This window comes from Rickettsia peacockii str. Rustic, assembly GCF_000021525.1.
In the GTDB taxonomy this organism is placed as follows: domain Bacteria; phylum Pseudomonadota; class Alphaproteobacteria; order Rickettsiales; family Rickettsiaceae; genus Rickettsia; species Rickettsia rickettsii.
In genome coordinates this window covers 461,372-519,042 of the sequence record NC_012730.1, presented here as the reverse complement: position 1 = coordinate 519,042, position 57,671 = coordinate 461,372, and the positions used below count along the sequence as shown (strand labels likewise).

Sequence of the window (57,671 nt, the reverse complement as noted above, 5' to 3'; positions counted from 1 at the left end):
TTTGTAAATGTTGTAATCTTGCTATCTCAAGTTTAAGTTCTATATTTTTTCGTTCTAAATCTTGAAAATAAACAAATTTTTGTGTTATTGAATTTATATATTCAAATATATCTTCATACACTGCTAAACCGATTGATACTATACTACCGGTTACTTCAAGTGATATACTAGATATTTTTTTAGGTGTAGCAAAAAATAAATATACAGACAATCCAAGCCCAAATATAACAAAAAAACGCTTAAGAGTATTTGATATTATTCTTATTAATTCTAATGAATTTGAAGAATTTTTTACTCTATTTGCAAGTATTGCCATTTTTAATCCTGTTAATCCTGTTTAAATAGTACATGTTTTAGCTTTGTAAAATCTTCAAGTACTTTTCCTGTTCCAAGTGCCACACAAGAGAGGGCATCATCTGCAACTATTACTGGCAATTTAGTGGCTTCACTAAGAACAAAATCAAGATTTCGTAATAATGAGCCGCCGCCTGTTAAAACAATTCCCTTATCAACTATATCTGAAGATAATTCAGGAGGTGTTGCTTCTAGTGCTACTTTTACCGCTTCAACAATTTGACTTACCGGTTCAATTAGACTATCAGCAATTTGTCTTTCGTTCAATATCATTTCTTTAGGAATACCGTAAATTAAATCACGTCCTTTAATTTCCATCTTTCTCGGCTCAGCATTTTCATCTACATAAGCCGTACCTATTTCTTGCTTTATCTTTTCGGCAGTAGCCTCACCTATCAATAGGTTATAGTGCCTTCTTATATATGAGATAATAGCTGCATCCATCTTATCACCGCCGACTCTTACCGACCTTGCATATACTATGCCCCCTAGTGACAAAACTGCAACTTCGGTAGTGCCTCCTCCAATATCAACAATCATCGAACCGGTTGCTTCCGTTACGGGTAGCCCTGCCCCGATCGCTGCCGCCATAGGTTCTTCAATTAAATAGACATCCCTACCCCCTGCACTTTCTGCTGCTTCTTGGATAGCACGACGCTCAACCGGCGTAGAACCGGAAGGCACACAAATAACAATTGTCGGCCCAAAAAAAGAGCGACGATTATGTACCATTCTAATAAAATACTTTATCATTTCCTCTGCACCCTTAAAATCGGCAATAACACCATCTTTTAAAGGTCTTTTTGCTTCAATATCCGTAGGAGTACGCCCAAGCATCATTTTTGCTTCATGACCATAAGCATAAGGCACAAAAGCACCGTCTTTTTTTATTAACGCAATAACAGAAGGTTCCCTTAGAACAATTCCACAATTTTTTTGATAGACAATAGTATTTGCCGTACCAAGATCTATGGCCATACCGGAAGAAAACCCTTCCAAAAATTTCATTATCATTTTATTTTTTCTCTCTAAATTCTAAAAACACTTCTATAGAACTGTTAACAAAATAAACAGTCCCATAGTAAATAAGAATTTAATATAGACGAAGTTTAATTTGGAAAAGAGCGAGAAGCCTCGGAATTTTTGACCGCAGTGTAGAATACTAAGTGAGGATCAACAATGAGAAGCGACAATGCCAATTTTTCAAATTAAACTTCGTCTATATTAAATTTCTTTATAATGTAACATAATAAAGTTACTAATAAAAAATATTAGCATACTAGGTAATAAAATAGCAGCAATTAAAGACAAATTATTATAAGTAAGTATTTTTAATAATATTTCTGATAACGAATATGCTATAAAACCTGAAAATAAACCTAATAGCAGTATTTTTTCTTGGGAATTATCACGCTGTTTAAGACTAATAAAACAACTTGCTAAAATTACGGTTGCCATCATCATTATAGGCTTAAATAATTGCTTGTAATAATAAATTTGATAATTAATAGCCGGTAAACCTGAATTTAATAATTCATTAATTAATTTAGGTAAAGCCCAAATAGAAACCATTTCAGGACGAATAAATTTATTTACTAAACTATTAATTGATAAATTTGTCTGCATAGTTAAATTATTGTAAGCCTTAGTTTCCTCTTTTGTGAAAACCTTAACTCTATTTAAATGTAACATTTTATTTTCAATAATACCGTATAATGCATCAATTCTCTTTAAAAAAGAATTATTATGATCAACAAATAAAATTGTAATATTATTTAATTTTTTCTCGGCAACATTAATAAATTGTGTTTGGATAATTTGAGTTTCATCATTTAAAGATTCAAAAAATAATAAGCCTGATTTAGATATTATACCCTCACTCAAGGCTTTTTTAGTTAGTTTTGCTTCTAATAACTCATATTTTTGTAAGCCTATAGTACCGATAGGATTTAATATAGTCGTAAAAACTATACCTAACATTAAAGTTACAATACATGGAATAACAAGCACTTGCCAAATATGAATACCGCTAGATAACATAGCCGTTAATTCATTATTTTTTGTTAGATTTCTAAGAAAAAATAACATAGCGGTAAAACTAATTAATGAAGATACTTGACCTAGTAAATAAGGAATCTTATATAAGATAAGTCTCCAAAAAAAACTAAAAGGAACATAAATATTTTTGAATTTTTGTAAAAGATCAAAAACATTTGAGATAATTAATAGCCCGATTAAAAGAAATAATATAATAAAGAAACACTTAGAATATAATTTAGTAAGATACCAAGAAAGTGTTTTTAGATTAATCATTATAAATTCAGTGCTAATGCGGATTTAAATAAGAATTTGTGTGGTGGGGCTGGTAGGACTTGAACCTACGACCACACCGTTATGAGCGGCGTGCTCTAACCAACTGAGCTACAGCCCCTTTTCATTTGAAATTTATATAATTATTATGCAGTTAAGTCTAGTAAAATTTTTATATTTTTGAGGTATCGCCTAAAAAACAGGGCAATATGGTTCAGTGTTTTCGTCATTGTGAAGAATTACAAAGTAATTGACAAAGCAATCTCAGGAGTTTGTTGTTATTTCATGAGATTGCCACGCAGCCTATGGCTTGCAATGACGGTTTGGTATCCACGCATCAACGCTTTCGCAATAATAACATCAAGTTATAAATAAAAAAAGGCCGAGTAGTAAACTCGACCTTTTAGGATACTATAATTAGTAAATAATTTTAGTGGTGTACAACTGTTACAGCTCTACGATTATAGGCAAAAGCTTCTTCAGTATTACCCATCATAGCAGGTCTATCTTTACCATAAGAGATTGTATTTAATCTGTTATGATCGATTCCTTTATGAGCTAAGAATTTTTTCGCTGCTGCTGCTCTTCTTTCACCTAAACCTAAGTTATAGTTTTTGGTACCTCTTTCATCGCAATGTCCTTCAACAGTAACTTTTACTTCAGGATGCTTTGATAACCAGCAAGCTTGTCTCTCTAGTTCTTCTTTAGCCTTTGGTGATAAAGCAGAGCTATCAAAAGCAAACCATACTGCATTTCCTGCATGCTTCTCAAAATCTTTCATTAATGAAGTTTCTTCACTTTGGTTCATATTACCGTCAAATTGCGGTGCTCTTTTTGTTGTATTACACCCTGCAAGCACACATAATGCAAGAAAAGCTAATGTAATTTTTGTTTTCATAATTAAACTCCTTGAGATTATAATTTATTAATATTGAATTCATTTTAGCTAGTCATAAAACTAAACTAACCAAAAGCTATGTGAGTTAGTATATATCATTATTTTATTAGTTTAAAGGCTAAAATATTATAAAATGCAATTACTCATGTATAAATGTGGTAAAAATATCATTTAATACAAGTATATACTTACAAGTATATACTTTGGATAATAGATAGATGCAGTTTAATGGGGAAAAGAGGAATCGATTTTGAAGCTTATAACCGCAGCGTATATATAATATGTGAGAATTATAAGCAAATAAGTAGTGTTGCCAATTTTTCAAATAGACATCTTCAGAAACTCGCTTATAGAGAGGAATTTGAAGGAGACACGGCACGCAGAACCGCAGCGTACATAGAGGTACGTGAGGATTCGAGTACAGGATCAACGTACAAATTACCTCTAGTAGTAGAGTTTCCGAAGATGTCTAATAAAACGAGTATATTCACCATCTAATGAATGCACTGCCCCAAGTAAGGCCTGCACCGATAGCTGAAAATAGTAGAATATCACCTTTTTTTATTTTGCCTGATGCTTTGAGAGTACTCAAAGCAAGCGGAATAGAAGCAGCAGAGCAGTTAGCATGTTTGTCTACGGTTTTCACTACTTTATGCTCTTCTATATTTAATAGTTCAGCGAGTTTATTTATAATACGGATATTTGCTTGATGAGGTATAAAATAATCAATATCGCTTACACTGAATTGATTAGCATGCAGTAAATCTTTTATAGATTGTTGCATTTTTTCTATTGCATGACGAAATAATTTTTGCCCCTGCATAACTATTTTGCCACTAATACCGTTCATACTTACACCACCGTTTGTGTATAATATTTCATCATAATCAGCGCCGCTTGAGAAGATATTACTATCTATTAAACCGGAATCATCACTACTACGCTGTAATATTACGCTACCGGCCCCATCACCAAATAAAACGCAAGTAGTCCTATCATTCCAATCTAATAACGACGTCATTTTCTCGGCTCCTATAAGCAAAATAGTTTTATATTTATCTGATGAGATAAGAGAATTTGCTACTTGTAAACCATAAACAAAGCCGGCACATACTGCTTGTAAATCAAAAGACGGTATATTAGTTAAACCAAGATAACCTTGAAGCTTAGAGGCAACCGAAGGGAAGCTATTATCGGGAGTAGTAGTACATATAATAATTAAATCAATATCATTTACCGATATCCCTGCATCTGCTATAGCTTTTTCAGCTGATTTTAAAGCAAGATGGGAAGTATATTCTGTATCACCTGCTATATGACGCTGCGTAATACCTGTTCTTGTTCTAATCCATTCATCGTTAGTATCTACGAATTTTGCAAGCTCGTCATTACTAACTATTTTTGAAGGAAGATACCCGCCGCAACCAATAATTTTACAGGTCATAAATCTTTTAGGCTACTTCTTCTTCAGTTTTAATTTTCTTTGTTACTACTAGACGATTATTATAAGTACCGTCGACTAAAGAAACGTGATGCGGAAGCTTATATTCACCGGTTTGCGAATCAACTATTACGTTAACTTTGCCAAGTGCTAAGTGCGAACGTCTCATATTACGTCTTGATTTTGATGTTTTTTTCTTTGGAACTGCCATTATTAGCCTCTCTAAATATAAATTAAAAAGTATTTGTCAAATTAGTGAAGCAGTATATTATAATCTTGTAATAAAATCTAGATAAAATTAAACTTATGAAAATTTTTATAACATACATTTTTAGTATATTAGCCTTTTTTTCCTTAAGCGGCTGCAAAACTATCGAAAATAGAGGGCAATCTATAGATGATTCGGCACTTGTAAAATTAGAGTCTAAAAAACTAAATAAAACAGAAGTCGTAGAGTTAATAGGTACGCCTACTATAGTACCGGAATATTCCCAAAATACCTGGTATTATGTTGAAAGAGTTATGTCTCAAAGAGCTTGGCTCAATCCAAAAATTGAAAAGCAGAAGATAGTAAAAATTACGTTTGATGCTAATAATTTTATGCAGGAAGTAGTAGTAATAGATGATTCTCATAGACAAGATATAGAAAGAGTCCATGAATATACTAGGACATATGGAACGGAACTTAACGGACTACAAAAATTTGTTAAAAATTTAGGTAGATTCAATAAAACCACTGACAGAAATAAAAACAAAAGCAAAAATAAGAAAAAGAGATAAGTACCTTAATCATCATTGCAAGATGGCTTATCTGTGTAGATACCTAATCGTCATTGCGAGCCATAGGCTGCGTGGCAATCTCATGAAATAACAACAAACTCCTGAGATTGCTTAGTCAATTACTTACGTAATTTCCTCGCAATGACGATTTGATACTCACACAGGCGTAACACCAACACCCATAAAACAAAAAACTATCTAATATGATTTCGATATTTAGTAAATTAAAACAAAGTTTATCTAAAACTTCTAATAAAATATCGGAAGGTATCGACAAAATATTTTACAAGAAAAAATTAGATGCAGAAACTCTAGAAGAGCTAGAAGAGCTACTTATCTCAAGTGATATGAGTGTTTTGGTAGTAACTAATATTATTGAAGAGTTTAAAAAGGTAAAATTTGACAAAGAAATAGATAGTGATACAGTAAAAGAAGCCCTTGCTAAATTAATAGAGCAGCAGCTATCAAAATCAGAAATTCCTTTTACTTTAAGCGAAAATAAATTAAACGTAATTTTAGTTTGCGGTGTTAACGGAGCAGGTAAAACCACGACTATAGGTAAGCTTGCTGCAATGTACTCGGCACAAGGGAAAAAAGTAGCAGTTGCAGCCTGCGATACTTTTAGAGCAGCTGCCGTAAATCAGCTAAGTACTTGGGCAGATAGAGCAAATGTACTACTTATTACCGGTGAAGAATCGGCTGACCCCGCAAGTGTTGCTTATCGCGGGATGGAAGAATCGATAAAACAAAATATCGATATACTTTTTATCGATACAGCAGGTAGGCTTCATAATAAGAAAAATTTGATGGATGAACTGTCTAAGATTGTAAAAGTTATAAAAAAACTAGACGAGAATGCCCCCACTCATAGCGTTTTAGTCATTGATGCTATTACCGGACAAAATACCTATAACCAAGTAGAACATTTTAATGATGCTACTAATTTGACGGGGCTTATCGTGACTAAACTAGACGGCAGTGCTAAAGCGGGCGTAATTGTCGGAGTAGTACAAAAATTTAATTTACCCTTATACTTTATCGGTATAGGCGAGAAGATAGAGGACTTAAAAATATTCAACCAACATGATTTTGCTAGAAATATAGTGGGGTTGTGAGGTTTTGCTACGTCATTGCCCGCACGAATATTGAGTCGTCATTGCGAGTAGCCGTAAGCTGCACGGTAATCTCATGAAGTAATAATAAACTCCTGAGATTGCTTCGTCAATTACTTACGTAATTTCCTCGCAATGACGATCTAATTAAAAATAAAATCATAAAATGACTCAAAAAAATACCTTATTGCTCATAGATGGATACGGATTTGTTTTTAGAGCCTATTATGCACAACAGCCTTTAACTTCACCAAAAGGCGAGCCTGTCGGTGCTCTTTACGGTTTTACTTCAATGCTGCTAAAATTACTGAGCGACTTTAAGCCTAAACATGTCGCTGTAGTATTTGACAGCGGCGGGAAAAATTTTCGCCATCAGATTTATCCCGACTATAAAGCTAACCGCCCTCCACCCCCTGAAGATTTAATTGTACAATTACCTTTAGTTCGTGATGTTGCAAGTAACTTAAATTTTCCTATTCTAGAGAAGAACGGTTATGAAGCCGATGACATTATCGCAACCTTTGCTACTAAAACTGCTGCACTTGGCGAACATGTAGTCATTATCTCTTCCGATAAAGATTTATTACAGCTAATGACTGAAAACATCAAGATATATGATCCGTTAAAAGGGAAATATATTACGGAGGATGATGTGGTTAAAAAATTTGGCACTACTTCTGATAAATTACGTGAAGTAATGGCTTTAATCGGCGATAGATCGGATAATATTCCGGGTGTACCATCTATTGGACCAAAAACTGCAAGTAGTCTTATAACACAATTTGGTTCTGTAGAAAATATATTTAACTCTTTAGACCAAGTCTCAAGCGTAAAACAACGTGAAACTTTACAAAATTCAAGAGAAACGGCGTTAATTTCATGGCAGTTAATAGGGCTTAATTCTAATGTTGATTTAGATTTTCAGCTAAATAATTTAGAATGGTCACCTCCAAATAGCGATAAATTAACAGGATTTTTACAGGAATACGGTTTTAGATCTTTATATAAAAGAGTAGAAAATTTATTGGATATTAAAATTAACGACTACAAAGAGATAGCAGATAATAAAGTAACGGAAATAAAAGAAATTAATAATGCTAATGAGTTAGCAGACTTTGCTAAAGAAGCCACGAAAATAGGAATATTCGGGATATATTTATTACAGCATAAAGGAGCTAATCTTGCTTTTATTTTATCACTGCAAAACCAAAGCTATATTATTAAAATTTCAAACACTTCTCATGATCTATTTTCTTATAATACTAAAACTAATAACAACTGGTTTTCGAATATAATCTTCAATTTACTAACCGATAAATCCATAAAAAAAATTACTTACTCTCTTAAACCTCTACTTAAATTTTATGCAAACCAATCTCATGACATTACGGCTATAGAAGATTTAGAATTAATGCAGTATGCGTTATCTGCCGGTTTATCACAGAAAAATTTATTTAAAGAAGTTTTGAAAGAAACTTGGATAGAAAATATAATTATCGAATCAGCAAAAATAGTAATAAACTTTATCACACTTTATAAGCAAACTATATGGGAACTTAAAGACAACAAAACCTTTAGACTTTATAGCAACATTGATTTACCTATTTGTTTTATTTTAGATAAAATGGAGAAAGTGGGTATTACAGTAGATGCTAATTACCTAAAACAATTATCCGCTGAATTTGGAACAGAAATTCTAAAACTTGAAGAAGAAATTTTTGCTCTTAGCGGAACTAAATTTAATATTGGTTCGCCAAAACAATTAGGCGAAATCTTGTTCGAAAAAATGCAATTACCTTTCGGTAAAGCTTCAGCTAAAGCAAGCTCTTACTCAACGGGAGCGGAAATACTAGAAAAACTTAGTGAGCATGGATATAATATTGCAGATTTGTTATTAAGATGGAGGCAACTAACAAAATTAAAGAATACCTACACCGATAGTTTGCCGAAACAGATAGATAATATAACACATAGAGTACATACGAAATTTTTACAAACTTCTACCACTACAGGAAGACTTAGCTCACAGGAACCTAATCTACAAAATGTACCTATTCGCTCTAGTGAGGGGAATCAAATCAGACAAGCTTTTATTGCTAAAGAAGGTTATAAATTAATATCTGCCGATTATTCTCAAATTGAGCTTAGAATATTAAGCCATATCGCAAATATAGATGCACTAAAACAAGCATTTATCAATAAAGACGATATCCATACTCAAACTGCTTGTCAGATCTTTAACTTACAAAAACACGAACTAACTAGCGAACATAGGCGTAAAGCAAAAGCTATAAATTTTGGTATCATTTACGGTATAAGTGCTTTTGGGCTTGCTAAGCAATTAAACGTTACTAACGGCGAAGCATCCGAATATATCAAGAAATATTTTGCTGAATATAAAGGAGTGCAAGAATATATGGAGCAAACAAAAGCTTTTGCAAGTAGCAACGGCTATGTCACAAATTGCTTTGGCAGAAAATGTTTTGTACCTCTAATTCATGATAAAAAGCTTAAACAATTCGCAGAACGTGCGGCTATTAATGCTCCGATTCAAGGAACTAATGCCGATATAATTAAAATTGCTATGATCAATCTAGATCAAGAAATAGAAAAACGTAAACTTAAAACAAGATTAGTACTGCAAATTCATGATGAATTACTATTTGAAGCACCGATTGATGAAGTAGAAATTATAACACCTATTATTAAAAAAATCATGGAAAATTCTACTAATATGGATGTACCGATTATAACCGAAATTAGAGCAGGTAATAACTGGATGGAAATTCATTGAAGGTGTATCATTCCTAGCTAAAGGCGGCGTTATTGCATGACTTGCTGTCATTCCCGCAAAAGCGGGAATCCAGAAAAATAACTTCAACATATAATACAGCATACATATTTGATAAAATAAGCATATAAAAAATTATATATTAATATAACAGTTGAAGAATTTTAAAAGGAGCGTAATGTATGAAAAATTTTATATTTACGTCTGAGTCTCTGAGTCAGTTTCTGAAGGGCATCCGGACAAAATTGCCGATCAAATTTCAGATACGGTACTTGATGAGATTCTAAAACAAGACCCTAACGGTCGTGTTGCCTGTGAAACATTTGTAACAACCGGTCTAGTTCTAGTGAGCGGCCTAGTACCTATGTGGATATTGAGCAAATAGTACGTAGCAAGATACAAGAAATCGGCTATAATAATCCAAATTATGGATTTGACGGTAGCTGTTGTGTCGTAATTTCAGCTATCATTAACAATCACCCGATATAGCTATGGGTGTTGACAATGCAAATGACGATGAAATAGGTGCAGGAGACCAAGGTATGGTTTTCGGTTATGCCTGTAATGAAACGGATAGTTTCATGCCCGCACCGATTTACTACGCTCATTTATTAATGATAAGGCAAGTATATTTACGTAAACAAAATATCTTGTCTTGGCTTAGACCCGATGCACAATCTCAAGTCACGTTACGATATGAAAATAACAAACCAATTGCCATTGATACAGTAGTTTTATCAACTCAGCATCATCCGGAAATACAACAAAAAGACCTTATTGAAGCAGTAATGGAAGAAATTATTAAACAGGCATTACCAAGCAATTTACTGCATAAAGACACTAAATACCTAATTAATCCGACGGGTCGGTTTTTATAGGCGGTCCCGTTGCAGATTGCGGTTTAACCTGTAGGGAAATTATCGTGGACAGCTATGGAGGAATGGCAAGACACGGCGGCGGTTGCTTTTCTGGAAAAGATCCAACAAAAATAGATAGATCGGCTGCTTACATGGCACGCTATATTGCTAAGAATATAGTAGGAGCAGGACTTGCCGATCGCTGTGAAATACAAATATCCTACGCAATAGGCGTAGCTGCTCCCGTATCTGTTTATGCTGAAACTTGCGGTACTAGCACATTAAGCAATGAACAAATTACTAAGCTCATAACACAGCATTTTGATATGCGTCCAGGAAGAATTTAAACATCTTAAGCTTCGCACTCCACGTTATCAAAAAACGGCTTCTTACGGTCATTGCGGCCGAGAAGACGCAAATTTTACATGGGAACAATTAGATAAAGTAGATATATTGAGGTGAGTAATTATTGACATTTATTCATAATACATGATTATTTTGATCCCTGCTTAACTAATTAGTTGAAAATATGGTTGAGAATGTAAATAATGATAGAAAGTTCGGTAACTTAGAAAATTATGATAATCAACTTACAAATACTGCTCTAAACAAGAATAACCAAAATAAGCTGAAAGAACATTATGAAAATATCACTCAAGCCTTAAATAACATACGGAAATATGAGTATGAAGCAAAAGCAACTCAGTACTGCGAAATGCTTGACGATGCCCGTACCTATAATAAATCCACAAAAGATTATAATTTAGGCTCAGTTCATTTTATAACGGCTAAGCGTATAAAGCTTTAAATCCTGACGAAAATACAGGTAAAAAATTAGACCATTTTATGGATGACTTAGATGAGATTTATAAGCAATCCTTTTTACGTAAATTAACTAGCTCAACTGAATTACCACCAGCAGAACAGTTAAAAAAATTTTTAGAAAAAACTACAGATGAAATATATGATAAACTGCAAAAAACCGGAGAAGCATATTTATCATATTCTAATGCTCCTACTAATACAGGATTACATACAAATGTTATAAAATATTCTAAAGAAAACGGAAAAAATTATCGTATATATATAATGCCGGTGCTGGGGTAAGAGCAGATAATTCAAAACTAAATCAAACACCAAAAGATCAATTAATACAGGAGTATTAGAAGATAAAAAATAAGAAGTTAAAACCGATAATACATTCAATAAAAATTCAGAACCTAAAAAACAAACTATCAAAAATAAATTTTATAAAAGTATTTAAGTAAATTAACGAGAAAATTGGGATTAAAATCCATAAGTAATTATTTTAAAGAATTAATTAAAGACCCAAATCTTGAGCAAAATATCAATTTAGAAAAAGAAGCAAAGTTAATAGCAGACAAACATCGACTAACAAAATATATGGAACTTAGCGATAATAAAAATAATAATATGTAATAGTTGAGATTATATCTTACATTTAGTAAAATAAATTAATTATTAAATGGAGATGAAAAATGAACTTAAATCAAAAAATAATAAAGCCAAAAATAGGGTTACTAGAACTAGCTAAGAGTCTTGGTAGCATATCATCAGCATGTAAAGCGATGGGCTATAGTAGAGATAGTTATTACAGATTTAAAGCACTGTATGAAACTGGTGGCGAAGAGGCATTATATGAAATTAGTCGAAGAAAGCCAATAATAGCGAATAGAGTTGATCCAGCGATAGAGAAAGCAGTAATGGATATGGCAATAGAATATCCAGCATATGGTCAGCTAAGAGTATCAAATGAGCTTAAGAAGAGCGGTATACTTGTATCGCCTGGAGGAGTGCGATCAATTTGGTTACGTAATGATTTAAACAATATCAGTAAAAGGCTTAAAGCATTAGAAGCAAAGATGGCTCAGGATGGTATTGTTCTTACTGAATCTCAATTACAAGTGCTAGAGGAGCGTCGTAATGAAAGAGAAGCTCATGGAGAAACCGAGACGCAGCATCCAGGTTATCTAGGATGTCAGGATACGTATTATGTAGGTAATTTCAAAGGTATAGGTAAGGTTTATTCTCAGGTATTTATTGATAGCTATACTAGGGTAGCTGATGCTAAACTATATACTGATAAAACAGCTTTAACTGCTGCTGATATGCTTAATGACCGCGTGTTACCATGGTACGAGACCCAAGGGATACCAATACTTCGTATTCTTACAGATCGTGGGTCAGAATATAAGGGGAATATAGAGCATCATGCTTTTGAGTTGTTTCTAAGTATCGAAGGTATAGAGCATACTACAACTAAGGCATATTCTCCCCAAACAAATGGTATGTGTGAGCGTTTTAATAAAACCATGAAACAAGAATTCTTTGATACAGCTATGCGGAAAAAGATTTATACAGATCTTGATGATTTACAATTAGATCTTGATATTTGGTTAGAGCATTTCAATAATGAGCGACCACATTCAGGAAAATATTGTTATGGAAAAACTCCTATGCAAACTTTTAAGGATAGTAGAAAATTAGCTGTTGAAAAGAATAATGAAATCTTGTATCTTGAATACGTCTCTGACAGTCAAAATTTAACTGACAATCAGGTGCAAAATTTATAGTGTCTGTAAGATCAAATCTTGACTTCTACACTACAACCTAATCTCTGCTTTTGCTAAATCTTTTAAAGTGCGTGATCCGGTGCATAGCATGGTAATTTTAAGCTGCTCGATTATCAATTGTATCTCTTCGAAAAGCAAGCTTTCAGAAGTATCTGCCGCTTTTAAAAATTGACCGGCAAGTCCAAAAATATTAGCTCCTATACGAATTGCTTTTGCACCGTCAATGCCGGATTTTAACCCGCCACTGGTAATAATCGGAATATCTTTTGAAACTTCCCGCACCATTTTTAGAGAATCTAAAGTCGGGATTCCCCAGTTAATAAAGCTACTAGCTATACGGTTTTGTAACGAATTTGTAGCACGATAAGCCTCTACTTGACTCCAAGATGTCCCACCGCTCCCTGCAATATCAAGAACCTTAACCCCTGCTTCAATAAGACTCTCAGCAACTTTTTTAGATAAACCGTATCCTACTTCCTTAACAATTACCGGAATAGAGAGGTAATGAACCACTTCTCTTATCTTAGGTAACAGCTTTTCCCAGTTTCTATTACCTTCCGGCTGAGTCAGTTCCTGTAACACGTTTAAGTGTAAAATTAAGGCATCGGCTTTAATAGCATCCACTAAATACTGACATTCTTTAGGTGTCACTCCGTAATTAAGCTGTACTGCACCGATATTGGCTAGTAAAGGGATATCGGGAGCTATATGCCTTACTGCAAATGTCTTGATTGTATCCGGTTCCGTTAACAAAACCCGCATAGAGCCAAGCCCCATAGCAATACCGGCTTTTTGAGCGACCTGTGCAAGTCTATAGTTAATATCTCTAGCTCTAGTCGTGCCTCCGGTCATACTAGAAATTAGGATAGGTGCTTGTAAAGATTTTCCGAGGAAAGTAGTAGTTGTATTGACGCTATCGTAGTTAATTTCCGGTAATGCATTGTGAATAAAGTGAATAGATTCAAAACCGCTTTTAAGTGTAGATTCAACGTTTTTCGTAAGATTAATTTCAATATGGTCTTGCTTTCTTTCTATATCTAAATTCTGATCTTTTAGCATTTTCTCACTAATTCTTTTTACACTTAATCTATATTAATATATCTAGGTTCTGTGAAGATTTCTAATTGATTTTTTATTTTGAAGTATTTTTTAGCGAAAATTAATAAGATTTTTGAAGGAATAGTTATTCATATTTCAAAAAAACTTATAATTTGCAGCAAAAAAGAGTCATAATTATGATTATTCTATTAAATGTCCACAGAACCTAAGCATTAAAGAAATAATCAAGTGCTGCAAGTTTTGAAGGTAAGTTTATTAATGGGTCTGAACGCTCAAAATCATAAGCATTGTAAAGGAGTACAGTCTGCTTCTATAATGTAAGCGTGTATATTTTTAGGCTCATTATTTTCTAGCTTATACCCTATAACATAGCTTGAGTATTTTTGTTCGATCAATTCTAAACTCCATTCTATATCCTTATCCCACCATAGTTTTATATGTGGCATTTCTAGCCATTTTAAAAAAAAGCAAAAAATGAGAAGTAGAAAGTGGGGTAAAGCTTATGTTAATATATTGCTTATCATTAAATAACTTGTATTACCTTTAAAATGCCCCGCTTTGAGCTTTATATTCTCCGGCCTGTTGTAATACCAATTAATTTAATTTCTGATAATTGTGTAATTACTTTATGCATTTTATAGCCTCTTATTAATTCACTAAGTAAGTTAAAACTAATCTAAAAAGGAATTATGATAAGATTTGAATATTATCTAACTTTTTTTGAAAAGCAAAAAGTCCTTAGTTTAGAAGTATTTATAAATTGAAATAGCAATAAGACATGGTGGAGCCAGGGGGAGTCGAACCCCCGACCTTTTGAATGCCATTCAAACACTCTACCAACTGAGCTATGACCCCAATATAGTCAATTGATTTGGACTCGCCTGCATCGTCATTCGTCGTTCTCCTATTAGTTAGGTTTAACTCCTCGCTTCTGGTGTGCAAATCCCACTGACTTGACTATAACAAATTAATTCTCTTATACTATAATAATAAGACTAAATCTATAAAATTTAATCTTTATTTTGCTAACAATGTCATAGCATCTCTGGACGACATTATATTATCTACTAATCCAAATTTTTTTGCTTCTTCCGGTGACATGAAATTATCACGTTCCATACTTTTTTCGATATGTTTTAACTCTTGTTCAGTATGTTTACTATACAATTCGTTAAGTAACCTTTTGATTTTTAGGGTTTCTTGAGCGTGGATTTCTATATCGGTAGCTTGCCCTTTATAACCTCCTGATGGTTGATGGATCATAATACGACTGTGAGGTAAACTATAACGCATCCCCTTCTCGCCCCCGCACAGTAAAAGTGAACCCATAGAACAAGCTTGACCTATGCATAATGTAGCCACTTTAGGTTTTATATATTGCATTGTGTCATAAATTGCAAGACCTGCGGTTACAACTCCTCCGGGGGAATTGATATACATATATATATCTTTTTTAGGATTTTCTGCTTCAAGAAACAATAATTGTGCAACAATTAAGTTTGCCATATGATCTTCAACAGTACTACATACAAAGATTATACGTTCTTTTAGCAATCTTGAATATATATCATAAGCACGTTCACCGCGTGATGTTGGTTCAACTACTATCGGTACATACGACATTAATATTTTCTCCTGAAATTGATTAATTAAATAGTTTTTCGTCATTACGAGGAGGTTATTTTAATAACCGACGTGGCAATCTCATGAAGTAGCATATAACTCCTGAGATTGCTTCGTTGAAACTTACAGTTTCTCCTCGCAATGACTTATAATAGAGTATTACTTCTTATCTTCTAAAGCATTAGCAAGTATATCTCCCATATTGGTAGTATTATCACTAGAACCATATGCTTTGAGAGCTTTTTGACGTTCTGCTATTTTATGAGCTTTTACCGATAATAAAATTCTACCGGTTGATTTCTCGATAGAAACAACTTTTGCTTCTATTTCTGTGTCTATTTGAAACATTTCAGACTTCTGCTCGTCTTTTTCATCCGATAGTTCAGTTCTTTTAATAAAACCTGCTACTTTATCGTTTAATAATACTTCGAGTCCCTCATCTTTAACTTCTGTTATAAGGGCTTTAACTATGGTGCCTTTTTTATATTCATCACTGATTTCTTGATATGGATTCGGCGACAATTGTTTTATACCTAAACTAACTTGTTCTTTTTCAATATTAATGGCTAGAACTTTGCATTCTATTTCGTCACCTTTTTTGTATGATTTTAATAGATCCGTTCCTTTATCTTCCCAGCTAATATCACCTTCATGAATCATGCCGTCCATATTATTACCGAGTGCAACAAAAATACCGAAATCCGTAATATTTCTAATCGGTGCTTTAATTATAGTACCGACAGGATTATTTTCAGCGAACTTTGTTAAAGGATTTTCTTGGCATTGTTTAATACTTAAAGAAACACGATGCTTTTCAGTATCGACCTCTAAAACTACGAATTCTACTTCTTGCCCTATAGTTAGCGTTTTTCTAGGATTTTGATTAGATTTTAACCAACTAATTTCGCTTGAATGAACAAGTCCCTCAAGCCCGTCTTTTAATTCTATAAATATGCCGTAATCAGCAAAATTTGTAACTTTACCGGTCATTTGTTTACCGACGGGGAATTCTTCTTTAACTGCTTCCCATGGGTTAGAATCAAGTTGTTTTATACCGAGTGATATTCTGTTGGTTTTTTCATCAAACTTAATAACCATTACTTTAACCTTTTGGTTAAAGTCTAACACTTCTGAAGGATGGTTAACTCTTCCCCAAGAAATATCGGTTAAATGTAATAAACCGTCAACACTTCCAAGATCGATAAACGCACCGTAATCAGTAATATTTTTTACGGTTCCTTCTAATACCATGCCTTCTTTAATTTTAGATAGCATCTCATCTCTAGCTTCGGAACGTGATTCTTCTAAAATAGCTCTTCTTGAAACTACTATATTACCAAGCTTTTTATCCATACTTAAAATTTTAAACGGTTGCTTGATATTCATTATAGAAGTAGGATCTTTAATAGGTCTAACGTCAACTTGGCTTCCCGGTAAGAATGCTACTACACCGGATAAATCCACGGTAAAGCCTCCTTTTACACGACCGAAAATCGTACCGTCGACAAATTCGCCCTTGGAACACATGATTTCTAGTTGTCCCCATAATTCCTCTTTAACTGCTTTTTCACGGCTCAATATTGTTCTGCCGTTACGTCCTTCAATTTTCTCGATGAAAACTTCAACTACGTCCCCAACTTCAGGTAAAGCTAAAAATTCAGACTTAGGTATTCTACCTTCATTTTTTAATCCAACGTCAACAATAATTATATCGTTTTTTATTTCGATTACTTGACCTTTAACTACCGTTTTTTCTTTTATATGACTTGTATCAACGGTTTCAAGCATTTTAGAGAAATCTTCTGCAAATTCGTGATTCATTGCTGCAAGTTGTGGAACAAATCGTTGTTTTAGTTTTATTGACATATTCTTCTCGTAATATTAGCTAAAGTGCCTAGGCTAATAAATTTTTTTTGAAAGGTTAATAAAATTGGATGCTCTTGCATGGCTAGTATGTCATTCCCGCGGAGGCGGGAATCCAGAAAAAGCGAAATTGAGCTTTTAATATTAAAAATTCAGTGTGTTTTTACCTTTTAGTTACTGAATTCCCGCCTCCGCGGGAATGACATACTAGCCATGCAATAACGCCATAAAATCGAATAAAATAACCTAGCACTTTTTCAAGTTATTTTATTCTTTATATAATTTGTTACTTCTTCTACGACTTCCATAGCCGAAAGCTTTGAAGTATCGATAATTAAAGCATCTGAAGCCGGTAATAACGGTGCAGCTTTTCGCTCTTTATCTCTTTTATCTCGCAAAATTATTTGCCGTAAAATCTCATCGAGTATACATGTTTTTCCTTTTGCTTGCAACTGCTTATATCGTCTTTCAGCCCTAATTTGAGGATTTGCGGTTATAAAAATCTTTAAATCGGCGTCAGGTGCAACAACGGTGCCTATATCCCTACCCTCCATAATCATTCTAGGTGTTGTTTTTACTAGATTAATCAGGTATTTGTTTAGATTATTTCTAATTTCACTTATTACGGCAATTTGCGATGCTATATTTCCTATATTCTCATTCTCTAAGTCAAAATTATTGTCGAGTTTTAATTCTTTAGATAAAGCAATTACCGCATCTATATCAGTGACATCTATTTTTTGACTAATACAGTCAAACGCAAGCTGCCTATAAACAATACTTGACTGAAAATATTTAAGAGAAAATTTCTTGGCCAGTATTAAACCGATAGTCCCTTTACCTGAAGCAGCAGGACCGTCAAGAGAAATAGTGAAATTTTGAGAAATATCAAAGGCTTTAGTTTTTAAATCCACCATAAAATTATAGACTAAATAATAAAATATTATAAATAATGGAAATAAAGCTTGAAATCTAGTACATTAATGAATTTTTTAAAAAAATAAGGGTTAAAAACTACATATAGATTCAGTAGTACACCCTATGATGGGGTAATCAACAAATTAATTTTTTGATTTACAGCTTTAGCGTATTTTTGAAGGCTTAAGAAATTAGGAATATGATGTCCGCTGTCCATTCGTGCTATTTGCGCTTGAGAATTAGACAGTTTTTTAGCAACATCCGCCTGAGTCATATTAGATGCAAGACGAACCTTTATTAAAGTGCTTGCTATCTCAAATTCCATTTTTCGTTCTTCATAAGCTTTTTTTACTTCGGGGTTTGATAATAACTCTTTTTTAAATTCATCAAAGTTTTTCATTAAAACCTTCCTTTAATCTTAAGTTTTAGTTATTGAAATAGCTGTTTTAGGAGTTTTTTCTGTTTTTTTAATAAATGTATGCAATATAACTATTTTTTTATCAATATAATCTTTTTAACATATAACTTGAACTAATCAATTGACACTTATCATAATTGTAAATATTATAAGGTCCATAATTCAATAAAGCCAAAACTACATAAAGATTAAAAAAATTATAAGGGTGATTAGCTCAGTTGGTTAGAGCATTACGTTGACATCGTAAAGGTCAGAGGTTCGATCCCTCTATCGCCCACCACCATACAATCAAGCTTTTCACAGTTTAGCACTATTGTCAAAAAATTTATATGCTCCTTATATTCTCCTTTGAGATTACGTTATCAGAGCTATAATGTCTTCAAAATCTCTCCTATAACTGATATTCAAGAGGAATATTATGCATAACATATTCTCCTCTTTTTCCACCTCTAACTCTAATAATAAGTTAAATATTAACAATAGTGATAAGAGCTCTGTTATATTCTACAATTTTGTCGGTAATTTTATCCCTCCTGAATGGAGTACTCTTTCCTCTCATAATGGTAACATTTTAAGCAAAACTGCAAGACAGCTACTATCTCTAATAGTCTTCCGCATGCAAATCTACTATAACAATAGTATCGACGAACTTCAGGAAACCTATCATTTCTTTGAACAACACTTAAGTGTTTGTCAACGAAGAGTAAGACAATGTCTACTCGAACTAGAACAATCCGGGTTTATCAATCTTTCTACTACAACAATAATTAAATATGGTATCAAATGTCGTAATACTCCTTGTGTAAAATTAGCAAAAGATTGCCAACCTTATAATCATAAATCTTCAGCTGAAAACGAAAAAAATTTCAGCCATACACGAAAAATTTTTTGCCCCAACCCGAAAGAAATTTCAGTTCAACCTGAAAAAAATTTCGCTAACTACTTATATATAGATAATAATAAAAATATATCTAATAAATCTAGATCTAGCAAATCTACAATTTTTCAAAATGAAAAAAATATATTTAATCATAATAACCAAGGTCAGTTACAACAACAAAAACGTGCAACAAATTTATAATCCAAAACAGCAAGCTCAACCAATGACCAACAACAAGCTGATAATACCAGTTTATCTAGTGCTAATATCACAACAGGTGCTACAAGGATTAATACTGCACTACAAGCAGTTATTAATAAAATCTCTAAAAAATATGACTCTACACCATCAAATAGCAATAATTCAGTAATTAATGCTGTTAATCATAAAAGCTGGTTCAAAAGAAAAAAATTAACAGATTTCCATCCATTAACCCAAGAAGAGGCTGATTTATTACAGATAAAATCAAATCGAGAATTTAATCTTACTGTTATTAACAAGCTCTTATTGAAACTAGCAGAACAATACCCAGAACATCATTTTGGTCATAAAAAAGTATTTTTAAATTACATGGCTAAAGCTTTAGCTAATGAACTAAGAGAAACTACTCAAGCTAATTGTCAGCAGTTTCAGTTTAAATCTAGCAATGTGTATAAAGTTCAGTAGCAATATCTAGATAAAATAGAACGTAGTACTGATACTAGCAAACAAGCTCAGTTAAAACGTAAAATCGTCGGTATTTTTGATCCTGATTCAGCTTATGAATTACTCAGCTCTTGCCGCTTTCTTGGAATAGTTGAGAATCAATACAAAATAAAACTTCTTCAAAATATTACGCTTTCAGAACATAGCAAAAATAAAATACTGCAGCAAGTACAAATGATCTATGGCAGTAATATTGGGCAGTTACAAATCATACCATTTGCTGAGCTTGAAGCGAAGCAGAATAATACTGAAGATGAAAAACAAGATTATTTATTGCAGCTAAGCAAACAATTAAATCCTGATTCAGTATGGTATAAAGTGAGGAAATTCCTCATTGAACGTTATAACCAATATATTGATTTTGGGGTATTAAGTAAATTAGTAATTGTAGAGGAAGATAGAATCAATAAGAAAATAATCCTTAAATCAATATCAGCTTTTAATGATTACTATGTTAGAAATCGTCATATACAAGATCTAGAAGAAGCTTTTAAGACTCAAGACTATTGCTTTGAATTAATCAAGTTTGAATATAACTAAGCTATTGTGGTAATTGATAATTTGTAATAACTACTTCATCAGATATTTTATTGTGCTCAGGCATGGAATATTTAACCTTAAATTTAACCTTAATAGTACTAATATTAAAATTTTTGTATAAGTTTCTAATAAAGGAAGTAGCACTGAAACCATTATTTTAACACCTTTATCATTAAGTTCTGTAGCAAAATCTTTAAGTCTCGTTTGCTCATTTTCATCAAAGGGTAATCTGGTATAAAACTTCTCACCTGATTTATGATAAGGAGGATCAAAATAAACAAAATCATTTTTTTGCGGTTCAATAAAAGAAAAATCCATCGCATAAATGTATGTACCAGCTAAAAGTTGACTACACTGTTTTAATCTAGAGGCAACTATAGTGTAGAAGTCAAGATTTGATCTTACAGACACTATAAATTTTGCACCTGATTGTCAGTTAAATTTTGACTGTCAGAGACGTATTCAAGATACAAGATTTCATTATTCTTTTCAACAGCTAATTTTCTACTATCCTTAAAAGTTTGCATAGGAGTTTTTCCATAACAATATTTTCCTGAATGTGGTCGCTCATTATTGAAATGCTCTAACCAAATATCAAGATCTAATTGTAAATCATCAAGATCTGTATAAATCTTTTTCCGCATAGCTGTATAAAAGAATTCTTGTTTCATGGTTTTATTAAAACGCTCACACATACCATTTGTTTGGGGAGAATATGTCTTAGTTGTAGTATGCTCTATACCTTCGATACTTAGAAACAACTCAAAAGCATGATGCTCTATATTCCCCTTATATTCTGACCCACGATCTGTAAGAATACGAAGTATTGGTATCCCTTGGGTCTCGTACCATGGTAACACGCGGTCATTAAGCATATCAGCAGCAGTTAAAGCTGTTTTATCAGTATATAGTTTAGCATCAGCTACCCTAGTATAGCTATCAATAAATACCTGAGAATAAACCTTACCTATACCTTTGAAATTACCTACATAATACGTATCCTGACATCCTAGATAACCTGGATGCTGCGTCTCAGTTTCTCCATGAGCTTCTCTTTCATTACGACGCTCCTCTAGCACTTGTAATTGAGATTCAGTAAGAACAATACCATCCTGAGCCATCTTTGCTTCTAATGCTTTAAGCCTTTTACTGATATTGTTTAAATCATTACGTAACCAAATTGATCGCACTCCTCCAGGCGATACAAGTATACCGCTCTTCTTAAGCTCATTTGATACTCTTAGCTGACCATATGCTGGATATTCTATTGCCATATCCATTACTGCTTTCTCTATCGCTGGATCAACTCTATTCGCTATTATTGGCTTTCTTCGACTAATTTCATATAATGCCTCTTCGCCACCAGTTTCATACAGTGCTTTAAATCTGTAATAACTATCTCTACTATAGCCCATCGCTTTACATGCTGATGATATGCTACCAAGACTCTTAGCTAGTTCTAGTAACCCTATTTTTGGCTTTATTATTTTTTGATTTAAGTTCATTTTTCATCTCCATTTAATAATTAATTTATTTTACTAAATGTAAGATATAATCTCAACTATTACAAGTAATTGACGAAGCAATCTAAGGAGTTTGTTATTATTTCATGAGATTACCATGCAGCCTACGGCTGCTTGCAATGACGTATTGAGTATTCACGTAACAATGCACTCTTTCGCAGTAATGACATAAGAGATACAAATATATTTAAGCTTTTGCTGCCTTAGTTTTAGCAATAGGGATATGTCTCTCTTTAATTCTAGCCGACTTACCGCTTCTATTTCTTAAATAATAAAGTTTAGCACGACGAACTACTCCGTATTTTACTACATCAATAGAGTGTACTATCGGCGAGTAAGTCATAAAGCGTCTTTCGACTCCTTCACCGTGGCTAATTTTACGTACTAAGAAAGATGAAGTAATACTACGATTTCTTTTTGCGATAACTACACCTTCATAAGCTTGAAATCTTTCCGTTAATTTTTCCTTACCGTCTTTCTCAATCGATCTATCAACAATTTTAACAGTTACCTTAACTGTATCGCCGGCTTCAAAATCAGGAATTTTTTTATTTGCAGTACGCTTTGAAATATTTTCCTGTTCAAAGCGGTCAATAATATTCATTTTTTAACTCCTTAACTCTATAAATCTTTAAGTAACTCCGGACGGCGTAATTTAGTAATCATATGTGATTGCTCTTTTTTCCATTCATTAATTAGCCTGTGGTTACCGGATAACAAAACACTCGGTACAGCTCGATCACGCCAAATTTCAGGTCTTGTATATAGGCTGCATTCAAGCCCGCCCTTAAATTCCCCGTCTTCTTCAAAAGACTCAGAAGATAAGGTATTTTGGTTCATTAAAACACCTGGCAGTAGTCTAATTAAGCAATCGAGAATGGTGAGGGTAGGCATTTCTCCGCCGGATAAAATGTAGTCGCCTACACTAATTTCTTTAACATTATACTCTTCAATTACACGTTCGTCAATCCCTTCGTAACGTCCACATAAGAATATGAGGTTTTTATTTTTTAACATCTCTTTAGCAAAGCTTTGGGTAAAGACTCTACCGCGAGGTGAAGGATAGTACATTTCAGCATTAGGATTTAAAGCAAGCGCATGATCTATGCTACTGCCTAGAACATCAGGACGCATTATAAGCCCGTTACCACCACCATAAGCCTCATCATCAATATTTTTATGCTTAGTTAAACCGAAATCTCGAATATTAATAACGTCATATGACCAAATATTTTTATTTAGTGCTTGTCCTGCTAAAGAATGTCCTAGAGTTCCAGGAAACATTTCAGGAAAAACGGTTAAGATTGTGGCATGAAGTATAGACATACGTTTAAAATAGTAGACAGTACCAATTAACGCAATTAAATTATAATTTAATTATTTATCCCACCCACCTGTCCTATAATCTTCTTTTCTTTGTTTTTTAGCAGCAGCTATTGTACCACTCCTAAATGCTTCAGCTTTTTGTTGATACGTTTTATGAGCTTGATCACTTTGAAATTTTTGAAATTCTGCTTTCTTAGCAGCTTCTATATAATGGACTTGTTATTTTCTCTAAGCGTCTCATAGCATCTTTATCTAAACTAATACCTGCTTCTTTTGCTTGCTGCTCTATTTTTAATGCTGTCTTATAACCTGCTGCTGCGTTTTTAGCTATAACTTGCCTCTGCATCAACCCACTTTTCTAGAATCTTTCTTCATTGCATCATTATATGGAGTTATCTTATTATTTTTAATATCCTTTATTTGTTTTTCTGCTTTCTTTTTATCAAAAAATCTTCTGGCATAACTTCCCCCAAAATTTAAGTTAAAAATATATCTATAGTTGCATATATTTCAAAAAAAGTTAATAAAGAAAAATAGAGGTATAAGTAATTAAAAATTAACCAATTTGTGTTATAAAAACTTCATCACTTCCTCAGCGATGATTAGCTCTTCGTTTGTCGGCACAGCGAAAACTTTAACCTTACTGCTTTCAGCGCTTATTAGATGCTCATTTTTTTGGTTTTTTGTATCATCTATTTTAATGCCTAGCCATAAAAGTTTTTCAGTAATCATTTCTCGTATTACAGCGGAATTCTGTCCAACACCGGCAGTCAAAATTAGACAATCAACTCCCTCAAGTGCAGCAGTTAGCTTACCTATTTCAAGTACAATGCGATACACAAATAAATCTATAGCAAATTTAGCATCAGGTATCGATAAGATATAACACTACTCCAGGATCAAGGTTACCTGTCCTTGTACCCATCATAACACCGTCAAGTACGCTAAAGCCCATGGAACTTGTTAAACTAAGACCGTTTTAATAGCACATAGACTACTACTGCGTCCTAAATGAGCTATAATAGTCTTTGTAGGTAAATCTTCCTTTGTCATTTCGTTAAAATGGCTGCTAACATATTTATATGATAACCCATGAAAACCGTAACGAATTATCCCTTTATCATAATATTTTTTCGGTAAACCGAAAGCTTTTGTAATAGGAGGATTGGTAAAATGAAACGACGTATCAAAACAAGCTATATATGAGATTTCTTTATATTTTTGAAGAAATAAAGCCAGTACCTGCAAATTATAAGGTTGATGCAAGGGGCTTAGAGGTATTAATGCTCTTAAATCTTCACTAACTTTTTCATTAACAATAAAAATTTTCTCGCCATGGACAATACGGCGACCGGTTGCAATTAACTTGAGATTTTTTTGTTTTTTCCACCAATCTTTAAAAAGATCAATAATCATTTCAATAGCATCATCTTTAATGTCGGTAGCAGATGCCTGTGTTTTATTTATATGAAATAATATTTTATTATCATTTTTTCTAAAAAAATATTATAACTTTTATCCTTAACTTTTTCATTCTGAATTTCAAAAATAGAAATTTTCAAACTAGATGAGCCGGCATTAGCTATTAAAATAACATTTTTCATTATTTACCTGCTTGGATATGTAGCTTCGCCTTAGTGTGATTATAAATAAATGAAGCAAGTACACAGGAAATAATACGCATATCCATAGGATCGGCTCTACTTGTTAAAATAATAGGCACACGGGCTCCAAGAACGATACCCGCCATAACCGCTTGACCCAAATATTTTAGCTGCTTTGCAAGCATATTGCCTGATTCAAGATCATGTACTACTAATATATCAGCATTTCCTGAAACTGAAGAGCTAATACCTTTTGCTTCTGCAGCAAATAAAGAAATAGCATTATCAAACGCAAGCGGTCCGTCAACTATAGCATTCGTAATTTGCCCTCTATCTACCATTTGCGATAAAGCAGCAACATCAAGGGTTGTAGGGATTGCAGAAGTTACCGTCTCAACTACCGATAATACCGCAACTCTAACCTGCTTGTCTTCTCTGATCATATGCATTAAATCAATAGCATTCTGCACTATATCACGCTTATCTTCTAGAGTAGGACGAATATTAATAGCAGCATCGGTAATAATGAACGGTTTTGGAAAGGTAGCAACTGCCATTAAGAAAGCATGGCTTATACGACGTTCAGTACGTAGAGTCCATTCTCCTTATAAACTACCACAGACATAAGCTTATCAGTATGAAGCGCCCCCTTGGCATAATAGCCGCAACTTCCTTTTTCTTCGCAAGCTCTACGGCTTTTTTTGCTGCTTCGTGGCTATGCTCAACATTAATTACTTGATAATCCTCAAGATCGACATTATTAACTTTTGCTACTGATTCAATTTTATGTTGTGGACCAATCAAGACCGGTTTTATTACATTAAATTGTGCCGCTCTAACTGCACCGAGTAATGATTCTTTATCGATCGGATGAACTACTGCAGTTTTAACAGGCTTAAAGCCGTCGGCTCTAAGTAATAGATCGATGAAATGCTTTGCTGCTTCATCACAGTCAGGATCGTTGATTTCTTTTGGAGGAGTATAAGTAGTACCTAATTTCTTAGCTAGAATGGCATCTAAAAAAGTCTCGTTTATTATATGTTGCTTCTTCATAAACCCCTTAATAAATTAATCACTAACTTAATTAGATAGTATATAAGTTAATTAATAAAGGGAAAACTAATTATTGTTTTTAGCGGGCATTTCTTAAATGCTATTAACGCAACAGTGTATATTCAAATTCCGTGTAGGCATTGTTGCGTAGTTCGGAAAATACCCTTAATGGCAGAAACGAGAATCCAGTAAAGCATAAAAAAACTTGTTTTTTATATGCTTATTTTATCAAATATGTAACTTCTGTATCAATATTGAAGTTATTTTTCTGGATTCCTGCTTTCGCAGGAATTACATAAGAGCTATATATCAATCATTTAAATAATTTCCAATTTCGTTCTTGCGGTGGAGAATATTCTCTGCCTTCAGAAAAAAAATCATTAGTAGTATTTGAGCTTAGTTCTGTAAATAGTTCTTCCCAACTTTTTGCGGTTTTAAGCTTTTATCTGATGATAAATACTTGAGTTCTTCAGAACCATTTTTAGTTTGATCGTTCATCAAATCAATATGTTTGTTTTTACATATTCTATATACTGTAATTGTTTAAAAAAACAATTATTAGTTATTCTACTTCATATTTCTTAAATGATCTTCTAATTTTCTTAGCTTTCTACCCTCGTTTACTATAGGCTTTACATAGGTTTGCATTTTGGCATTTTCTCTATATTTATTAATCTTATCGATCTGAGCATTGACTTCATCGGTAATGGCTTGCTTTCTATCCTCTATTTTATTTAATACTTCAGTACTATATTCATAATTTTTAACATCAGCATTAAAGTTATTAAGCTCTTCCGTAATCTTTTGGTCTATTTCAGCTCCCTCGGCGGTATCTTTAACTTTTTGTGCTATTAATGCCGGCATTTCTTCGATCTTGATATCATCTCTTTTGAAATGATCTTTAAGCTCTTTATAAGTTTGCTCTAAATTTTCCTGGGCTTTCTCGTGCATAATATCATAATGCTCTTGGCGACGAATATATCGATCTCCATCTATAAATTCTGCATGTTTTCTATGAGCGTTATCTATCATATCGCGCATCTGAGAATCAGTAGCTTTCTCACGCATAAATCTGTCGCCCATCATTACCGGTTCACCTTCCTCAAATAACCTACCATGCACCTCATGAATAAGCTTTCTTTGAGCTAATTCTTGATAATATTCCACATCACTATGTCTACCTGCTTTTTCTAGTATTGCTAGATATTCCGGTGATAATATATCTGCTTGAGCAGCTAGCGCCTCCTTATTAATATGCATTTGGAGCTCTTCATGTTCTCGTGCTTTTTCATCATCTTTTAATTTTTCGCTATAAGTTCTAAGCCTTGGATCGTTATATTCAAAATCATGCCATTCGGCACTGGTTAGATTACCCTCATAAGCATCACGTAAATCTTTACCGACTATTGCAGTTAAAACTCCTCTTTTTATTCCTGTATAACCTGCATATATTTTTTCGCCTATACCTACACGCTTTTCTTCTTTTAATTTACGTTTTGTATCAACACGATGCTCTATCTCTTGCCAACTTCTAAGCACTCCTATATTCTTACCGAACAGACCAACACCTCGCCCGGACATTTCTTGGTGAGCATTTTTATAAGCATCTTGATAATCTCTAGTAAAGTTTGCATCGCTAGCGAGTTCACGTAAGTTAGCATCTTTTAATGACTTATCAAGCTCAGCTTTTTGTTCTTTACTTAAAGCAGCGTAATCTTTCACTCCATATTTATTTGCAGCAATTTTATCTCGAAGCTGAGTAAACTTCATTTGCGATAGTTCTTTTGCTTTTAATTCATTCCCCTTAGGTAAATTCTTTAATAATCCTGCAATACCGTTTTCATAATCCGTAATAGCATTCATTTTTACATCTTTAGAATCTATACCGTATTTTCTCTTAACCTCATTTTGTACGGTTTTATTTGCTGAAGAACCGAGAGCTTGCTTTTCAAGCCTTCCCATCATCATATTTTCAAATTTCTCGGCAAAAAACATACGAACTTGCTCTTTCCCTGCACTTACACTGCTAGTTACAGGTGCACTTACCGTCTTAGCCACATAATTTAGCGGTCTATTCATTTGTTTCGCTGCAGATTCATAAGATTGCTGATTAACTTTTTGTATTTCTGTTAAATTACCTGAAGTACCGGCAATAAATTGTGCCGTCGATATAGCAGTATCGTTAAATTTACTTAGCAAATAAATAGACACAAAAATTAGTAATATCCCGTCAAGTTGGACAAATTTCCCATTTATAAAATTACTAATTCTTTTTGCATCTTTAACTAAATCTAAAAACGGTAATTCAATATAGCGTTCATCTATACACTCATACGCAGCACAATGCTTACATTTATCAGGGTCATTCTTACAAGAATCATCTACTATTATATGATCTTTAGGAACTAATATATTTGCTTTGTGGAAATTATTTATACCGCCTTTCATCGGTACTGGGAACCACCAATAAAATATTGAATGACCCAGGCTTGGATCTATATCCTCAAGGAAGCTACCGAATATTTCATTTATCGGACCTAAATTAGGAAAATCATGTTTACATACTGCAAAACCAAGCGTTGAATATATTTCAGTTCTGATGATCATTGAAATAAAAACGATACCGGTAAATAAAATTATAGGCTGTAATGCATATGATATTAATTGTCTTAACCAATTCTCAAATAACGAACGAGTTATATTAAACAACATGAAACAAATAAATATCGGTCCCATAATTATAATCATACCAATAGTTATAAGAGCGGTTAGATAGATAATAGTGGCTTTAAATATAAGAAAGAAAATAAAATATAAGGCTATTAAATATAGAATGATATATATAAAACCAAGCCAATCAACAAATAGTAAAGAAAATAATTTAGATAAAGTTTGAGGAGAAATAAGTAACCCAAGCAAGCTTTGAGAACCGGGACCGGTAGCCGAAGCTTCATTAATTATTTGCAGTATTTGCTGAACCCCATCAATAAAAAATACGAATAAATAATCATGAAAAAATGTCCAAGCTTTATCAGTACTTAATAATATTGAGACTATACTAACTTTTAATATTCTAACTATAAGTTCGACATGAGTAAGGTTTATATTTCCTATAAAAAAGGAAAAGCCTGTAAACATTATATATAGAGTTAAAATAGCCGAGACACTCATCCTATAACCCGACGTATCAATTATTTGTTGATAAGTTTTCTTTATAATCCCATCCTTACCAAATAATACTCCTTTTATTAAATCCGTTAAAAATTGTAGCGGATCGGGTCTAGTATCAGTAACTCCGGACTTTATTACTAATCTATATTGCCCGCTATTATCATTATAAAATTTATCTATAATCTTAAAATAAAGAGGAGATTGAGCATATTTTGACTTATCTTCACCTTTATATTGATAATTTATACCGCCGGCTTTCAAGAATTGTCCTGTACTACTAGTACTATACAATTCATAGCCCGAAGTAAGCTCCTCTCCTAAATGCTGAGTTATACCTTGCGGTTTACTCTGTGAGTCCGGTGAAATATTGGGATCGGTATTTTTAGCGGCAATAAGAAAATAAAGCCCGACACCGTTTGTCATTATACATGGAGCATTACTAATCATTGCATCATTTTGATTTGCGGGATTAGGAGTACACATATCAAGTCTAGTATTATCCCAAAAAGTACACGGTTGTAGCTTAACGCAAAAAGCAGCCAAAGTAGTTGTGTTATTTTTTTGACCATACCATGGACACCATGCAGATAACTGACCTGAAGTATTTTTATCGCCAAGTATATAACTCCACGGTCTTACCATAATGGTTAAAGGATAGCCGTTTACTTTATAAGCACTATCACGCCATGGTGCTACCTGATTACCTTCCTGTCTTGAAGTAATTTCTTCCGGATCATATCTAGCAGAGACATTGAATTTGATAAAACCGAAATCATCAGGGTCAATACAAGTATCGCCGGTACAACCGGAAAGCAGCAATAGCGATATTAATAATGTAATAAAAATATTTTTGTTCATTTATTATGTGTTATTTCCATATGTCTTAATTTCAATGTCATTGCGAGCGACCATAGGGAGCGTGGCAATCTCATGCAGCAGTACTAAATTCCTGAGATTGCTTTGTCAATTGCTATGCAATTTCCTCACAATGACGGTGAAAATATTTACAATTATTCTTTCTTCTCTCCTTCCTCTTTCTTCACATCATTACGCTCAGCAAGAAATTTATTTGTAAATTCACCACCTACTTCCAGTTTTCTAGCTTTATAATTTTGATCAATTATCTTGTCTTTGAAAACTCTAGCCGGAGCCATTGCAGCCTTTTTAATCGGTTTTGTTACTGAATCTATATCCTGCATAACGGCTCCCACAGGATCAGAACGTTCTTGATAATTTCCTGATATTCGTGCCGGTGTAACATTTGTAAGCATTCCAACTACTATATTTACAAAAGTTACTAAACTATATGACATCAAGCAATATGAATAAAATAATAAAGCCGTAGTAAATAATACTAAGAAAGTATTAGCATTGTTCGTTAGAATATTCGAGCTACTAATTTCTGGAACATCCGGTACATAGAAAGGTATTCCGGGTAAGAACGGTAATGTAAAAGAGAAATGAATCGGAATACCAAGATTTGTTAAATCAAGCCCTATTTTTATTGGTATAAGAGTATCCCAACAGGCTCTAACTACCACTTTTAAAAGCTGCTCAGATAAAACCTGATCTATCAATAAAAAGAAAATCAATAATATTGTCGGCTGCACTACATAGCTAAGCAATGTCGATATCCAATTATCAAATAAACTTTTAGTTTTTTCAAATAACATTAATATTATAAAAAACGGTGCCAATGAAATCATAACAGTTACCCCTATGAATGCAATAACATAACCTATTATAACTTCTAAAATAGCTCTAAAATAAGTAATAAGTGAATAAATGGTTATAATAGCGATAAATGCTAAACCATTATGTATTTGTAATAATTCAATAAATAGTAATCCCCAAATCCTACCGTTAGTATATTTATCAAATATAGGATCAATAAAACCAAAAATATTAGATCTAGAGCTTGTAGCACCTAATACGTTAGTTACAAAGAAATCAATACCGTCAGTAAATACACTAAAGAAGTATGTATTAAAGAAGCTCCAACTTTCTTCTCTAATTAAAAAAGCTACTATAGCTATTTTGCATATACGTGTTATTACTTCTACGGCAGTTAATTTTAATGCTCCTGTAACGAACATTAGCCCAAATATAGTAACATAAAGGGTTAATGCAGTTTTAGCTAAATTCTGCACTGCAGAATTTTTAACTAACTTAATATAAAAGTTTTGACTAAAAGTTCTAAACTGATCGGTAATAGGTTTAATAGCACCGTTATATATTATATCAGAAAACCAAGTTGTACCGGTATAATTAGCATAATTTACACTAACTACCCCTTGTATATTACTATTAGGATTTACCACCCTTAACCATAAATATCCATCTTGCGGGGCATCAGTCGCAAAGTTATAATCTACCGGCGTACCACGAACAGATGGATCAGGTAATGTACCATCAGACGTTATTAAATATTCTAACTTTATATTTTGTTGATCATCAGGATTAATTGAATTTGCCCCATTACCTATTTCAACAATCATCGAATAACAACCAAAATATAAAAAATTAGCTGACCAATCATTCTTATTTATATAATCTACAAAACTAGCATAATTTGAAAAATTTCGGCTCCAATCACTCATTAAAACTGAATTACTAAACATGTTACTAACTTGCCAATCGCTAGTAAAATCCATAGTACCACCGCTAGTGGCTTGATAATATATAAAGCTACTTTGAGTACTGCCTGAATTTACAAAACTCTGATCTCGTCCCTTAATAACCTGCCCGCCTACTTTAATTATCATCCCTCTACCTTGATCGTAATAGCAAGCAGGGCTAGTATTTATACCGGCATTAGCAGGACAAGCCTTAATTAAGCCCATGAAATACTGTACCGCTCCCGTTATCATAGGCTTACCGACTATTACTCCATTATCGGTATTTTTATACTTTGTAGCAGTACCCGTGCCGCTACATACACTTTTTCTTTCCTCATCTATCATATTACACACCTGCTCTGCAGAAGAGTAAATTATTCTATTATCCAAATCTCCAAGGTTACTTTGAGTATAAAGTGCAGAAGCAGCGAATATCGAGCTATCAAGTTCCTGTGTTAAAATATTATCTACGGTATTAGGAAGTTTTAGAGTATTAGGGCTAAAAAAATTATCTTTACCAACTAAACTAATATTTACTACATCGCCGGCCTTAACTTCAATTCTCGAATTACCGTTAGAATAGTTAAAATATTTAACAAAATCAGACATTTTAGTAAATGAAAGTGCATCAAGGTCTTTGTCAGGCGGTATAGTCCCCGGTGTTTCACTGTTATTGTCCGTAACAAAACGAGGAAATCCTAAAGCTTCAAATTGTAATTTAGAATAATTATAAGTTTTAATGAAAACTTGCGGCATACCAAACCTTGGATCAATTCTATATAATACTAGATATTTTCTAGGTTCAGGAGTAATACCTGAAGTAGACCAATTTATTTTTAACAATTTACCTTTCTGAACAGTATTACCTGTTGATTGCCAAATTCCGGCTGTAGATAAACTAATTCCTATATTACCCTCTTGAAAACTTGTAAATTCAGGCACTTCTAAACAACCGAATAAGCTTTTTAACCCACCAAAACTGGTTGACATCCATGAAAAAACATCATCGGCTTTAGCTGGCATCGCCATAAACAAAACTAATAAAACTAAACTCTTAAGAATTTTCATAATTTTAAATTGTTATCCAACACGTCATACCGTGGCTTGTCCATAGTATTAAATAGTAAACCCGTCATTGCGAGCAGCTGTATGGCTGTGCGGCAATCTCATGAAATAACTCCTGAGATTGCTTTGTCAATGATTTCATAATTTCCTCGCAATGACGATTTTCGATTCACCCTCTATTTCGGTATTTCAGGTTTAGGTGGTTCTTCATTTGTCTTCTCGCCCCCTTCTTTTGGCGTATTTTTCCTATTTTTCTCAGCCTGATCTAATGTCTTATTGCGTTGTTTTAATCGTGCTTCCGCTCTGCCGGTAATACCTTGTCTTGTTTTATCATCCATTCCTATTGAACTTAATGCTTTTTGTCCTGCATCATGAGACATTTTACCACCAATTTCAGTAGCCGAAGGCCCAACAGCACTAGTTAATTTTACTACCATACGTCCTGAAAATTCGACATAACCGTACATACCGTAAGCAATAATAACTAGAGCTACGATATTTTGCATATTTACTCCCATCATACCCGACATATAATCCATTCCCCAAGGGGCAAACCAATTAATACAGAAGATAGGTACATTCAGCAAGGCAATAGGTAAAATAGTACCGATAAACGGAATTTTTATCGGTAAAGCACATTTCCAACACACGCTATAACCTAAAACAAAATCTAGATAAATGGTAAATAGTTGTGTTAGTACTATAATACCTGCCATCATAACTACCGGTTCTATCATATAGCGGATCGTAAACCTCACCCAATTATCAAATAAATACCTAGTAAAATCAAATAATAAGAAACTAATAAATAAAGGGGCTATACCGATTAATATACAAGTTGCCATAAATGCCATAATATAAACGGCAACAGCTCTAAGCGCCGTAATAATTACTATACCAACCGCAATAAAAGTAATTATAAAATATATAATACCGCTAAGCCCAAGAGAAAGAAGTGCAAGTAATTGAGCGATAAAGGTTTGACTAAAAAATATTTTACTCATTACTGCATCTAAAAACATGAAAGGATTAGAAATAGTATTAGTAGAAGTAAACAAACTATATCCACTCATATTAGCAATAATTGAGTCTGAAAAATTGGTAATTGCATCAAAAAGATAGTTATTGAAAAATTCAAAGGTATTACCGTTCATAAGTCCGCTAACTACCCCGATTTTTGCTATTCTAATTACTAGCTCTTTTTGGTTTATCTTAGCAAAACCAAGCAAAAACATTGCTCCGTAAGTCATCACATACAGAATTAAAATTGCTTTAATATAGGTAAAAAAGTTAGTACAGGACGAACTATCATTAGCTTTATAACATACCATATTTTTAAAAATAGAAGTAGCAGCCCCTTGCACTTTAGTTTTAAATAACTGAAGTAACGGATTCATTACTTTAATAGTAAAACTTCCTACTTTTAAGGATGTTGAGAAATGTACTTTATAGCTACCTTCACTATCTTTATAGTCCCTTAAATTATTACCAGGATCATTTAGGATTTTCATCCATATATAACCCGCCTCATTTGCGTTAAAGCTATATTTACCTTCACTATCAACGCTAATTCCTTGAGGTGAATAGGTTTTACCGCTAGTATTCGGGTTTTCCGAAGGCTTTACTATGATGTATTGCACTCGTCCTCGATCATCAAAAGTATCGTTAAAACTATTACCGTTTTCTCTATAGCATTTAGTCTGTTTAATATTTAAAACGTATCCTCCCGTATTCTTACTACTATCTTGTGAGGTAGGAGACCACAGCCTATATTGTAAATAACTTTTTGCAATATTACTGTTAAAAGGTATATTATATATAACTTTATATAAATATTTACCGTCTTTATCTTTATAGTCAGGCGGTTGATCTGTATCTGCAACAAATTTAGCAAATTCTAGCTTAGAAGGCAGAGCTTGACTTACAGAACCCGCATCATTCATTTGATATATTAATCCAGTTGGTCCTTTGCCTCCTTTACCGTCCGCCGTATACCAAAATCTCCGATTCTTTTGAAAATCTCCATCGCTACATATGCCCGAAGTACAATGTACACCTCCAATATAATCTTTATCTTTTGTACTACGATCGCGAACACTATCAGGACATTGATCAACTGGAGGAATATTAGCATTATAAGAACATTGAAGGGCTGAATAGTCGATAAATAATTTACCTGTGTTGTCAGACCACGAAAATGTAAAACTCTCATCATCTAGGTAGTTTTCTGGTGCTGGTCTCGTTATATTAACCCAAGCCATACATTTCGTTGTACATTCTGGTATCTTATCACAAGAACGAACACAGCCCAATGCTCCCCAGTTGCAAAATGGTTGCTCATACCAGGTAGGGCACCTCCATGTGACTTGACAATTCCAATACTTCTCTTTTAACTCGCAAGCATTGACATACTCACCTGAATAAACAGAATATTTTCCACAAATTGGATTATAAGTAGTTTTATTCTCTGAACAATCTTTCGTAACTTCAACACCTTTAAAAGCATCTTTAACTGTCGCATCCGTATTGGCAAAATTAGGAGATACGGAAACTAAAACTCTATCATTGGCGTATAATTCGGCAATATTACGCCATTCATTATTTTTTGCATCCATTATTAGAGAGACAGGTGGATTATTTCTATCGTTAATACGAGGAATCGGGATCATTTGACCGTTATCGTCTAAATTAGATCCAGCCCCTGTACGTTGTAAATTATCTTTCGGTATATAAGCTAAACACAAACTAACCTGACCGACCACTTGTAAATTCACTGATTGGCTGTTTTCTACTAGCACCTGAGTATTTAGCCATTCACCGTAACGAGTAGGATCAGGAATAAGCAGAGTCGTGCCGTCGGACAACATCTTAGCAGTGTTTACATAATTAGCATTAGCATTAAGGGTTATAGTACCGGTTATTGAATCCGCTCCTCCTTGACCGTCTGACGCATATCTCATGTAGCAGCTGTCACCGACTTTTACTGCTCCTATCATACCAAGTGCTGCAAAAATAAAGCAAACTAACGTTGCTACTATAGCAAGTACTTCTAAAACTTTTAATAAGTTACCCTGCATATTCTATCATTTACCTCCACCCGAACCGCTTGCTAAATCCCCGCCTTGCTGCTGTCCCTCTTTACGCTTACCTCCAACACCCGGCTTATCTCCTACCAGCGGCTTACCTTGCGAAGCCATAGCAGCATCCTTAAGGAAAGCTGCTCCTTTCTTTACTAAACCAACGATTTTAGTGGGACTTGCCGTTACTGCATCCATATTAGGACCATTAGTTAAATCAGAAGCAAATCGCCCTATAGATTTAGAGAAGTAATAAAAAATAACCGAAAATACTAATACGCATAAAAGTTCTGCTAAAATAGATACAACATCTCTAACAATTGATTTTATTGGAAAAAGTATCAATAAATGCTCTTCCCAACCTTTACCTGCATAATATTCTAACATTTTATATCCAAAACTTTCCTGACATTGATCTGCCCCGCCAACAGGAAGCCTTAACTCAAAAGTACTAAATCTAATATCCCCTTTTTCATAATCATATCTAAGGAATTCACAATTTTTAAATATTGCGGAATCATACATAGTTATTAATAAAGCTATAAAACCTGCTACTACTGCCGGCTGCAATGCACATGAAATACATACTTTTAGCCACCCGTCAAAATAAGCTTTTGTACGAGTAAATAGAGCCATAGGAATGAATATAGGAGAAATATATGTCATAACGTAAATAGTAATCATGCAAACTAAATAATGCGTAATAAAATATAAAAGTATAGATAAAAATATTACAGAAAATACTAAACCTGCTGCAAGTATAATAACATTTCCGGCCATAAAGAATCCAAACATAACGGTAAAAAATCTAAGTGCTCCTGCTTTACTTAAATCCTTCGGTCTGTCATTTTTGCCTTCAGGATCAAAATTAGGTATAGGTGTATTATTACCACGGGGACCATTGCCGACCACATTCCCTAACACTCCATTCTTATCTATATTATAAAGTAAATCCAAGCCAAGATAATAACCTATACGGCAATCAATCGCGTCCCATAAACCGTAAAATTTATAACCGTCCTTATACTTTGAATTATCAAATTGACATAATCCTCTAGAACCTGCTGCATTAAAGATCATCTGTGCAAAGTCCGGTGCTGCTCCTGTCAAAAGAGGTAATCCATATTTTAACATACCGTTTTCTTTTGTCGGATGACCGCCACTAAAATCTAAAGGTCCAAGACCGATAGAAAAATAAGCAACAAATAAGAATTTTATTACAAAAAGAGCTATTTTTTCAGTACTTGCATATTCTGTATTTAGAGCCATATTAAAGGCAAAAAACATAGTATAAAGAATTAATGCCGCACCTATAATTCTCTTTAAATAACCTTGAAACGTAGAAAAAGCAGTAAGATTAGTTATTCTAGAATTTTGATCTTGAGCACTACAACTCTTTCCAGCAAAAAATATTTTATTAAGCGTTGCACTCAAACACTGAACTGCAAGACCGGAAAAATTAATTAACGATTGACTATAATTTGCTCCCGTATAGCAACTTTTTCCTATATTACAATTCTCATCCTCAGGAGGAGGTGGAGTCGGTGTAGCACTCAAAGATTTACATGCTACCGGCATCGGTCCCCTTGACGTAGGCATAACTAAACATAGATCATTATCCCATTTTTTAACCGTTAAAACGATATTCTTTAATACAGGATTTGCTCCAAGATCAGGATTATTATCGGTACTTAAATCACTAATCTTTTTAGAGTCACCTTCATTTAAAGTATACATGGTGCAAGGGCTACTACTACCTTCTACATTTTTAAAACAAAACGTTATACTAGACGCAACTGAGTTACAATTACCTCTCGGATCTTTCATATCAATATTACGAATTATATAGCCATATGCCGTGTCCGTTTCTAAATACCCATCTGAAGTAGTCGGTAAACTAGAACATGATTCTCCAAAGCCGGCAAAGCTAGCTAAGCTTACAGACGCTATACAAACTATAATAAATATCTTTAAGGTTTTAAGAGTTTTCATTAGAACTATTATCTTTTTTTTCTGTTACTACGCCGCTTCTTACTAACTCATCCCATGCCTTTTCAGCATTTGCACGTCGTTCTGATATTTCTCCTCCTTCTTGTTCTCTTACTCTTCCTCCTCCGCTTGCTACTAGTTCATTCCATGCTTTTTCTACTTTTACACGTTTATCTCGAATCTCTGCATTTTCCCGTATCTGTTTTACGCCTGTCGGATTATCATGTTCCTTTAAGTTAAAACTATAATCAATTACTCCTGTACCTTTACTTGTGCTGTCAACTTTTTCTTGTGGAGCTGCATTATCAACTTTTTCCTGTGAAGGCGGAGTATTATCAATCTCTTTTTTACTTTCTTGATTATTATCTCTTATGATTTGTCCAACACGTGGTGCAGGTGTAGAAATAGAAGTTCTAATACTAGCAGGCGGTGGTGAAATAGCTTCTGTAGGAGCAGGAGGAGTAACAACATCTGATCTTGCTTCACTACTTACAGTTTTTGGGCTAGAAGTTGCTACAGAAGACGAAGCTGTCGGCGTCGACGTACCTCCGCTTGTAGCAATATTATCATTTGGTAGTCCGCCTTGCCCTACCTCTAAATCACTTGCTCCTCCACCTTGACCAGCTTTTAAATCACCAACTCCTCCTCTACTTGCTATCTGATCGCCCCCCTTAGTTGCAGCACCCGCAGTAGCAAGTACTGCCATAGCTGCCTTAAATATTGCTTGCGGTTTTATAGCAAAATTATTAAGAGCTACTCCTTCCGTCATATCTGCAGCAAATTCAGCTAGCTGACTACTAAAATTATACATCAAATACAATGTAAAACATGCCATAACTAATGCAAGCAAAATATTTTTAATTTTCTCAAAAAGCACTTTTGGAGACATAAAAAACATTCCGGGCCCTAAAACTACTCCTGATAAAAACTGGAATTTAGCAAGAAATTTATCGGTAGGGGTATTACCCGGTTTACTATCGACAATTTCACTTACACTATCTTTTGTAAAGTTAAATACCGTGGTAATAGGGTTATTTAACATATAACCTAAACTATTTTGACAGCTTTCTACGGCATCTTTATCAGGATACTGTGACGTATCATCCCAATCATTATTAATGTAAAATATTAAAACATCCCTCTTAGAAGTAATGCCACCTTGAATTTTGTCTTCTATACTATTGTGAATTAACTTGCTCTTATATTGACATTTACCATAGAAACCATAATCATATACCGAAAACATCGTGATCATAAAAGTAACTACCACCATAGGTTGTAGCAAGAACGAGATCATTAGTTTAACCCAGCTCTCAAAATAATTTCTTGTATATGCGAATAAAAACATAGGTACAAAAAGAGGAGCCAAAATACCGAGTATTACTATAGATATCATACATATAATCGTTGCATTAACCATAAAGGCAGCAACCGAAATCACAAGTAACGGATAAGAAAGAGCGAGTGACACCAACATCATATTACCGGAGATTATCGCCGGAATTAGCAAATAAATATATGGTGGAGCACTAAAACTAAAGAAATCAAAATTTAAAAAATCATGACTGCGATAAGCATTTTCGACAAGTAACGTAGATAATATATCAAGCCCTAAATAATGAGCTACCCTACAATCTAATGCATCCCATAATGCAATATAAGAAACGGTACCGTCATAAGAAAGATTGTTAAATTTACATAAACCGGACGGAGCAGCATTCATAACCCAACTTGCTAAACCGTTTATACCGTCAAGTAAGAAAGGAAACGCCCACTGAATCATGCCGTCTAACCGGTCATACGGAGAACCATTACCAGGGGTTATATTAATTCCTATTGAAAAATAAGTTACGAATATCATTTTCAATATAAAATTTATATACTCACTTTTTGGCGGCACTTCACCTGCAAGTAATAGTTTAAAGCCAAAAAACATAACATATAAAGTTAGAAAAGCCGTAACTATTTTATACATTCCTACTTGAAACTGAAAGAATGCACTATCTTGCCTTGAAACCAAATTAACCACTTGGCTTACATTATCAAAACTACAAACATCTTTACTAATTAGTAATCTAGCAATCATTTGCCTCATACATTCTATAAGAGGAGAAGTCATGACTACTGCAGTTTTTGAAGCATTATAAGCTTTTTGATAACATCCATCACCCGCTGCACTACAGGAAACTAAAGCTAAAGGATCGGTAGGAGTTTTATTTGGATTCTCAATAAAATCCTTATCTGCTACATCCATAAAGCTATTATACATGGATTTTGGAAACGGCTCTTTCATATATTTACAGCCAACGGGAACGTCTCCTGTAAATCCTTTTGTCGATACGCATATTCTATCTTTATCTTGAATAACTTTCCAATATATTACAGGAAAGCCTAAATCAAATGCAAAACCGTCATCACCGGGCTTACCACTATATGGAACATGATATTCCTTTTTTTTATTTGCCCACGCTGTCTTTATATCATCCCAAGGGTCGCTCCCTGTTAAGACGGCTTTAGCAATAGCAAGTGCCGATTCTGCAACAGATTTTGCCCGAGATACAATTAATTTAGCATTATTACATAAAGCAAAGCGTAATTCTGGATTTTTAGGATCAATTCTGTTTTCACGAGTACATTGACCTCCGGGAAAATTCCCAAAGTTACTATCGTTAAATAAATCACTGTCGTTTATTTTAAGCTTTAAAAACGTATTCATGTATAAAACGGGAGAGACAAGATTCATTACCGCAAAAGTAAAGAACGGAGCAACAATACATGTATGAGAAAATTCAGTACGCAGCAAATCGCCTACGCCTTGGGTTTCACAAGTTAAGCCACTCAAAATATCTACAATGCTATCAAGAGTATCTTTAGCATGAGTTTTAGTAACTATCCCTAAATTTAGGGCAAAGCTTAATACTAATGTTATAAGTATACTACGAGGAAATAATTTCATAACTAGTTACTTGCCTCGCATTGTAAAAATGTCATCCCGTGGCTTGTCCACGGGATCTCAGAATACAGTCTGTGAGACAAGATCCCGCGGTCAAGCCGTGGGATGACAGACAGGCATTTATAATGTTTTAACTGCTGCATAAAATATAGGTAACCATTTATCCGGATCATTACCGTGTTTCTCTCTAATTTGATCGAGCAATATTACAGTCTCAACTCTACCGGATAAAACACTGATTATGTTATCCATACCATCTAAGCTAACTTTTGCCACTACAGCATCTATTCCTTGTTTTATTAAAAAATAACGTGTAGCAGGGTCGGTAGTTTTAATTAAAATATATTCTCGCTGACTTAACATAAATGCACTACGATAAATATCCGTAGCTTTCAAATTAGGTAAAAAAATCTGCGTAGCTGTTTGTTGAATCAACGTATCACTAATTCTACTTTTTGCAGCATCTTCGACACTCTGCGTAGCAAATATAACAAAAGTATTTAATTTTCTCAACACTTTTAACCAATCTTTGATCTTAGGTGCAAATACCGGATTATCGATTAAAGCCCATGCTTCATCAAGTACTATCATAGTTTTCTGCCCATCTAAAGAGATATTAATACGATGGAAAATATATAGTAATACCGGTGCAAGGCTTACAGGATCTTTAAGTAATTCAGTCATATCAAAACCGAATACTCTTGCTTTTTGTAAATCAATATCATCTATTTCATTGTCAAATATCTTAGCGTGTGAACCTTTACCAACCCACATTGCAATCCTACTTGCCAAACTATTTGGTGTATCAATACCAAGAAATGCTATAACATTACTAAGCCTTCTATCTTGTTTTGCTAATCTAAAATTACCGCTTACCGCTTGAGATAAGATTTTATTATCTTGTGCAGTTAAACTTTCACCGTTAGAAGTTACAAGCACACGAAGCCACTCTAAAATAAACGTTCTATTCTCACTAGTATCTTCAAGCTGTAAAGGGTTAAAGTTGCATTTTAAACCCGGATCAATTACTGTATAAACTCCGTTTAAAGCACGTATAAATATTTCTGCTCCTCGATCTTTATCAAAAAAGAACATACGAGGTTTGAATTTTTGTGCTTCAGCACATAAGAAATTCATAAGAACTGTTTTACCGGCACCGGTTGGACCGATAATGAGAGTATGTCCAACATCCCTTACATGGAAATTAAAATAAAACGGTGTACCTGAAGTAGTATCAAGTACTGTGACATATTCTCCCCAATGGTTATCTCTAATTTTACCGAGCGGATAATTATGTTGTGAGGCAAAGCTAGCCATATTAAGAGTATTTATAGTGGATTTACGCACTATATAATCCATATTTCCCGGCAACTGTCCCCAATAGCTAGGTTCCATGTTAACTTTTTCTCTAACCGGCTGAATTCCTGAATTAGAAAGCTCAACTACTGCCATTGACAATATATCTTCCAAAGCTTTAATATTATTTGCGGAACATAAAAGCGATAAATGATGCTCACCGAAAGCGATATCACCGCTAGTGGCCATATCAAGGGCCGTATTAATTTCAGCAATTTGTGAAGTAGCTTTATCACCGGATTGTATCATTCTATTTTGCTGTAATTGCATTTTACCGATCGCTACTGTTCTATTAACAAAGACAAAGCTTTGCGTCATAACAAATTCAAAAGGCATTTGCAGGAATCCGTCAAAAATTCCTGCCGAAGTATTAGGACCGTATTCAAGTATACTGATCATTCCAGCATATTTCTTGCCAAGCGGACTTCTTGCTTCAATAGTACGAGAATCAAAAAATAAGCGATGAGTCGGTAAATATTCGTCAATAGTACCACGCGGTAATGCTATAGGACCCGGTGAATCGCCGCAATTGATTAAAGATGAAAGGAATTCTAAAATTTCACAATAACTACCTGACTGCGTTTGACGAAATCCAAGTAATCTTGCTCCGTAACTTCTGAATGTATTAATCACTCTAGTTGACATTTCTTGAAGATTTTCTTTCATCTCTTTCATGTCGTTTTCCCAAGCGGTTTTATTAGATTTCTGTCTAAGCTTCTTTAGAAAATACTCAACTATAGCAACACCGCCAGTATCAGGCTTATATAAAATACTAACATATAATTCATTAAAAAACGACCTAGCCCCAGCATGTTTCTTACGCCATTCTGCACCTAAATAAGTAATAAAATCATTAGGGACTTTTACGGTAGGATCATAAGTAAATTCCGTATCGTCAAATATTACTGCTTTACGTCTTCTAATAGTATGGAAATACATAACGATATTTCCCGAAGCCATATTTTTAAGTAAGGCATTTCTGATATTCTTTTTAATGTCTAGATCTTCATCATCAGCAGTTTCAAAAGAAAATCCATTTATTTTAATAACTTGTAATAAAGAATTATCTTTTGTTAAAATAGTATTACTATCCCAATGACATTTATAAGGAATGAAATGCGAAGTGGGTCTTTCTTGTTTAGACCTTAATTCTTTAGCGGCTCTAGTTCTAAATAATTTCATTACCTCACCTGATTTAACTATTTTGATTTATTTTGTCAGTTATACCTCTTTTTATGTCATTCCCGCGTAGGCAGGAATCCAGATTTTTTGTTGTCATCCCGTGGCTACGACCACGGGATCTTGTATCACAGACTGTGTCCTAAGATACCGCGATCAAGGCGCGGTATGACATTAAATGTTACTGGATTCCCGCCTACGCGGGAATGACATAAAACTCAAATATTATACGAATTTGCTCCGTAGTAAAATTTATTAGGACATTGGCTAGTTCTTGACATTTTATTTAAATATAGCTCTATGAATCTCGGTTCTTTAAAACATATAATATAAGCTACCAAATGCAAAGCAGCTGCAATGAATAAAATCATAATGCCGTTATTCCAAATAAATACTATCATCGTCATTATCATATTTAATGCAGCAAACTTAATACTTACTCCAAATATCATCGGCGGTCTAGTTAACCCTACAAATAAAAGATCGGATGCTAATGCTCCTGCCATAAAAAACCTCTATTAATTTATATTAATATCAAACATAGTTGACAATATTGAATTCGGTGCTTCACTATTCACAAAATGTACGTAACCATTATTATTTTCAAGGGCATTAACTGCTATCTTAATTAATGCTTCTTCGATGAAATTATTACTATCATCTAACATTGATTTCAACAAGTTAATATCTCGTATTTTTATATTATACGGAAACGTCTCGGATACCTGTAATATCTCATATGGCAATATTAAATGTTCTGCACTTAATGCAGAAGCAATTGTTGCTAACGTTAAGTTAACATTTAATAAATGCGTTTTCTCCTGATCGTCGCTCGCAAACGGTGCTATCACGGGTATAATATTATTATCTGCAAAATTTAATAAAATTTCTGGATTAATCATAATAGGCTCGCTTAAAAAACCAATATTTATAACATCATGATTTACAATTTTTCGGTAAGATAGTTTTGATTTTTTTGCTTGCAGTAAATTAGCATCCTTACCTGAAATACCAACTGCATAACAACCTATACTACTTAACTTTGTTACTATAAGCTTGTTAACGTAACTGGATAAAATTTCCATAATAATAGGATTATTTAGAGAACTATAGTCGCTTATTTTACTAATTTTTTGACTAAAATTTTCATCTATTTGTGATATTAAAGACGAACTTCGTAAATCAATATGATCATGTACTATATATATTTTAGCACCGCACATCTCAAGCAATCTAACAGATTCAATAAAAGCCGTAAATAATTTATCGTCAATAATAATAGTAGCAGGTAATTTTAGAACTATTGCTTGATTCTTCAACTCACTACTACACTTTATTATATTCTTAATTATAGCAATGTTATTTAATGAAGAAATACTATCTACCTCTTTATTTTTGAGGTTTGATGCATTTTGCCAAACTAGCTTTAAGTTCTCTTGCACCTTCTTTACTCCTATTGCTTACATACATAACATTACATGAGTAGTTTAAAGTTGCAAGAAAATTATGTGCTTCATCGTGAAGGTTTTTATGATCCGTAACTTTATCGGATTTTGTGAAAATAATTTGAAATTCTCTTTTATTTGCAAGTAATAGATCAGCTACTTTCTTATCATTTTCTTTTATACCCCTTCTTGAATCAATCAATAAGTTAACTAACCTTAAATTATAACTATTTCGTAAATAATAACTAATTAACACTCCCCACTGCTCTTTGACTGATATAGGAACATTAGCAAAACCATAACCGGGAAGGTCAACTATAATAAGTTTATCTGCAAGGTTAAAGAAATTGATTTGCCTAGTACGCCCTGCAGTATTAGAAACTTTAGCAAGATTTTTATTATTACATATCGTGTTTATTAGGCTTGATTTGCCGACATTTGACTTACCGACAAAAGCAATTTCCGGTAATGAAAAATTGGGGATTTGATTTATATTCATAGCACCGGCTACAAATTTAGCTTGATGACGAAAAAGCTTACTGCCATCAGTTGATTTTGTAGGCACTATTTTCTGAGTAGTCATAATTTGCTTTCGTATTGGATGTAAGGCATTGCCTGCGTGAATACCAAGTCGTCATTGCGCTAGCATGACATTAAAAGATATGGTAGCGGGGGCTGGATTTGAACCAACGACCTTCAGGTTATGAGCCTGACGAGCTACCGAGCTGCTCCACCCCGCAATAATTGAGAATTGACGATTTATCTGTGTTATATTTTGTTGTTAGTGTCATTCTTGCGTAAATACCGAGTAGTCGTAGACTGCACGGCAACCCAGAAAAAATAATAAAAAAATTCTATAAATCAAAATTGTTTACTGGATTGCTTCGTCAATTGCTATGCAATTTCCTCGCAATGACGATTTGTTATCCACAAACAAAGCCTAGCTAGCTTCTTTCTTACTACCGAAAGAAAGACCTGAGAATCTTTTATTGAAATCACTAACACTTTTGTTCGATTGATTTACTACATTTCCGGAATCTTTATTCCATGCCGGATGCTTTCTAAAATCAACATCCATTAAAATTTCACCTGTAGGATGAGTAGACATTGTTTCAAAAACATCGCTTCCTACTTTAATCAAAAACTTTTTATATTCTGGATGTATACCACTTTTCATAATGATTTTGCTGTTTTAGTCTGAATTATTTTTTTCTTAATAGCTCTAGCGTTACTTGATAAAACATTATCATCGGCTTTTAGAATATATGCATCAAAACCCCCGGCTTTTTCCACTGAACTAATACATCTAGCATTAACCGATAATCTATATTCCCCGGCTGTTATATCACTTGTAAACTTAACCGATCTTAGGTTAGGTTTAAAACGTCTTCTAGTTTTACGCTGAGAATGTGATACATTGTTGCCGTATAAAACACCCACACCTGTGAGTTCGCACTTACGAGACATAAGCTAAATACCTTAAAACTTATAAAATATACTTCAAGTAAATGAAGAGTCATATACGAAGATCAACTTCAAAAAGAGCTAAGAGTTCACACGCCGAGGAGCGGAGCGTATACTTAATACGTGAGCACCGCAGATCTTGTAGAACGACGTAGCCAATTTTGAAGTTCATCCAGTCAGTATATACAATAGATAAAGAATATAACGCAATACTCCCCTAGTGTCAAGAGATAATTATTTTGTAGCTAAGTATTAGCTAATGCTTGATTTTTATTAAATAACAGAGTTTTATATAAAAATATAAATTAATTAAACTATTATAAATCTATGCTTATTAATGGGAAGCCAGTTCAAGGTAATATCACCGGACTAATTACCGGACTAATTAAAAAATTAGGCGAGTTGCCTTCAAGTTTTCCTGAATATATTAGTAATCTTACTCCAAAACCATTAAGTACAAAGGAGCAAATTGATCATAATCAAGCAGCTTTTTGTATAATGAAGGATTAAAATTATATAGCAAAGATAATCATCTTGTTGCTCTTAAACAACTACAACAAGCTGAACAAATTGCTATAGGTCAAACTGACAGTAATTTTCTTTCCTACTTTCCTATATTAATACTATGATAGGACGTAGCTATCAACAGCTAGGACTGTTTGATAATGCTATTCAACAATTTCAAGATAGCATAGAGAATTCTTTTGAAGCAAAGCAATATTATAATGTCGAAAATTCATACAAAGCATTAGTCACTGCATATCAACCACAAGGAACATTAGCCAAGCTAAAGAATTAATGGCAAGATTAGCTTTAGGAGCTGCTTATAAAACTCAAAACCGTAAAGAAAATTCAATAGCGCAGTATGCATATGCTTACTCATTACAGCAAGGTATAGTTGATTATGAAGCTGTTCGTGTGGAACAGCATAAAGTTGGTTTTTCTGATAAAGAAAAGATAGGCACTAATCACATTCAACAATGCGTTGCTGTAATTTTACATGATCCATTAACTAAAAAAACTGCATTAGCCCATGTTGACAGGTTTACTGATGCTGGTGCTTTAACACATGATGTAATAAGCAACTTTCCTCCTAATACTCAATTAAAAGCTTATTTAGTAGGAGGGCGTGATAGATCTGCAGTATCAATTTCGGTATCAGATGGTAATATTCGTAAAGTAACACAAGAATTAACTAACCACTTTAACGTAAATATAAAATCTGCAGATATAGAAGACAAGGGAGCCCCATTAGGAATTATATTTGATCCAATAACAGGTAACTGTTCCGGATAGAGAGGATAAAACAACCGCTGCTAGAAAAGTACATTTAAGTATAGGAAGTAATACTCCTGTACTTTATAAAGCTTTTGATTTCACTAAACATAAAAATATACCTAATCGCTCTTTAAATGAAATCCAACAAAAACATATTATTCAGCAATATTTATTAGGATCTAATCAAAATCCTAATTCTATGGACACATGGCAATCTAATCAAATATCAAGACCACTTACTAAAGTAGCAGAGGAAATTTAAAAAACTAATCCAAAATTAGTAAAAAATGTAGTAACTAAAAATATTAGTAATCGAGTTCACGAATTGAATCTAAAGGATCAAGAACAAACAAAAATTGTGAATAATTTAATAGCTAAAACTGATTATTTATTATCTAACAATTTAAATCCGTTGGAAAGTGTACGTTCAGAAATTAATAAAACATTAGCACTTACTCATTCTACCTACCAACAAGATAGTAATATTAAAAAATCCTGGATACAAAAAATAAAAGATTTGTTCATAAATATTTTTAGTAGTAATAAAACAAAAAATGAACCAAAATTAAACTTAACAAGTGATAAGATATTAAAAAAATATAAGTACTAAGACAAAAATAGCTGCACCTAGCTATACTCTTCCCAATAAAAATATTGCTTTACACAAAAATAATCAACAAAGTAAATAAACTATGCAAATTGAAATTAACTCACAAGAATATAAAATTTTTGATATAAATGATGATTTAGTAATTTATACTAAAGATTTAAATGAAGAGATTGCCTGTAGTTTCTTTTCCGTAAAATTAAATAAAATAGCATTAGCTAGAAATATTAATTCACAACAGTTAGAGCAATTAATTACTGACTTTAATCAGAATGAATTGATAGAACAAGCTTTAATAAAAGTACGAATAATTGGAGGTAATGATTCGCCTGAATCATCTAAATACTTGGAAGATATTCGTACTACTTTAAATGGTATTGATAATAATACTAATATGATTAATATAATAGGTTTAGATGCATGTAAAAATATACATCCCAATTCTTTTGAATTAGATGGCTATCACGGGGGAGTTAGAGCTTTAGATTAATTGTAGAATATTAAATTGATACTATTAGAAGAGAAAATAGCTGAGATGTGGGGCGTCACTAATAGCAATATTTATCTTTATGGTCCATTTAGTAAAGAAATAAAGATAGGTACGATGTATTTATACGTGAAATAGGCACAAGACAAGCCTAACATAGTACCGATAACGATTATACGGAATTTTGCAGGACTAAAAATTAAAATAACTATTCCAAGAATAATTACTATTTTTATTATATCATCTGTCGTATAAGAGCTAGAATTTATAGCATAAACATTTAGATTTATACCTAGAAATATTATTATACATAATAAGTTCTTAAACATTTTATACCTCTATAGGCCCAGTAGTTAATCCATTTATAAATTGTTTTAAATAAGGATTATCACTATTACGCATTTCATCTTTACTACCGTACCATTTAATTTTTCCTTGATAAATCATAGCTACTTCTTTAGCTATTTTTGCGGCACTAATCATATCATGAGTTATAGTAATCGTAGTTGCCTCTAACTCTTCTTGGATTTTTATAATTAATTCGTTGATAACATTTGCCATGATAGGATCAAGCCCTGTGGTCGGTTCATCAAGAAATAAAATCGACGGTGTACTACAAATAGCCCTAGCAAGGGCTACTCTTTTTTGCATTCCTCCCGATAATTCGGCAGGGTAAAGCTCGAGTATTCTAGGAGATAAACCAACGGCATTAAGCTTTGCACCGGCAAGGTCGTTTTTTTCTTTCTTAGATAATTTTTTAGTCTCGAAAGTAATATTATCACGTATATTTAAGGAGTCAAATAATGCTCCGCCTTGGAATAAAAAACCTATACCATCCATAATCTCAAATTTTTGTTTACTTGAGATATCTTGGATTTCTACATTATCAATAAAAATTTTACCTTTATCAGGTTTAATCAATCCTACTATATTTTTAATTAGAACTGATTTGCCACTACCGGAACCACCTAAAATCACTAATGAACTGCCCTTTTTTACATCCAAATCTATTCCGTCTAACACCTTATGATTAGCGAATGATTTATATAATGACCGAATTTTAATTTTAAATTCTTCTACACTCATGCATACTCCAAATAAACAAAAAAACTGTATACTCGTTTAATTTGGAAAAGAGCTAGGCGTTTTATATTTTTTGATCCTCACGTACGTTTATACGCTGCGGTCAAAAAATATAAAACGCCTAGCTCTTTTCCAAATTAAACGAGTATACCTATACTTTAAAAAATAATTCGGTTATTAAATAATTACTGATTAAGATAAGGATAGAAGCATTCACTACCGCCGAGGTAGTTGCTCTTCCAACTCCCTTAGCCCCTTTACCTGAATAATAGCCGCTATAGCAACTTATTATAGAAATAATAAACCCAAAAACTCCCGCTTTAACAAGACCGGAAATTACGTCAATCGGTTCTAAATACTGAAAAGTACTGGTTAAATAAGCTGCACTATTAAAATCAAGTTTATATACCCCTACCAAATAACCGCCCATAACACCAATTATATCCCCGATTAAAACAAGACAAGGCATTGTAATAATAGCTGTTATTACTCTTGGAAAAACTAAATATTTAATAGGATCGGTAGATAAAGTATATAAAGCATCTACCTGCTCCGTTACTCTCATTGTGGCTATTTCGGCGGCGATTGATGCCCCAACTCTTCCCGCTACCATTAGTCCAGCTAAGACAGGTCCAAGCTCTCTAGTCAGCGACAATACTACTACCGTTGCAATAGAGCTTTCAGCTGAGAAACGGGAAAAACCGATATAGCTCTGTAATGCAAGTACCGCCCCTGAGAAAAAAGTCGTCATCGCAACAACCGGAAGCGAGTGAAACCCGATAAATAATAATTGTCTGATGATTAAACTCAAATATAAAGGCGGTCTTATGATACTGCTAACGGCAGCAAAGCTAAATAGAGAAAAACTACCTACACTTTGTGCAAACTTTACAGTACGTTTACCGACCGAATTAGCTATATTGAATAACATTTGTATTTTTTCTATTTAATTTAAGTACTCTATGTCATTTCTGCGCAAGCAGGAATCCAGTAACCTCTAATGTCATCCCGCGACTTGATCGCGGGATCCAATCTTTTTTAATTTTTTTCTGGATACCGTGGTCAAGCCATGGTATGACACAGATATCTACCCGATATACTTTCTTTTATATCTGCTACCAAGGTTAGTTAATACCTCATACCCGATAGTACCTATAATACTCGCTATTTTATCGGGCGTGCAATAATTTCCAATAATTTCCGCTTCCTGCCCTAGAAAAATCTCGGATGGTGGTAGATCGGTAACATCGATATTTATTAAATCCATCGATACTCGCCCTACTATAGGAACGCTGCGACTGTTAATAAATACTTCGCCTTGATTGCTAAAATTACGACTAAACCCATCGGCATAACCAAGCGGTAACGTTGCAATGACACTATCACGCTTAGTTGTAAAAGTCATATTATAACCGATATGGCTATCTAGTGTCAAATTCTGTAAGTGAATTATAGGAGCTTTTAAGGTTACGGGATTCTTTGTTAAGGGATTAAGACCATATAAGGCTGCCCCTGGTCTTGCTAAATCAAAATGGTAATCCTGTCCTAAAAATATGCCGCCGGAATTAGCAAGGCTTGCTTTGACGTTTGGGAAATATTGTAAATAAGCTTTAAATCTGTTTAATTGTTCTAGATTATAAGGATTATCTATTTCTTCGGATATAGCTAGATGGCTTATAATATATTGTAAATCTAGCCCTTTTAACAAATCACGATCATTAATGAGCTGCTCTATCTCATCAGAGCTTAAGCCAAGACGATTAATCCCCGTATTGAAATGTAAATAACAAGGCAATAATCGGTTTTTCAAATTACTAAATTTTTGCCAAATTTCTATTTGTTTTAAGTTATTTAGGACAGGTGTTAAATTATATTCTATCAGCTCTAAAGCATCATGTTCAAAAACGCCGTTAAGAACTAAAATATTAACATCTAATCCTAAAGCGTTGCGTAAATTCACTCCTTCTTCACTTGAGGCCACAAAAAAATGCCTACAATTTTCTTCTATTAAAGCTTTAGAAATTTGTACTGCTCCAAGACCGTAACCGTTAGCTTTAACGGCAGCACCGACTAATGAGGTTTTGCAAACATCTTGTAATAAAAGGTAATTATTTTTTATTGTAGATAGATTTATTTCTACAGTACACAAGCTCATAGTATATTTATTAACTCTTTTACGATGATAGACAAGTATTATATGAAATTTTGTAGATAAGTCACTTGTTCCTAGTATCCGTGATAAAAATATTGTCTAATAGACCTCTTGCATAACTTGCTTCTAAAGGTAATTTGTACGTCAATCCAGTACTCGCATCCTCACGTACTAAAGTGTACGCTGCGGTGCTGCGTTCCGTGTTTCCTACAAATTCCTCTTTATTAGCTTCGTTCTCCAAGAGGTCTATTATCAAATTTTTAGAACCGGCCGGCAGAAAGCACTGCATGAGTTATAAAAGCACTAACCGATAAAGCCGAATGTTCTTTTAAAAATCTCGCTGCTTTTACGATTGTTTCTCCACTATCTATAATATCATCAATTAATATGCAATTTTTGCCCTCTACACTACTTGTTATTGATATCAATCTCGCAATTATTATTTATATCCCTTTCTTTGTTTATATAAGCTGAATCTATATTTAGTAAATTACTAATTTTTTGAACTCGATTGATACTTCCTTTATCAGGTGTAACTATAACGAAATTGCTATAAGTGCTTAAAAACGGGATATATAAATTTATAGGTTCAAGATTAGAAACAGGAATATTAAAAAATTTCTCTATTTTATCGGAGTGTAAATCAATAGTAATTACATGGTTTACTCCGAGCTTCTCTAAAAAATCTGCTATTAACTTAGCAGGAATTATATTTTGAGAATTTATATTATCTTGCCTTGCATAACCAAAATAAGGCATTACTAAAATTATTCGATTTGTGCTCCCGCTTTTTTTGTTGCATCTACTAGCAAAAACAACTCAATTAAGCGATCATTAACGGGTTTTGATGTGGATTGTACTATGATTATATCTTCATGATGAAACGATTTTTGAATTTCTACTTTTATTTCGGAATCATTGAAATAGGTAATTTTCGGCTCAATATATTTAATATTTAATGCTATAGCTAAACGCGTTGCAAGTAACTTATTACTACTGCCTGCTAAGATTTTCATGTGAGTGATTTATGTTGTTTAACGCTATTAGCGAGCGGGCTTTGTTGCGTGGATATCTAATCGTCATTGCGAGCAGTCGTAGACTGCGTGGCAATCTCATGAAATGATAACAAACGCCTGAGATTGCTTCGTCAAATTACTTTGTAATTTTCCTTGCAATGACGACGAGGTGTCTACGCAACAATACCTCCTCACAATGACAATTTAAGATGACAGTGAAATAAGCTTAAGAACGACTTTCTAATTTTTGTATTAGTGCCTTAAAGCCTTGATTTTTTAAAGTATCGGTAAACTCGTCTTGTTGAGCTCCAATAAGACTTACACCTTCCGTAATTATATCAGAAACTTTAAAAACGTCTTTTCCGTTTCCTTTCATTTCACGTACAAGATATTCTACTTTAATAGGGTCTTGCTCTTTATTACTAATGATATTCATAGCAACCATAAAATCGGTTGAGCTTAAAGGACGAACTCCTACTATTTTAGGCTGTTTGCCTTTATAATCTTTTATTAAATCAGTATAAGATTTAGTAACATATTTAGAGTAAACTTTGATGAATTCTTGAACCTGCCCACCTGATAAAGTTTTTATCCCATTTCTGCCTAATGTATATTTAGCCATCCAATCAAAATCTAGGTTCTGAGACATTAACTCACGTGCTTTAGCAATTTTTACTCGCTCAGATAACTTACTATCGTTTAATATACTAGAAGCTTCATTTACTAAATTAGTAACGTAACTGTTCAAACCGGCAGGCACTTTTTCATTAGAATAAGCGTAAAACGTCATAACTAATAAAAATAAACCTGTAATAATTTTTTGCATATAATCCTCTTTAATTTCATTAATTCTTGGGTTTAGGACATTTAAAATTTTCAGGATATTGAACCGATGCTTCACGAACACGATGTAATGCTGATCTAATAGCCACATAAGGATCGGTAGAATTCTTCATCACATAATCACTAAACGGTAATACAACATATCGATCGTTTATTTTACTAACTGCTAGTACTCCTAAGTCAAAATCATTATGAGTGTAGTACATTAATGGATTAAGAGCATAATTAGTAATTACCGAATCCGTCATATCTCTTGCGTTAGTACTACCGATTATCGGCAATACTAAATAAGGACCTGGGGCAACTCCATAATGTGCGAGGGTACTACCGAAAGTTTGACGATCAGACGGCAAACCTACTTTACCTGCCACGTCAAATAAACCGCCTATGCCAAGCGTCGTGTTAATGAGAAACCGCCAAACGCTTTTCATAGTTTTATCGTAATTTAACTGAAGCCCGTAATTTACCGCCGTAAGCGGTGTATCGACATTACTGACGAAACTATTAACGCGTGCTTTTACGTAATCATTCGTGATGTTCTTATAACCTATCGCTAAAGGACGCAATATTATATGATCTAACACAGAATTAAATACAAACACTTTACGGTTAAATTTTTCATATGGATCATAAACTTCCACGCAACCGTTTTCATTGCTTCCACCATTATAGTTATATATTTCATTATCAACATATTCAAGATCAGCTCTTATCGATAATGAACATAAAATAATGGATAATATAATTAATATTCTCATTGATTTATGCTGTTTTCTTACAAACAATAATACTATATTTATTGTTTTCCGCTAGTATTATTTCTTCCAAAGTTAATATAGTAAAATTATTTTTTTGTAAAAAATTATTTATTTCATTCAAGTTAAAAATAAATTCTTTGCGTTTTACTGAAAATTGTGTCTTCGTCGCATTCGGTAAACAAAGGGCAAAATACCCTTGTTTATTAAGAGATGAGTATATTAAATTAAAATATTCTATTAAATTGTTAGTAAACGATAATCCGCAAAAACTAAAAATAATATCAAATTTATTAGAGTTTTGTTTTAAAAATTCATTGATAGCAATATTATATATTTGATCGTAAATTTTAGTGTTCGGGTAATATGTTTCTTGTAACTTATTCATTAAAGCAGAAACTTCTACACCGGTTAAAGTAAAACGTTCCGGAAAACGTTTTTGTATTTCATAACCTACAAGCCCTATATTACTTCCAAGTGCCAAAATAGAGTAATTATCCGGTAAATCAGATATCTGCTTAAGTGCTTCATTAACAAACCTATACGGAAGATGGATATTTTTATCGTTATTAAAAATAGTAGGATAATATTGTGCAGTTAAATCACGATATTTTCCACAAATTTCTTGAGGTATTTCAGTAATATCCTTATAATTTTTCAAAAAATTTATAAATATAGGTTTATATTTTTTATTAGATTTTTCTAAATATTCTATAGCTTGCCTGTAATTATTTTTTAAAAAATAAACCCATCCGAGTTGATAGAATCATTAGGATTAAAAAATTTATCGACTAGTTTAAACCTAAGTAATGCATCATTTAAATTACCTCTATATAAATGATCGAGTCCAAGTTGATAATTAGTTTCGGTTAAATGAGAGAATTTATATTTACAATCACTTATATAATTTTTAAATTCTAAAATTTCTTAATAAAATTCGGTACATTTATTATAGTTAAGCAATAATGTTTGATTTTGTCTTTTATTTTACCGAGCATAGTTTAATTACTAAATTAATATTATTTACTATAATAAAGCATATCTTGATAAATTTTTAAATAAAATAATAATTTTACTTGTGAATTAATGGTATTGAAGCTAGGATGTACATGTTATTATATGTACATCAGTAGGTAGCTCATGAACTCAATTAGCGGCACTTCATTTAGAAAAAACTTAAGCTCTGTACTAAATACCGTAGAAAACGATCATGTCCCTTATCTTATTAAAAGAAAGAATCATAAGAATATTATTCTTTTAACCGAAGAAGAATATGAATCTACAAAAGAAACATTATATTTATTATCTAATCTGGCTAATGCGAATCGAATAAAAAAATCTATCGAACAAACAAAAAGAGGAGAGTTTGCTAAAGTTAATTTAGATGATTGAGATTGAGTGGACACTAGAAGCAGCGGAGGATTTAGCGTATTGGAAAAAATACGATATTAAAAAATATGAACGTATTAAACTTCTAATAAAAAATATCCAAGAAGTACCGGTTACAGGTATAGGTAAGCCCGAACCTTTAAAACATATATTATCAGGTTTATGGTCACGTAGAATGAACATAGACTAATATATTCTGTCAATACTAAACAAATTATAATATATAATTGTAGATTTCATTATAAGAATTAATATTTATTTCTTGAAATTACCGATTTTACTATAGCTTTCATTTAATACGGACTCAAATTATGTCAATTATTTCTACGAGGCTAAGTTCTATAAAACCGTCGCCGACCCTTGCAGTCGTTAAAAAAACTCTTGAACTTAAAAAAGCGGGAGTTGATATTATCACACTCGGTGCCGGTGAGCCTGATTTTGATACGCCTGACAATATTAAGGAAGCGGCGATTAAAGCGATTAAAGACGGCTTTACTAAATATACTAACGTTGAGGGTATGCCTCTTTTAAAGCAAGCAATAAAAGACAAATTCAAACGTGAAAATAATATAGATTACGAACTTGATGAAATAATAGTAAGCACCGGCGGTAAACAAGTTATATATAATTTGTTTATGGCATCTTTAGACCAAGGGGATGAGGTAATTATTCCAGCACCCTATTGGGTTTCATATCCTGATATGGTTGCACTTAGCACAGGAACACCTGTTTTTGTAAATTGCGGCATTGAAAATAACTTTAAATTAAGTGCAGAAGCTTTAGAACGTTCAATTACGGATAAAACTAAGTGGCTTATTATTAACTCACCTAGTAATCCAACAGGTGCAAGCTATAATTTTGAAGAACTAGAAAATATTGCTAAAGTTTTAAGAAAATATTCACATGTAAACGTAATGTCCGATGATATTTACGAGCATATTACTTTTGATGATTTTAAATTTTATACATTAGCCCAAATAGCACCTGATTTAAAAAAGAGAATATTTACCGTAAACGGAGTATCTAAAGCTTATTCTATGACGGGTTGGCGTATAGGCTACGGTGCAGGCTCTAAAGCTTTGATTAAAGCAATGA

The 57,671-nt window shown here is 33.3% G+C and carries 53 protein-coding genes, 4 tRNA genes and 7 pseudogenes (2 of these 64 running past the window's edge); 19 read left to right on the top strand and 45 right to left on the bottom strand.

The features are described from left to right. From mreC to pal, 5 genes are all read right to left on the bottom strand, one after another. On the bottom strand, positions 1 to 316 hold the start of the coding sequence (gene mreC / locus RPR_RS03100; RefSeq protein WP_012736646.1) for a rod shape-determining protein MreC. The gene continues 524 nt to the left of window position 1, outside the view; only the first 316 of its 840 coding nucleotides appear in the window; the start codon lies at positions 314 to 316; the stop codon falls past the left edge of the window. Positions 317 to 327: 11 nt separating this feature from the next. Further along, positions 328 to 1,368 carry a rod shape-determining protein gene (locus RPR_RS03095; protein WP_012736645.1) on the bottom strand — a complete coding sequence of 347 codons (1,041 nt, stop codon included), beginning with the start codon at positions 1,366 to 1,368 and terminating at the stop codon, positions 328 to 330. Positions 1,369 to 1,578: 210 nt separating this feature from the next. Next, a complete protein-coding gene (locus RPR_RS03090) occupies positions 1,579 to 2,667 on the bottom strand; it encodes an LptF/LptG family permease (RefSeq protein WP_010977765.1) in 1,089 nt (362 codons plus the stop codon). A 41-nt stretch (positions 2,668 to 2,708) separates the two neighbouring features. Continuing rightward, positions 2,709 to 2,785, bottom strand: a tRNA-Ile gene (locus tag RPR_RS03085). Positions 2,786 to 3,094: 309 nt separating this feature from the next. Further along, complete coding sequence (pal, locus tag RPR_RS03080; protein WP_012736644.1) at positions 3,095 to 3,562, bottom strand: peptidoglycan-associated lipoprotein Pal; 468 nt, start codon at positions 3,560 to 3,562, stop codon at positions 3,095 to 3,097. Between the two features lie 228 nt (positions 3,563 to 3,790). Here pal and RPR_RS03075 point away from each other — a divergent pair, with 228 nt between their 5' ends. After that, a complete protein-coding gene (locus tag RPR_RS03075) occupies positions 3,791 to 4,060 on the top strand; it encodes a palindromic element RPE1 domain-containing protein (protein WP_085065646.1) in 270 nt (89 codons plus the stop codon). Here the strand turns inward: RPR_RS03075 and RPR_RS03070 are convergent. After that, positions 4,050 to 5,006: a beta-ketoacyl-ACP synthase III gene (locus RPR_RS03070; RefSeq protein WP_012736643.1), complete on the bottom strand. Its 957-nt coding sequence runs from the start codon at positions 5,004 to 5,006 to the stop codon at positions 4,050 to 4,052. The two genes, RPR_RS03075 and RPR_RS03070, sit on opposite strands and share 11 nt — an antisense overlap. A 7-nt stretch (positions 5,007 to 5,013) precedes the next feature. Then, a complete protein-coding gene (rpmF, locus tag RPR_RS03065; RefSeq protein WP_004997395.1) occupies positions 5,014 to 5,214 on the bottom strand; it encodes a 50S ribosomal protein L32 in 201 nt (66 codons plus the stop codon). Positions 5,215 to 5,309: 95 nt separating this feature from the next. Between rpmF and RPR_RS03060 the strand changes: the two genes are divergently transcribed. From RPR_RS03060 to RPR_RS03015, 8 genes and pseudogenes are all read left to right on the top strand, one after another. Continuing rightward, positions 5,310 to 5,783 carry an outer membrane protein assembly factor BamE gene (locus RPR_RS03060; RefSeq protein ID WP_012736642.1) on the top strand — a complete coding sequence of 158 codons (474 nt, stop codon included), beginning with the start codon at positions 5,310 to 5,312 and terminating at the stop codon, positions 5,781 to 5,783. Between the two features lie 203 nt (positions 5,784 to 5,986). Further along, positions 5,987 to 6,898, top strand: coding sequence for a signal recognition particle-docking protein FtsY (gene ftsY, locus RPR_RS03055; RefSeq protein WP_012736641.1), 912 nt, complete (start codon positions 5,987 to 5,989; stop codon positions 6,896 to 6,898). A 163-nt stretch (positions 6,899 to 7,061) separates the two neighbouring features. Beyond that, the gene (gene polA / locus RPR_RS03050; RefSeq protein WP_012736640.1) at positions 7,062 to 9,689 is read left to right on the top strand and encodes a DNA polymerase I; all 2,628 of its coding nucleotides are present in this window, start codon (positions 7,062 to 7,064) and stop codon (positions 9,687 to 9,689) included. Positions 9,690 to 9,868: 179 nt separating this feature from the next. Continuing rightward, a pseudogene (gene metK, locus RPR_RS08035) lies at positions 9,869 to 11,005 on the top strand (methionine adenosyltransferase). A 67-nt stretch (positions 11,006 to 11,072) separates the two neighbouring features. Continuing rightward, the gene (locus RPR_RS03025; protein ID WP_085065645.1) at positions 11,073 to 11,351 is read left to right on the top strand and encodes a hypothetical protein; all 279 of its coding nucleotides are present in this window, start codon (positions 11,073 to 11,075) and stop codon (positions 11,349 to 11,351) included. Between the two features lie 38 nt (positions 11,352 to 11,389). Next, positions 11,390 to 11,650, top strand: a complete 261-nt coding sequence (locus tag RPR_RS03020) for a hypothetical protein (protein WP_085065644.1) — start codon at positions 11,390 to 11,392, stop codon at positions 11,648 to 11,650. 174 nt (positions 11,651 to 11,824) lie between these two features. Next, entirely contained in the window at positions 11,825 to 11,983 is a 159-nt protein-coding gene (locus RPR_RS08540; RefSeq protein ID WP_187145805.1) for a hypothetical protein, read from the top strand. Between the two features lie 59 nt (positions 11,984 to 12,042). Then, the gene (locus RPR_RS03015; protein ID WP_012736483.1) at positions 12,043 to 13,137 is read left to right on the top strand and encodes an IS481-like element ISRpe1 family transposase; all 1,095 of its coding nucleotides are present in this window, start codon (positions 12,043 to 12,045) and stop codon (positions 13,135 to 13,137) included. A gap of 30 nt (positions 13,138 to 13,167) precedes the next feature. Here the strand turns inward: RPR_RS03015 and fni are convergent, their stop codons facing one another. The 8 genes from fni to RPR_RS09890 form a co-directional block, all read right to left on the bottom strand. Continuing rightward, positions 13,168 to 14,196: a type 2 isopentenyl-diphosphate Delta-isomerase gene (gene fni, locus RPR_RS03010; protein WP_012736639.1), complete on the bottom strand. Its 1,029-nt coding sequence runs from the start codon at positions 14,194 to 14,196 to the stop codon at positions 13,168 to 13,170. Between the two features lie 278 nt (positions 14,197 to 14,474). Further along, positions 14,475 to 14,642 (bottom strand): hypothetical protein, encoded by a 168-nt coding sequence (locus RPR_RS08535; RefSeq protein ID WP_012736638.1) that lies wholly within the window; start codon positions 14,640 to 14,642, stop codon positions 14,475 to 14,477. Between the two features lie 333 nt (positions 14,643 to 14,975). Beyond that, positions 14,976 to 15,051, bottom strand: a tRNA-Ala gene (locus RPR_RS03000). A 162-nt stretch (positions 15,052 to 15,213) separates the two neighbouring features. After that, a complete protein-coding gene (gene clpP / locus RPR_RS02995) occupies positions 15,214 to 15,819 on the bottom strand; it encodes an ATP-dependent Clp endopeptidase proteolytic subunit ClpP (protein ID WP_012736637.1) in 606 nt (201 codons plus the stop codon). Positions 15,820 to 15,978: 159 nt separating this feature from the next. Next, positions 15,979 to 17,685, bottom strand: a complete 1,707-nt coding sequence (locus RPR_RS02990; protein WP_012736636.1) for a 30S ribosomal protein S1 — start codon at positions 17,683 to 17,685, stop codon at positions 15,979 to 15,981. A gap of 254 nt (positions 17,686 to 17,939) precedes the next feature. After that, positions 17,940 to 18,599 (bottom strand): (d)CMP kinase, encoded by a 660-nt coding sequence (cmk, locus tag RPR_RS02985; protein WP_012719757.1) that lies wholly within the window; start codon positions 18,597 to 18,599, stop codon positions 17,940 to 17,942. Positions 18,600 to 18,721: 122 nt separating this feature from the next. Continuing rightward, positions 18,722 to 19,000 carry a helix-turn-helix transcriptional regulator gene (locus RPR_RS02980; RefSeq protein ID WP_012736635.1) on the bottom strand — a complete coding sequence of 93 codons (279 nt, stop codon included), beginning with the start codon at positions 18,998 to 19,000 and terminating at the stop codon, positions 18,722 to 18,724. 18 nt (positions 19,001 to 19,018) lie between these two features. After that, on the bottom strand, positions 19,019 to 19,093 hold the full coding sequence (locus RPR_RS09890; protein WP_410526306.1) for a hypothetical protein: 75 nt from the start codon (positions 19,091 to 19,093) through the stop codon (positions 19,019 to 19,021). 128 nt (positions 19,094 to 19,221) lie between these two features. On the opposite strand from RPR_RS09890, the gene RPR_RS02975 reads away from it, so the two are divergent. Together RPR_RS02975 and RPR_RS09720 are read left to right on the top strand one after the other, a co-directional pair. Next, positions 19,222 to 19,298, top strand: a tRNA-Val gene (locus RPR_RS02975). Between the two features lie 138 nt (positions 19,299 to 19,436). Next, a pseudogene (locus tag RPR_RS09720) lies at positions 19,437 to 21,143 on the top strand (hypothetical protein). Between the two features lies 1 nt (position 21,144). Here RPR_RS09720 and RPR_RS02965 read toward each other — a convergent pair. From RPR_RS02965 to rpmB, 19 genes and pseudogenes are all read right to left on the bottom strand, one after another. After that, positions 21,145 to 21,518 (bottom strand): annotated as a pseudogene (locus tag RPR_RS02965) (DNA adenine methylase); the annotation flags it as partial. A 35-nt stretch (positions 21,519 to 21,553) separates the two neighbouring features. After that, complete coding sequence (locus RPR_RS02960) at positions 21,554 to 22,648, bottom strand: IS481-like element ISRpe1 family transposase (RefSeq protein WP_012736634.1); 1,095 nt, start codon at positions 22,646 to 22,648, stop codon at positions 21,554 to 21,556. Positions 22,649 to 22,853: 205 nt separating this feature from the next. Then, positions 22,854 to 23,270, bottom strand: coding sequence for a 50S ribosomal protein L19 (rplS, locus tag RPR_RS02955; protein WP_012736633.1), 417 nt, complete (start codon positions 23,268 to 23,270; stop codon positions 22,854 to 22,856). Between the two features lie 17 nt (positions 23,271 to 23,287). Next, positions 23,288 to 23,992, bottom strand: a complete 705-nt coding sequence (trmD, locus tag RPR_RS02950; protein WP_012736632.1) for a tRNA (guanosine(37)-N1)-methyltransferase TrmD — start codon at positions 23,990 to 23,992, stop codon at positions 23,288 to 23,290. Between the two features lie 193 nt (positions 23,993 to 24,185). Next, positions 24,186 to 24,338: a hypothetical protein gene (locus tag RPR_RS08530; RefSeq protein WP_187145804.1), complete on the bottom strand. Its 153-nt coding sequence runs from the start codon at positions 24,336 to 24,338 to the stop codon at positions 24,186 to 24,188. Between the two features lie 224 nt (positions 24,339 to 24,562). After that, positions 24,563 to 25,596 (bottom strand): annotated as a pseudogene (locus tag RPR_RS02940) (acetate/propionate family kinase). Then, positions 25,596 to 26,649, bottom strand: a pseudogene (locus RPR_RS02935) (phosphate acetyltransferase). Before RPR_RS02935 ends, RPR_RS02940 begins: the two co-directional pseudogenes overlap by 1 nt. A 567-nt stretch (positions 26,650 to 27,216) precedes the next feature. Then, positions 27,217 to 30,678: a type IV secretion system protein gene (locus RPR_RS02925; protein WP_012736631.1), complete on the bottom strand. Its 3,462-nt coding sequence runs from the start codon at positions 30,676 to 30,678 to the stop codon at positions 27,217 to 27,219. 152 nt (positions 30,679 to 30,830) lie between these two features. After that, positions 30,831 to 33,506: a type IV secretion system protein gene (locus RPR_RS02920; protein ID WP_012736630.1), complete on the bottom strand. Its 2,676-nt coding sequence runs from the start codon at positions 33,504 to 33,506 to the stop codon at positions 30,831 to 30,833. A 173-nt stretch (positions 33,507 to 33,679) separates the two neighbouring features. Beyond that, the gene (locus RPR_RS02915; protein ID WP_012736629.1) at positions 33,680 to 36,580 is read right to left on the bottom strand and encodes a type IV secretion system protein; all 2,901 of its coding nucleotides are present in this window, start codon (positions 36,578 to 36,580) and stop codon (positions 33,680 to 33,682) included. Between the two features lie 6 nt (positions 36,581 to 36,586). Next, positions 36,587 to 38,572 carry a type IV secretion system protein gene (locus RPR_RS02910; protein WP_012736628.1) on the bottom strand — a complete coding sequence of 662 codons (1,986 nt, stop codon included), beginning with the start codon at positions 38,570 to 38,572 and terminating at the stop codon, positions 36,587 to 36,589. Then, complete coding sequence (locus tag RPR_RS02905; protein WP_012736627.1) at positions 38,559 to 41,525, bottom strand: type IV secretion system protein; 2,967 nt, start codon at positions 41,523 to 41,525, stop codon at positions 38,559 to 38,561. The genes RPR_RS02910 and RPR_RS02905 overlap by 14 nt, the downstream gene beginning before the upstream one ends. Positions 41,526 to 41,642: 117 nt before the next feature. Further along, on the bottom strand, positions 41,643 to 44,060 hold the full coding sequence (locus RPR_RS02900; RefSeq protein ID WP_012736626.1) for a VirB4 family type IV secretion/conjugal transfer ATPase: 2,418 nt from the start codon (positions 44,058 to 44,060) through the stop codon (positions 41,643 to 41,645). Positions 44,061 to 44,275: 215 nt separating this feature from the next. Next, on the bottom strand, positions 44,276 to 44,563 hold the full coding sequence (locus tag RPR_RS02895; protein WP_010976817.1) for a type IV secretion system protein VirB3: 288 nt from the start codon (positions 44,561 to 44,563) through the stop codon (positions 44,276 to 44,278). Between the two features lie 12 nt (positions 44,564 to 44,575). Continuing rightward, positions 44,576 to 45,499: an acetylglutamate kinase gene (locus RPR_RS02890; protein ID WP_010976816.1), complete on the bottom strand. Its 924-nt coding sequence runs from the start codon at positions 45,497 to 45,499 to the stop codon at positions 44,576 to 44,578. After that, the gene (gene yihA / locus RPR_RS02885) at positions 45,447 to 46,085 is read right to left on the bottom strand and encodes a ribosome biogenesis GTP-binding protein YihA/YsxC (RefSeq protein WP_012736625.1); all 639 of its coding nucleotides are present in this window, start codon (positions 46,083 to 46,085) and stop codon (positions 45,447 to 45,449) included. The genes RPR_RS02890 and yihA overlap by 53 nt, the downstream gene beginning before the upstream one ends. Before the next feature lie 80 nt (positions 46,086 to 46,165). Then, positions 46,166 to 46,242, bottom strand: a tRNA-Met gene (locus RPR_RS02880). Between the two features lie 200 nt (positions 46,243 to 46,442). After that, positions 46,443 to 46,679, bottom strand: a complete 237-nt coding sequence (rpmE, locus tag RPR_RS02875) for a 50S ribosomal protein L31 (protein ID WP_004996719.1) — start codon at positions 46,677 to 46,679, stop codon at positions 46,443 to 46,445. Beyond that, complete coding sequence (rpmB, locus tag RPR_RS02870) at positions 46,676 to 46,969, bottom strand: 50S ribosomal protein L28 (RefSeq protein WP_012736624.1); 294 nt, start codon at positions 46,967 to 46,969, stop codon at positions 46,676 to 46,678. The genes rpmE and rpmB overlap by 4 nt, the downstream gene beginning before the upstream one ends. A 324-nt stretch (positions 46,970 to 47,293) precedes the next feature. On the opposite strand from rpmB, the gene RPR_RS02860 reads away from it, so the two are divergent. From RPR_RS02860 to RPR_RS02845, 5 genes are all read left to right on the top strand, one after another. Further along, positions 47,294 to 47,476: a hypothetical protein gene (locus RPR_RS02860; protein ID WP_085065643.1), complete on the top strand. Its 183-nt coding sequence runs from the start codon at positions 47,294 to 47,296 to the stop codon at positions 47,474 to 47,476. Positions 47,477 to 47,591: 115 nt separating this feature from the next. Next, on the top strand, positions 47,592 to 47,765 hold the full coding sequence (locus tag RPR_RS08525) for a hypothetical protein (RefSeq protein WP_187145803.1): 174 nt from the start codon (positions 47,592 to 47,594) through the stop codon (positions 47,763 to 47,765). Next, positions 47,765 to 48,262, top strand: a complete 498-nt coding sequence (locus RPR_RS02855) for a hypothetical protein (RefSeq protein WP_012736623.1) — start codon at positions 47,765 to 47,767, stop codon at positions 48,260 to 48,262. Before RPR_RS08525 ends, RPR_RS02855 begins: the two co-directional genes overlap by 1 nt. A 307-nt stretch (positions 48,263 to 48,569) precedes the next feature. Beyond that, positions 48,570 to 48,854 (top strand): hypothetical protein, encoded by a 285-nt coding sequence (locus RPR_RS02850; RefSeq protein ID WP_012736622.1) that lies wholly within the window; start codon positions 48,570 to 48,572, stop codon positions 48,852 to 48,854. A gap of 274 nt (positions 48,855 to 49,128) precedes the next feature. Then, positions 49,129 to 49,341 carry a hypothetical protein gene (locus RPR_RS02845; protein ID WP_085065800.1) on the top strand — a complete coding sequence of 71 codons (213 nt, stop codon included), beginning with the start codon at positions 49,129 to 49,131 and terminating at the stop codon, positions 49,339 to 49,341. A gap of 77 nt (positions 49,342 to 49,418) precedes the next feature. Here RPR_RS02845 and RPR_RS02840 read toward each other — a convergent pair whose 3' ends face one another. The 11 genes and pseudogenes from RPR_RS02840 to RPR_RS02790 form a co-directional block, all read right to left on the bottom strand. Further along, positions 49,419 to 49,667: a DUF5510 family protein gene (locus tag RPR_RS02840; RefSeq protein WP_004996738.1), complete on the bottom strand. Its 249-nt coding sequence runs from the start codon at positions 49,665 to 49,667 to the stop codon at positions 49,419 to 49,421. 1 nt (position 49,668) lies between these two features. Further along, the gene (locus RPR_RS02835) at positions 49,669 to 50,424 is read right to left on the bottom strand and encodes an ABC transporter ATP-binding protein (RefSeq protein ID WP_012736620.1); all 756 of its coding nucleotides are present in this window, start codon (positions 50,422 to 50,424) and stop codon (positions 49,669 to 49,671) included. Positions 50,425 to 50,572: 148 nt separating this feature from the next. Continuing rightward, a complete protein-coding gene (locus RPR_RS02830; RefSeq protein WP_012736619.1) occupies positions 50,573 to 51,352 on the bottom strand; it encodes an MlaE family ABC transporter permease in 780 nt (259 codons plus the stop codon). A 156-nt stretch (positions 51,353 to 51,508) separates the two neighbouring features. Further along, entirely contained in the window at positions 51,509 to 52,576 is a 1,068-nt protein-coding gene (locus RPR_RS02825) for an alanine racemase (protein ID WP_012736618.1), read from the bottom strand. 61 nt (positions 52,577 to 52,637) lie between these two features. After that, positions 52,638 to 52,862: a palindromic element RPE1 domain-containing protein gene (locus RPR_RS02820; protein WP_085065642.1), complete on the bottom strand. Its 225-nt coding sequence runs from the start codon at positions 52,860 to 52,862 to the stop codon at positions 52,638 to 52,640. Further along, positions 52,834 to 53,001, bottom strand: coding sequence for a phosphoribosyltransferase family protein (locus tag RPR_RS02815; protein ID WP_014419695.1), 168 nt, complete (start codon positions 52,999 to 53,001; stop codon positions 52,834 to 52,836). Before RPR_RS02815 ends, RPR_RS02820 begins: the two co-directional genes overlap by 29 nt. After that, positions 52,982 to 53,332 carry a ribose-phosphate diphosphokinase gene (gene prs, locus RPR_RS09470; protein ID WP_085065641.1) on the bottom strand — a complete coding sequence of 117 codons (351 nt, stop codon included), beginning with the start codon at positions 53,330 to 53,332 and terminating at the stop codon, positions 52,982 to 52,984. Before prs ends, RPR_RS02815 begins: the two co-directional genes overlap by 20 nt. An 8-nt stretch (positions 53,333 to 53,340) precedes the next feature. Continuing rightward, positions 53,341 to 53,589, bottom strand: coding sequence for a ribose-phosphate pyrophosphokinase-like domain-containing protein (locus tag RPR_RS09465; protein WP_085065640.1), 249 nt, complete (start codon positions 53,587 to 53,589; stop codon positions 53,341 to 53,343). Between the two features lie 226 nt (positions 53,590 to 53,815). Then, on the bottom strand, positions 53,816 to 54,415 hold the full coding sequence (locus RPR_RS02800; protein WP_004996745.1) for a phospholipid-binding protein MlaC: 600 nt from the start codon (positions 54,413 to 54,415) through the stop codon (positions 53,816 to 53,818). Between the two features lie 19 nt (positions 54,416 to 54,434). Then, complete coding sequence (locus RPR_RS02795; RefSeq protein ID WP_085065799.1) at positions 54,435 to 55,190, bottom strand: VacJ family lipoprotein; 756 nt, start codon at positions 55,188 to 55,190, stop codon at positions 54,435 to 54,437. A 4-nt stretch (positions 55,191 to 55,194) separates the two neighbouring features. Further along, positions 55,195 to 56,185, bottom strand: a pseudogene (locus RPR_RS02790) (SAM-dependent methyltransferase). Positions 56,186 to 56,327: 142 nt separating this feature from the next. Here RPR_RS02790 and RPR_RS02785 point away from each other — a divergent pair. From RPR_RS02785 to RPR_RS02775, 3 genes and pseudogenes are all read left to right on the top strand, one after another. Further along, positions 56,328 to 56,579, top strand: a complete 252-nt coding sequence (locus RPR_RS02785; protein WP_012736615.1) for a type II toxin-antitoxin system Phd/YefM family antitoxin — start codon at positions 56,328 to 56,330, stop codon at positions 56,577 to 56,579. After that, positions 56,572 to 56,828: pseudogene (locus RPR_RS02780) on the top strand (Txe/YoeB family addiction module toxin). The gene RPR_RS02785 and the pseudogene RPR_RS02780 overlap by 8 nt, the downstream one beginning before the upstream one ends. A 59-nt stretch (positions 56,829 to 56,887) precedes the next feature. Continuing rightward, on the top strand, positions 56,888 to 57,671 hold the 5' portion of the coding sequence (locus RPR_RS02775) for a pyridoxal phosphate-dependent aminotransferase (RefSeq protein WP_012736613.1). Its footprint extends 422 nt past the window's final position; the window shows 784 of its 1,206 coding nt (coding positions 1-784); the start codon lies at positions 56,888 to 56,890; the stop codon falls past the right edge of the window.

What these genes read in the sequence shown, in the direction of transcription:
- RPR_RS08535 (WP_012736638.1), bottom strand. Translation starts at nt 14,642, where the DNA reads ATGCCACATATAAAACTATGGTGGGATAAGGATATAGAATGGAGTTTA.
- RPR_RS03090 (WP_010977765.1), bottom strand. Translation starts at nt 2,667, where the DNA reads ATGATTAATCTAAAAACACTTTCTTGGTATCTTACTAAATTATATTCT.
- RPR_RS02980 (WP_012736635.1), bottom strand. Translation starts at nt 19,000, where the DNA reads ATGAAAAACTTTGATGAATTTAAAAAAGAGTTATTATCAAACCCCGAA.
- trmD (WP_012736632.1), bottom strand. Translation starts at nt 23,992, where the DNA reads ATGTCTATACTTCATGCCACAATCTTAACCGTTTTTCCTGAAATGTTT.
- clpP (WP_012736637.1), bottom strand. Translation starts at nt 15,819, where the DNA reads ATGTCGTATGTACCGATAGTAGTTGAACCAACATCACGCGGTGAACGT.
- rplS (WP_012736633.1), bottom strand. Translation starts at nt 23,270, where the DNA reads ATGAATATTATTGACCGCTTTGAACAGGAAAATATTTCAAAGCGTACT.
- rpmE (WP_004996719.1), bottom strand. Translation starts at nt 46,679, where the DNA reads ATGAAAAGTGGTATACATCCAGAATATAAAAAGTTTTTGATTAAAGTA.
- RPR_RS02855 (WP_012736623.1), top strand. Translation starts at nt 47,765, where the DNA reads ATGGCAAGATTAGCTTTAGGAGCTGCTTATAAAACTCAAAACCGTAAA.
- RPR_RS03070 (WP_012736643.1), bottom strand. Translation starts at nt 5,006, where the DNA reads ATGACCTGTAAAATTATTGGTTGCGGCGGGTATCTTCCTTCAAAAATA.
- yihA (WP_012736625.1), bottom strand. Translation starts at nt 46,085, where the DNA reads ATGACTACTCAGAAAATAGTGCCTACAAAATCAACTGATGGCAGTAAG.
- RPR_RS02835 (WP_012736620.1), bottom strand. Translation starts at nt 50,424, where the DNA reads ATGAGTGTAGAAGAATTTAAAATTAAAATTCGGTCATTATATAAATCA.
- RPR_RS02905 (WP_012736627.1), bottom strand. Translation starts at nt 41,525, where the DNA reads ATGAAATTATTTCCTCGTAGTATACTTATAACATTAGTATTAAGCTTT.
- RPR_RS02800 (WP_004996745.1), bottom strand. Translation starts at nt 54,415, where the DNA reads ATGCAAAAAATTATTACAGGTTTATTTTTATTAGTTATGACGTTTTAC.
- polA (WP_012736640.1), top strand. Translation starts at nt 7,062, where the DNA reads ATGACTCAAAAAAATACCTTATTGCTCATAGATGGATACGGATTTGTT.
- RPR_RS03015 (WP_012736483.1), top strand. Translation starts at nt 12,043, where the DNA reads ATGAACTTAAATCAAAAAATAATAAAGCCAAAAATAGGGTTACTAGAA.
- RPR_RS02840 (WP_004996738.1), bottom strand. Translation starts at nt 49,667, where the DNA reads ATGTTTAAGAACTTATTATGTATAATAATATTTCTAGGTATAAATCTA.
- RPR_RS02910 (WP_012736628.1), bottom strand. Translation starts at nt 38,572, where the DNA reads ATGAAAACTCTTAAAACCTTAAAGATATTTATTATAGTTTGTATAGCG.
- RPR_RS09465 (WP_085065640.1), bottom strand. Translation starts at nt 53,589, where the DNA reads ATGAAAATCTTAGCAGGCAGTAGTAATAAGTTACTTGCAACGCGTTTA.
- RPR_RS02990 (WP_012736636.1), bottom strand. Translation starts at nt 17,685, where the DNA reads ATGTCAATAAAACTAAAACAACGATTTGTTCCACAACTTGCAGCAATG.
- RPR_RS03075 (WP_085065646.1), top strand. Translation starts at nt 3,791, where the DNA reads ATGGGGAAAAGAGGAATCGATTTTGAAGCTTATAACCGCAGCGTATAT.
- fni (WP_012736639.1), bottom strand. Translation starts at nt 14,196, where the DNA reads ATGCTAAAAGATCAGAATTTAGATATAGAAAGAAAGCAAGACCATATT.
- RPR_RS02795 (WP_085065799.1), bottom strand. Translation starts at nt 55,190, where the DNA reads ATGAGAATATTAATTATATTATCCATTATTTTATGTTCATTATCGATA.
- RPR_RS08530 (WP_187145804.1), bottom strand. Translation starts at nt 24,338, where the DNA reads ATGCAGAGGCAAGTTATAGCTAAAAACGCAGCAGCAGGTTATAAGACA.
- RPR_RS02915 (WP_012736629.1), bottom strand. Translation starts at nt 36,580, where the DNA reads ATGCAGGGTAACTTATTAAAAGTTTTAGAAGTACTTGCTATAGTAGCA.
- rpmB (WP_012736624.1), bottom strand. Translation starts at nt 46,969, where the DNA reads ATGTCTCGTAAGTGCGAACTCACAGGTGTGGGTGTTTTATACGGCAAC.
- RPR_RS02860 (WP_085065643.1), top strand. Translation starts at nt 47,294, where the DNA reads ATGCTTATTAATGGGAAGCCAGTTCAAGGTAATATCACCGGACTAATT.
- RPR_RS02920 (WP_012736630.1), bottom strand. Translation starts at nt 33,506, where the DNA reads ATGAAAATTCTTAAGAGTTTAGTTTTATTAGTTTTGTTTATGGCGATG.
- RPR_RS02925 (WP_012736631.1), bottom strand. Translation starts at nt 30,678, where the DNA reads ATGAACAAAAATATTTTTATTACATTATTAATATCGCTATTGCTGCTT.
- RPR_RS03095 (WP_012736645.1), bottom strand. Translation starts at nt 1,368, where the DNA reads ATGATAATGAAATTTTTGGAAGGGTTTTCTTCCGGTATGGCCATAGAT.
- pal (WP_012736644.1), bottom strand. Translation starts at nt 3,562, where the DNA reads ATGAAAACAAAAATTACATTAGCTTTTCTTGCATTATGTGTGCTTGCA.
- RPR_RS03025 (WP_085065645.1), top strand. Translation starts at nt 11,073, where the DNA reads ATGGTTGAGAATGTAAATAATGATAGAAAGTTCGGTAACTTAGAAAAT.
- RPR_RS02820 (WP_085065642.1), bottom strand. Translation starts at nt 52,862, where the DNA reads ATGCAGTGCTTTCTGCCGGCCGGTTCTAAAAATTTGATAATAGACCTC.
- prs (WP_085065641.1), bottom strand. Translation starts at nt 53,332, where the DNA reads ATGCCTTATTTTGGTTATGCAAGGCAAGATAATATAAATTCTCAAAAT.
- rpmF (WP_004997395.1), bottom strand. Translation starts at nt 5,214, where the DNA reads ATGGCAGTTCCAAAGAAAAAAACATCAAAATCAAGACGTAATATGAGA.
- RPR_RS03020 (WP_085065644.1), top strand. Translation starts at nt 11,390, where the DNA reads ATGGATGACTTAGATGAGATTTATAAGCAATCCTTTTTACGTAAATTA.
- RPR_RS02895 (WP_010976817.1), bottom strand. Translation starts at nt 44,563, where the DNA reads ATGGCAGGAGCATTAGCATCCGATCTTTTATTTGTAGGGTTAACTAGA.
- cmk (WP_012719757.1), bottom strand. Translation starts at nt 18,599, where the DNA reads ATGGTGGATTTAAAAACTAAAGCCTTTGATATTTCTCAAAATTTCACT.
- RPR_RS03060 (WP_012736642.1), top strand. Translation starts at nt 5,310, where the DNA reads ATGAAAATTTTTATAACATACATTTTTAGTATATTAGCCTTTTTTTCC.
- RPR_RS02825 (WP_012736618.1), bottom strand. Translation starts at nt 52,576, where the DNA reads ATGAGCTTGTGTACTGTAGAAATAAATCTATCTACAATAAAAAATAAT.
- RPR_RS08525 (WP_187145803.1), top strand. Translation starts at nt 47,592, where the DNA reads ATGATAGGACGTAGCTATCAACAGCTAGGACTGTTTGATAATGCTATT.
- RPR_RS02960 (WP_012736634.1), bottom strand. Translation starts at nt 22,648, where the DNA reads ATGAACTTAAATCAAAAAATAATAAAGCCAAAAATAGGGTTACTAGAA.
- RPR_RS02830 (WP_012736619.1), bottom strand. Translation starts at nt 51,352, where the DNA reads ATGTTATTCAATATAGCTAATTCGGTCGGTAAACGTACTGTAAAGTTT.
- ftsY (WP_012736641.1), top strand. Translation starts at nt 5,987, where the DNA reads ATGATTTCGATATTTAGTAAATTAAAACAAAGTTTATCTAAAACTTCT.
- RPR_RS02900 (WP_012736626.1), bottom strand. Translation starts at nt 44,060, where the DNA reads ATGAAATTATTTAGAACTAGAGCCGCTAAAGAATTAAGGTCTAAACAA.
- RPR_RS02785 (WP_012736615.1), top strand. Translation starts at nt 56,328, where the DNA reads ATGAACTCAATTAGCGGCACTTCATTTAGAAAAAACTTAAGCTCTGTA.